The organism is Micromonospora sp. NPDC049102 (assembly GCF_043197485.1).
Lineage (GTDB): Bacteria > Actinomycetota > Actinomycetes > Mycobacteriales > Micromonosporaceae > Micromonospora.
Map to the genome: position 1 here is coordinate 112,374 of NZ_JBICTE010000003.1, position 57,082 is coordinate 169,455.

A 57,082-nucleotide genomic window follows, 5' to 3' on the forward strand; every position below is an offset into this window, starting at 1 on the left:
GGGCTCGTCCAGCCTTGGTCCTCACCGCGCAACACGGCGAGGGTCAGCAGGGCCAGGGCGACGCAGAACGTCGACAGCCCCCACCAGTCGACCGGGCGAGGATCGGTCTCGCGCGACTCGTGCAGGCGCAGCTTCGCGAGGGCCAGTGCGACAATGCCAACCGGCACGTTGACGAGAAAGATGTACCGCCAGTCCCAGGCAGTGAGTGCACCGCCGATCAGCGGCCCGAGGGCGATGGCGAGTCCGGTCACGGCACCGAAGAGGCCGAAGGCGACCGCCCGGTCCTTGCCGCGGTACTCGTGCCCGATCAGAGCCGGGCCGACGGCGTAGAGGACCGCGCCTCCGATGCCTTGCACGGCTCGGGCCGTTGACAACACGATGACGTCCGTCGCCAGTCCGCAGGCCAGCGAGGCGAGGATGAAAACGGTCAGTCCGGCGAGGAAGACCCGCTTGCGCCCGAGGCGATCGGCCAGCGAACCGGCCGTGAGGAGAAAGACGGCGAGGCCGACGGCGTAGGCGTCGAGAACCCACTGTAGCGCCGAGAACGACGACGAGTATGTCTCCTGCATGTCGGCCAACGCCACGTAGACCACGGTGAGATCAAGCATGAGCATGAACGTGGCGGTCGAGACGAGCGCCAGGGTCCAACCCCGGTGTCGATTCATGGTTGCGCTGGGTGCCTGATCAATGACAGATCGCACAATTCCCCCGACTGGGCCTGAACACCCCCCACAATGGAAATTCAGAATAATACAGTCGAATTGACGAACTCTTTATCGATCGCTTCCCATCGAAGTGCTGTTCGATGACGAGCGGCGTCGGCCAAGTTGGGGGGGTGGCCAGGGCGCCGGTGCCGCAGTCGGTGTGGGCGCCGCCTGACCCTCAGCGCCGGTCAGCCCGCGCCGCAGATCAGCGACGCGTATCCAGCTCGTCGAGCAGGGACGGGTCGCGCCGGATCAGCTCCGCAAGGCGGGCCGCCGGGTCCGGGGTCAACCCGTCCGGGCCGGGCGCCCACGCCGGCACCGTGCGACCGGAGAGCGGCCAGGACGGCGGGAGTTCCACCGGGGTCGCCGCCGGCTCCGGGCCGACCGTCACGTCCGGGCCGTCCCAGGACACCCGCAGCGGGTACGTCCGACCGTCGTGCTCCACGCGGACGGTCACCGCCAGCCCGGGGTGGACGCCGACGACCTGGCGTACCGCCTCGGCTACCTCTTCGACCGGTCCCCACCTGGCAGTGTCGCCGGGGTCGACTCGTTCCGCGTGCCGGGCCGACCCGGCGGTGCGCCCCGCCACGGTGACGTCCGGCGCGGCGGTCGGGTCCGGCGGTGGCGCGATGTCGTCACGGTCGTTGGCACGCCGGCGCAGCGCCTCCTCGCGCCGGGCCAACCGGGCCAGCGTCTCGTCCAGGTCGCCCCTCACCAGCATCACCCCTTCCCGCCACGGCCGGAGCCGGTCGGCTCAGGCCTTCCTCTCCCGGGTGGCCCGGTCCAGCGCGCGGTCCAGGACGACCAGCAGGGCGTCCCGCACCGAAAGCCGGTCCCGGGCGTCGAACTGCACCAGGGGCACGTGGTCACCGATCGCCAGCGCCCAGCGGATCTCCCCGAGTTCCAGTGCCAGCCGCCCGTCGAACGCGTTGACCCCCACCACGAACGGCAACCCCGCCCGCTCGAAGAAGTCGATCGCCGGGAAGCAGTCGTCCAGTCGTGCGCTGTCGACCACCACGAGCGCACCGAGCGCGCCCCGAGCCAGGTCGTCCCACATGAAGCCGAACCGGGACTGCCCCGGAGTGCCGAACAGGTAGAGCTTCAGGCTGCGGTCGATGGTCACACAGCCGAAGTCCATCGCCACCGTGGTGGTGGTCTTGGTCGACCGTATGCCCGGATCGTCCACGCCGATGCCGGCGCTGGTCATCTCGGCCTCGGTGGTCAGCGGCGCGATCTCGGAGATCGCTCCGACGGTGGTGGTCTTGCCCACCCCGAAACCACCCGCGATGAGGATCTTGACCGGCACGGGCGGAGCCGCCGGCGGCCGGTTGATCGGTCCGGTGTCGGCCGGCGGCCGGTACGGCGGCGGCGGGCCGGTCGGCGACTGCGGGCCGACGCGCCCGGACACCGGAGCCGCGCCCGATGCCGTGCCGTAGCGGGCGGTGGCGCTGTTGCCGGCGAGACCCCCGATCGGGACGCCCGGCCATTCAGGAGATCGCACGAAGTCCATCAATCACTCGCAGGATGAGGTCGGGGTCGAGGGCGTCGTTCGCGTCGGTTGCGTGCACGTCCAGGTGCCCGGCGGCCCGCAGGTCGCCCACCAGCACCCGGGTCACGCCGAATTGCAGCCGGGTCCGGGCGGAGAGTTCGGCCACCGAGATCGGGTCGGCGCAGAGCGCGATGATCGCCTGGAGCTCCGGTGCCAGCAGGCCGACGGGCGAGCCGGTCCAGCGGGTGCCGTCCCGGCGCAGGGTCACCTGTGTCTCCAGCCCGATCGCCGGATCCGCGCCGGCCACCCGTCCGGCGGTGAGCACGAACGGCCGCAGGCCGGTCGGGACGCCGTCGTCGGGTTCCGGCTCCGGCGCCGCCGGCACGCCGCCCCCACCCGGGTGCGGCGCGCGCAGGTAGGGGCGGATCCGTACCCCGGGCTCCGGGTCCGGGTCCGGGTCCTCGCCAGCGACGTCGGGAGTCACTGCTGGACGGCGTTCTTCAGCTCGGCGATCAGTCGCGGGGTGAGCGCGCCACCGGCCCGCCCGGCGAAGAGGGTCATCTCGTACGCGACGGTGCCCAGGTTCGCCGAGCGGTCGGCGACGACGCCGAGCACGGAACCGCTGCTGATGGCGCTGATCAGCAGATATCCGTCGGCCATGTCGACGATCACCCGGTTGAGGCCGCCGAGCGCGTACCAGCTGGCTGCGCCTCCGGCGAGGCTGGTCATTCCGGAGACCACGGCGGCCAGGCGCTCCGCGTTGGAGCGGTCCTTGATGGCCGACATGGCCATCAACAGCCCGTCCGAGGAGACCGCGATCGCCTCCAGCACTCCGGCAGTGCTGGATGTGAAGGAGTCCAGCAGCCAGTTGAACGTGCGGGCCTCGGGGCTGAGGTCCCCGGTGGTGCCCGGCTGGGTCTGGTCGACGTTGTCGTGCAGGAAGGGGCTGGTCACCGTGATGATCCTTCTTCGTTCCGACGATCTGGGCTGACTTCGCGGAGAGCGCGGGCGACGCCCGCCTCGAACTCGGTGATGAGGGCGCGCACCTCGGCCGGGTCGCCGAGCTGCGGGCTGGTCGGTCGGTGTGGCGGCGAGACCGTCAGGTTCGCCCCGGGCACCCGGCGGCTCAGCCGGGGCCGGCTGTGGGCGGTTCCGCCCGTGTCCGCCACGGCAGGGCCGAGGCCTCCGGGGGTGGCGGGCAGGTCGACGGTAGCGCTGGGATCGGCCGCCGTGTGCCCCGCGCTGGCGGGCGGCTCGGTGACCGTCCGCATCGACCAGTGTTCGGCAGGGCGGCCGGCGGCCGGTGCCACGCTCGACTCGGCCCGGCGTACGCCGGACTGGAAGGCCTCGACCAGCGCGCGGGCAGCGTCCGGGTCGGCGCTGGTGGCGTCGACCGGTCGGGTGGGCGCGGCGGTGGCGGGAAGGCTGGCGCCGGGCACCCGCTGCCGGACGCGGGGAGTGGCGGACGTTCCCGCCGTGGCGGTGCTCTGTCCGACGGGGGTGGGCTGCGGCGTCGTGGGCGCGGTCGTGGCGGGGTCGGCCGACTCCCGAGCGCCGAAGGCGTCCCAGGACTCGCCGGACTCCAGGCTACGGGTGGCCCGGCTGAGCAGGTCCGTGTCGAAGCCGGCCGGCGCGGCGGCGGTCGGTGTGGCGAAGGCCGGTTCGGCGACGGCCGGTGTGGCGGAGGCCGGTTCGGCGACGGCCGGTGTGGCGGAGGCCGGTTCGGCGACGGCCGGTGCCGCGACGGCTCCTCGGGCGCGGGCTCCTCGGGCGGAGTCGAGAGCCGGCCGTCGGCCCCGGTCCGGTACCGCGGCCCGGGCGACCGTCGCCCCGGCACGGTCGGCGCGACGCAGCACCAGCGACGCCTGGGGGATCTCGACCTGCGCCGTCACCCCGCCACCCACGGTGGCGGTGAGGCTCACCTCCCAGCCGTGCCGGCGGGCCAGCCGGCCCACCACGAAGAGGCCGAGCACCTCGGTCGGCGCGAGGTCGAGACGTTCACGCCGGGTGAGCCGCGCGTTCTCCTCGGCGAGCCGCTGTTCGCTCATGCCGATGCCGTGGTCCACCACGGTGATCCGGGCGCCCCGACCGGCGGTCTCGCCGGCCACGAGGACCCGGGTGTGCGGCGGGGAGAAGACCGTCGCGTTCTCCATCAGCTCGGCGAGCGCCAGGACGAGGTCGCCGACGATGGCCGGTGCGGCGGCGACGCCCGCCGGCACCTGCACCTCGACGCGGGTGTAGTCCTCGATCTCACCGAGCGCCAGCCGGACCACGTCGGCCAGCGGCACGGGCGCGGTGTGTGCGTCGGCACCGGCCGAGCCGGAGAGCACCACGAGGCTGCCGGCGTTGCGCCGCAGCCGGCTGGAGATGTGGTCGAGCCGGTACAGGTGCTCCAGCCGGCCCGCGTCGGCCTCCTGCTGCTCCAGCCGGTCGATGAGCGCGAGTTGCCGGCTCACCAGGTTCTGGGTACGCCGTCCGACGTGCCCGAACATCTGCGCCACGTTGCGCCGACCGGCGACCTGCCGCTCCACGAGTTGGGCCGCCGTGTTCTGCACCCGGTCGAATGCCCGGGCCAGTTCACCGATCTCGTCGCTGGACCGGATGACCACCGGTTCCAACCGGACCGGCTGGACGCGCTCCGTCTCGTCGTCGGTGACCCGGACCAGCTCCGCCTCCGCGACCCGGGCGACCCGGTCGGCGGAGCGGGTGAGCTGGGTCAGCGGTCGGGCCACCGTACGCGCCACCGCCGCGCTGAGCAGCACCACCAGTGCCAGGATCAGGGCCGCTGCCGCGCCCACCAGGTACGCGGCGGTGAGCGCCCGACGCTGGTCGGCCTTCACCTCGGCGAGGACATCGGCGACGATCTTCTTCTCGACGAACTGGCCGAGCCGGATCATCGTGCGGACGGCCGGGAAGAGCGCCTCCATCGGCACGTCGCGGACCGCGCCGACCGGGTCCCGGGCGCTGGTGATCAGGAAGTCGGGGCTGGTACGGGCGGCCACCGCGGCGTCGTTGAGCTGAGCCACCTTGAGCTGTTCGGGAGTGATCAGGCTGCGGAAGCGCGCGTTGTCGACCTGGAGTGCGGCGATGCACGCGACGTAGCCGGCGGTGGTGTCCGGAGTACCGATCGCCTTGACCAGGATGCTCAGGGTGGCGCAGGCGCCGATGCCCTCGTCCGCGCGCAGCAGCCCGTCCAGGGCGAGCACCTGGCGGCCGGGCAACGTCTCGGTGTCCACGCTGAAGACCAGCCGGAGCGACCCGATCAACTCTCTGTTGACCGGCCCGAAGGCGTCCATGACCTGGCCCGGGTTCGCGGTTCGGGCCAGCACCCCCCGGCGCAGGTCGACGAGCCTGGACACCCCGTTGAGCGCGTGGTCGACCTGCTCGGTCATCGCGTCGCCGCCGTCGGCCCGCAGATCGGCCACCCGGTCGTCGACGTCGGCCGCCTTGCGGGTCACGTCGGAGCGTTCGACCTGGCCGAGGAGGAAGCCGATCGACAGGATGCGCTCCTGCTGAAGGTCCTGCACGAGGCTGCCGACCCGGCTGGCGAGCCGTACCTGGTCGGTGATGTCGGCGGCGCGTTGCGCGGCGGCCACCCGGTCGAGCACCACGGGCACCGCGAGGCCGACCATGCTCAGCAGGGGAATCACCACGAGCAGCGCGAGCTTCCCGCGGATCCGGAGCCTAGCGAGCAGCATCGAAGGGCCCCCACTGCTCGGCGACCGGCTCGTGGGTCGCGCCCACCGGTTGCAGCGCCCGGGTGACGGTCGCGGCGGGCGGCTGCCAGGGGTCGCCGGGCGGCGGGGCGACCGGGCTCGCGACCTCCGGGGTGGCGACCCGCCGACCTGCCCGCCGACCGGCGGCGACCAGCAGCCAGGCGAGCCAGGCCAGGAGCAGCGCGGCCACCGTGCCCGCCCCGACGGCCAGCCACCGGTCCCGGGTCAGTCCGTCGATCCGTTCGGTGAGCAGGGTGTCCAGTTCACCGAGGATGACGGGCTGAAGCTGCCGTGCGGCGTTGCGCGAGTTGAGCGCGGTGGCCCCCAGTTGGCCCTGGTCGACCGTGCCGGACGCGCTCGGCGTCGAGTACAGGGCCAGCGCCTCCACCGACCGCTGGTAGGCGTCGAGCGGGGTCAGCACGTTGGCCCCCAGGTCGGTGCTCTCCGAGTTGTCCACGGCGGAGCGCAGGTTGTCGACCACGTCGGTCGCGGGCGACAGGGCGGACACCCGCAGCCCGGTCAGCTCCATGAGGGTGCGGGGCCGCGCGGCGGCCGGTCGCCGGCCGGCGAGCGTGCCCAGGTCGGCGAGCCGACCGGCGGCCACCACCGCCTCGGGCAGTTCCTGGCCGGCGCTGTCCTGCAGGAAGAACGAGTCGGCACCGGGGTCACGGATCAGCCCCGAGCTCTCCCGGACCTTGCGGTGCAGGGCGAGCAGCAGGTCGGTGACCTCGCCGTACGCGGTGTAGGCGGCTTCCGGGTCGGCGGGGCTGCGATCACGCAGCGCCTCCACTTTGGCCCGCAGGCCGGCCCACCGTTCCTGCGTGCGCAGTTCTCCGCCGATGCGCGCGTCCACCGCGGCGGCCTGCTCGACCGCGCGGGTCAGGGGCTCGCCGGGGACGGGGCGGCCGGCGACGGCACTGGTCTGGGCCTCCACCAGCGTCTCGGTGACCGGGGCCAGGGCGCGTAGGTACTCCACGCCGAGTCGTTCCCGCTCGGCCAGGCTCCGGTCGTCGGCGGTGTGTCGCCAGGTGGACGCGAAGAGCGTGCCGACCGGCGCGAGCAGCGCGACGATGAGCAGCAGAGGCAGCGAGCGGCCGAGCATGGACGTTCGTCGACGGGCCCGCGGCGCGGGGACTGTCATGGTGTGTCTCCTCCGGCGTCGGGCGGGGGATCGGCGCGGTGTCGGGGTCGCCGACAAGTCCCGTCCACCGGACCGGAAAACTAACCGAACCCCCAGGCGAGCCGGTCGGTTGCGGCGAGTCAGGTTTGCGTCAGTTCGAGCGATGTCACCGTTCGTCAGGGTTCCGGGCACGCTCTGTCCGATTCCCAGGTGTGACATGAAGGGATCGAGGGGGATATCCGCGAAAGATCGGAATTCACGCGATCCGAACTCAACTCACTGGCCCGCCATGGAGGATGCTCGGTCGCGCCGGGTCGGATCACCGATCGGGGCAACCGGACGGACGTACGGCGGATCTCAGCCAACGCTCAGGCTGCGAGCCGTACCGTGTGCCGCATGAGATCGCCGTCGCCGGCCGCGTGGTTCCGGCGTGCCCTGCCCACCCGCCGTCGCGTGATCGCCGCGGCGGTGGTCGTCGTGCTGCTGGTGGTCGCCGTCACCTGGGCGGTGTGGCCGCAGGGATCGGGCGTCCGTACCCAGAGCGCGATGCTCACCGTCCGCTCCGGACCGTCCGGTGACCAGCCCGTGGACCTGGACACGACCCTCTACCTCCCGCCCGGCGCGTCGTCCGGTCGGAAGGTTCCCGCGGTCCTGCTCGCGCACGGTTTCGGCGGCACCAAGGAGTCGGTGCGCTCGGACGCCGAGGAGTTCGCCGGACGCGGGTACGCGGTGCTCACCTGGACCGCGCGGGGTTTCGGCCGCAGCGGCGGCGAGATCCATCTGGACAATCCGGACTACGAGGTGCGCGACGCCGAGCGGCTGCTGGACTGGCTGGCCGCCCGGCCCGAGGTGCGTACCGATGCCCCCGGCGACCCGAAGGTCGGCGTGGTCGGCGGCTCGTACGGTGGCGGGCTCGCCCTGTTGCTGGCCGCCCAGGACCGCCGGGTGGACGCGATCGTCCCCATGATCACCTGGAACGACCTGTCCCGCGCCTTCCTGCCGGAGAGCACCGGCGGCGCGCCGACCGAGGGTGTGTTCAAGAAGGGCTGGGCCGGTCTCTTCTTCGGTGGGGGCGGCAACGTGGGCAGCGGCCCGGCCGGGCTCTCCGGTACGACCGCCGCCCAGCCCGAAGGAGCGCCCGCGTCCGCCGGCCCACCGAGCCCGGGGCCGGGCTCCGGCCCTGGAACCGCGCCCGGTGGCCTCCCGGCCGGCGCCGCGGACCCGTCCTGCGGGCGGTTCGCCGCCGACGTCTGTGCCGCGTACCTGCGGATCGCCACCACCGGCCGGGCCGACCAGGCGGCCGTGGACGTGCTGCGCCGCTCCAGCCCGGCGGGTGTGCTGGACCGGATCAAGGCACCCACCCTGCTGGTGCAGGGCGAGGCGGACACGCTCTTTCCCCTCGGCGAGGCGGACGCGAACGCCAAGGGCATCGCCGCCGCCGGCACCCCGGTGCGGGTCGCCTGGTTCACCGGCGGGCACGACGGCGGCACCGGCCCCCGTTCGGACTCGGACCGGGTGAAGTTCCTGACCGTCCAGTGGCTCGACCACTACGTCAAGGGCGAGGGCGACGCGCCCGGCGACGACTTCACCTGGTCCCGGATCGCCGGCTTCGACGCGCTCGACCGGGGTCTGGTCGCCACCGGCTTCCGCCGCGCCGACTACCCGGGCCTCGCCGGCAACGCCCGCCGGGAGGTGGCGGTCGCCGGTCCGGCGCAGCCGATCGCGAACCCGCCGAGCGGCAACCCGGCCGCCATCTCCTCGATTCCGTTCGCCGGTGGCCTCGCGTCGCTGCTCGACGGGGTGGCCGGCGACATCCCCGGCCAGCACGCCCGCTTCGAGTCGGCGCCGCTGACCGAGGCCGTGGACGTGGCCGGCGCGCCCACCGTGACCGTGCGGGCCGCCTCGCCGACCGGTGCGGCGGTACTCTTCGTCAAGCTCTACGACGTCGACAAGGACGGGGCCGCCACCCTGCCGAACGGGCTGGTCGCCCCGATCCGGCTCACCGGTCTGCCGCAGCGGGTGCAGGATGCCCGCCCGGTCACCGTGACGCTGCCCGGGATCGTCCGCCGGGTCGAGGCGGGGCACCGGCTGCGCCTGGTGGTCGCCAGCTCCGACCAGGCGTACACCACGCCCGCCGCGCCCACCGTCTACACGGTGGCCGCGGACGGCGCGGTCACCCTGCCGACCGTCGACGGCGAGCCCATCCCCACCGCGGCGACCGTCTGGCGCTGGGTGCTCGCCGGTCTCCTCGCCGCCATCGTGCTCGGGCTCGTCGTGGTCGTCGCCGTGGTTCGCCGCCGACACCGTCGCCAGGACCGGTCGGTGCATCCGGAGTACGCGGACACGCCGCTGGCCGTGCGGGCGCTGCGCAAGGAGTACGCGGACGGCTTCGTGGCGGTGTCGAACGTGGACTTCGAGGTGCACCCGGGTCAGGTGGTGGGCCTGCTGGGGCCCAACGGCGCGGGTAAGACCACCACCCTGCGGGTGCTGATGGGGCTGACCCAGCCGACCGCCGGGGAGATCTACGTCTTCGGTCGTCGGCTGGTACCCGGCTCGCCCGTGCTGTCGAGGATCGGCGCGCTGGTGGAGGGGCCCGGGTTCCTGCCGCACCTCTCCGGCCTGGCCAACCTCAGGGCGTACTGGCGGGCCACCGGGCGGCCGGCCGAGGACGCGCACTTCGACCAGGCGTTGGAGATCGCCGGGCTCGGTGACTCGGTGCACCGGAAGATCAAGAACTACAGCCACGGCATGCGTCAGCGGCTCGCCATCGCCCAGGCCATGCTCGGTCTCCCCGAGCTGCTGGTGCTGGACGAGCCGACCGACGGGCTGGACCCGCCGCAGATCGCCGAGATGCGCCGGGTGCTCCAGCGGTACGCCACCGACGGGCGTGCGGTGCTGGTCTCCAGTCACCTGCTGGCCGAGGTGGAGCAGACCTGCACGCACGCGGTGGTGGTCAACAAGGGCCGGATCGTGGCCTCCGGGCCGGTCCAGGAGATCGTGGGCGAGTCGCCGAGCGTCCTGTTCGACGTCACCGATCCGGAGGCGGCTCGGGCGGTGCTGGACCGGCTGCACGGCGTACGGGTGCTGCCGGAGAGCGACGGGCAGCTCGTCGTCGACACCAACGGCACGGCTCGCAGCGAGGTGGTGGCCGAGCTGGTACGCGCCGGGATCGGAGTGGACCGGGTGGTGCCCCGGCGGCGCCTGGAGGACGCGTTCCTCGCCCTGGTGGGCGAGAACTCTCGGGGAAGCGGTGACCGGTGATGGCTGGATCTTCCGTCGAAGCGCCGGTGGGCGTCACCGATCCGGCCGGCGCGGCCCTCGGCTACCGGCCGTCGGCCACCATGCCCTTCGGGGCGGAGTTCCGCCGGCAGGCGTCCCGGCGGCGAACCCAGCTCGCGCTCGGGTTCATGGTGCTGCTGCCGCTGATCATCCTGATCGCCTTCCAGTTCAACTCCGGTGGCGACGACGACAACGGCAACAACGAGTTCGCCAGCCTTGTCGACCTGGCCACCTCGGGCGGGCTCAACTTCACCCTCTTCTCGATCTTCGTGTCGGCGTCGTTCCTGCTGGTCGTCGTCGTCGCGCTGTTCTGCGGCGACACGGTGGCCAGCGAGGCGAGCTGGGGGAGCCTGCGCTACCTGCTGGCCATCCCGGTGCCCCGGGCACGACTGCTGACGGTGAAGCTGGTGGTCGCGCTCGCGTACTCGGGTCTGGCCCTGGTGCTGCTGGCCGGCACCGCCCTGCTCGCGGGCACCCTGCGCTACGGCTGGTCGCCGCTGCGCAGCACTGTGGCCGCCGAGCTGGAGCCGGGCGAGGGGTTGCTCCGGTTGCTCGCGGTGCTCGGCTACCTGGCGGTCGTACTCCTGGTGGTGGCCGGCCTGGCGTTCCTGCTGTCGGTGACGACGGACGCCGCGCTGGGCGCGGTCGGCGGCGCGGTCCTGCTCTGGATCCTGTCCAGCATCCTGGACCAGATCACCGCCCTGGGCGCGCTGCGGGACTTCCTGCCCACCCACTTCAGCACCGCCTGGCTGGGGTTGCTCTCCACGCCGGTGCAGACCGACGACGTGGTACGCGGCTGCATCTCGGCGATCAGCTACGCGACGCTGTTCTGGGGGCTGGCGTTCTGGCGCTTCACCCGCAAGGACATCACGTCGTAGGTTCGCGCCAGGCGCTGACCCCGATCCGGCCGGTGTTGCCCACGTCGATCGGGCCGTGCGGGTCGACCTCCTCGGCCGGCTGACCGGCGGCGGGTGCCACCGTCAGATACGTCCCGTCGGTGGCCACCACCGTCGAGTCGGTGACCAGGTTGCGCCAGACGACGGTGGCGACGGCCCGCTCGCCTCTTTGCAGCGTGATCGGCTGCGGTGGCTGGTCGAAGCCCGACGTGATGTCCTTCGCCCCGTTCACCACGCCCAGGATGATCGGCTTGCGCTGCTCGTCGAGCACCCAGATCGCCGGATACCCGTTGAGCCGGTAGGGGCGCTCACCGCAGTTGACCAGCTCGACGCCGAGGGCGCGCAGCCCCATCGCCGCGTCCCCGCCGGTCGATCGGATCCGGACGCCGGACGTCGGGCACTCGGCCAGCGGGGCGCTGCTCGCCGACTGGCCCGCGTCGGGCGCGGTCGTGGCCCTGGGCGGCGGGCCGGTGGGGTCGCCGCCCTGCCCCTCGTGGTCGCGGGGGACACAGGCGCTGAGCGCGAGAACCAGCGCGGCCGCCGCACCGATCCGTCGCCCGATGGTGTCGCGGCAGATCATCCCTCGATCCTCGCCCACCGGTGCGGCCGACCGCTGCCCGGCCTTGTCGCCGCTCGCCAGATCGGTGAAGTGGGGCCTTCCCGGCTAGCCGGATGCCACCACATCGCCGACCCCGGAGTGGATCACCCGCCCGACCCGCGCTTCGGCCGCAGTGGCGGATATTCCGCCAGCGCCAGCGGGACAGGATCTGCCCGATGTTCTGCACCGAGGTCCCGTACAGCTCGGCCATCTGAGCCTGAGTCAGCCAGACCGTCCCCTTGGTCGCCCGAAGCTGGACGACCAAGTTGCCGTCGTCGGCGCGGTAGAGGATCAGCTCGCCAGCAGGATCAGTCATCCGTGGCTCCTTCGGTGAGGGCTCGGGTGATCCCGGTGGCGTCGAACCGGGCGGGCTGGAAGTCGGCGGCTGAGGCGAGGCCGAGCCATTCCAGTCGGTCACCGTGTTCGGGATGGCCGGGATCGCTCAACACCTCGACAAGTTCCGCGTAGCCCCAGACGCCGCCACAGTCCTCCGGCGGGGCCGCCCGCCGCCCGCCCGTGCAGCGGGGATACTCGACCGGTTGTCGGTCCAGCATCTTCTCCACGGCGATCTCGTGTGTCCAGTTGTCGCCGAGGTCGTACGTGTACCTGAGCCGGTCACCGACGCCGGGCGCGACCTGTTCCAGGGTGACGGGGGCTTCGGAGCGGTAGCCCAACTCCCGGTCGGCGACCCCGAAGTCGCCGTAGGGGGTTTCGAAGACGTGCAGGTGGGCGTCGTCCCAGCCGAAGGCCACCTGGATGATGTGGTGCAGGTCGGCCAGGCTCGTGTCGGCGGGCAGTTCCAGACGCCGCCAGATCGGGGGCTTCGCCTCCCGCAGACTCACCTTGATTTGGTAGATGGGCGCGGCTGGGCCGGATTTTCTCCGCTTGGCGGGCAGCTTCCGCCCGGCGCTACGCCGTCGTGCGCGCGTTTGGACCTGCTGCGCTTGCCCGGCGATCTGGGCGATGATGTCCAGCAGTTCGAGGGTGGTCTGAATGGTGTCGGCGTCGTGCTCGGCGGGTGGGCGCGTCGGCTCGGGCAGCGTCCTGATCCGGGCTCGCAGCAGCAGCGCGAGCAGGTGGTAGCTCAGCCCGTCCTCATCCTCGTCGTCGAAATCGTCGTCGAACTCCGCGGGGTCGCGTTCCTGGTCGTGGTCTGCGCGGGCGTCGAGGGCTCGTTCGACCTGCCACCGAAACTCGGCCGGGTCCAACAGTTCCTCGGCGATCGTCACACCGGCGCGGCGGCCGTTCTGCTGGATGGTGCCGACAACCTCGTCCAGGGCATCGGCGGGAAAGAACACGATGTCGGCGGCCGCGTCACAGTGAAGGTGGTCGACGTGGACGACGAACCCGTACGAGCGCCCCGCCCGCTCGAAGGCGCAGACGAGCATGGAGGCGCTGCCAGCCGGGTCGGCAAACCGCCGACATGGGCCGACCCGCACGGGCTGGCGTAGCTCACTGGCCCAACTCGGCGCTGTGACGCCCGCGTCCATCAGACGCTGGGCGGCGGCCGCTGCGACGGTGCCCTCCCGGACGGCGTCGATCGCGAGCAGTACGGCGAGCGCCTCCGGCGTGCCGATCTCGGCGACGGCCGGCAGCATGCCATCGTTGAGCGCCTCGGTGAAGTCCTCGCCAGCAAGATCACCGGCGGACAGGAAATTCGCGGCAAACAGCTCGGCCTCGACGGGATCGTCCGTCTTGGTCAGGTGTGCACCCTCGCCGACCAGGTCGACGATGAAGCTCTGCGGGTCGAAGTCAGCGCCCGAACACGCCGGGCAGTCGCACTGTTCGACCTCGGTGAGCTGGGCACGACGAACGACCTGCTGCCCGGACCGGCTGGGCTTGGCACGCTTACGGCGGCGACTTTCGGGGCTCATCCGAGCATGTTTTCACGGCCGCTCGGGTGGGGCTTCACACAACTCGCCGGGGTGGTCGGCGGGCAGCGCGCAGCGTGCACCGCCGGGTAGGCGGTTGTCGCACCAGACGCGGGTACGCAGGAACTGCCGGTCCTCCTCGCTGAGCGTCGTCTCGCCGAAGTCGATGGCGAGCACATGGCCGAGGGAGCGGCGCAGCGCCATGGCCAGCGCCGCAGCGTCGTCGACCCGGTGCAGGGTGGTCGGCAGGTGGATGATCCAGTGCGGTTCGGTCACCGGGACCACCGGTTGTTCGGTGCGGTCGAGACGGCGCGGACGAGCTGGGGAAGCAGTAGCCGGATGGGCTGGTAGATCACGGTGGACCGCCTTCCGTTCGATGCTGGTTGCGGGCGGCGCCGGGGCGGGCGGGGTCGGCCGGCACGCCCGCGCGTGACGTACCGGCCGGAGCCCAGCACCCACCCCGGGCCCTTTCCTTCCCACGCAGGTCCGCGGGCAGGTTTCAGGTGGTGGCGGGTTCCGCGCCGGACAACCCGCCGGTGTACGACGTGAGCGCGGCGACCGCCGCGGAAAGGCTCTCGGTCATCAGCCCGAGCTGGTCGGCAGCCCGGTGCCACTGCCCGGCCGCAGTCTCGGTCGCCGGGTCGTGGGTCGAGTCGTGCTGGTCGGTGTCGAGGAGTTGCTGCCCAGCAGTGGTGATCCGGGCCGGGAGCGCGCCGATCCGGGTGGCCGCACCGGCCAACTGGTCCCGGACGGTGTCCAGCACCTCGACCAGAGCGCCGATGGTGGCCCGACCCTGATGGCCGGCGTCAGCGCGGAGCAGGTGAACGCCGTCACTGAGCTGCCGTTCCGCGTCGCCGGCCAGGTCGAGCGCATCCTCGCCGCTGCGTCGCGCCAACCGGATCGCCGGGTGGGCGCAACCCGCCCCGGTCCGTTCCAGCAGCACGGCGGCGGCAGCGACGGCGAGGTACGTCTCGCGCAGCTCCGCCGTCACCTGCTCCACGGACCAGATCGCGCTCGCCGCCGGCACTTCCGTCTCGGTCTCCGACACGGTCACGGGTGGACTCCTCTCGTGGGGTTACGGGGGTGCCGGGGCAGCGCCACAACCAGCCCAGCTCGGGTTCTGGACCACCTTTGAGCGCTGCCCCGGAGGGCCGGGACGGTTGCCCGGGAAGCGGAACCCCCGGCTGCCGAGCGAGGAGTCCCACGTGCGTCACGTTAGTTGACGTACTTACCTAAGTCAACGACGGTGTTGTAGGAGAAGAGGTTCCGTGATCAGATGGTGGTGCCGAGCGAGGAGTACCACCTGATGGCCAATCGAACCGCTGACTACGTCCGTGTCGTCGAGACGATCACCGCGCAGATCCGTGCTGGCGAACTCAAGCCGGGAGAGAAGCTCCCGACCTACGCGCAGCTTGCCGACCAGTTTGACGTCAGCGTCTCAACTGCTCAGGCGGCACTTCGTATCCTGCGCGACCGAGGGCTCGTTGAGGGTCACCAGGGCAAGGGCACCTACGTCGCGGGAAGCCCGGAAACACCGTAGATCACGTCAGATGGTGCGAAGGTAACCGCGCAGGTTGTCCTTCGACAGCCGCAACAGGGTGCAGGCTTCCTCAACCGACCTGCGTGCACCGGTCAATTGCCCGTTGATCTGCTGTAAGACCGTCGGACTCGCCCCCATGAGCACCGTCATCAGCCAGGCGTGGTTGTTGCCGATCCGGTCTATCACTCCGCGCAGCGCATCGTGATTGCGCTCGACCAGGGCAATGACCTGTTCGATCTCCATGGCCATACTGCTGACGCTGACGCTGACGCTCTCGCCGCTGCCCGCCAACCGTGCGCGGCGACGTTCCTTAACCGTGTCGAAGGCTGCCGTCACCACTGCTTTGGCCACCGCACCTGAAGCCGCCCCCAGCACGAGCCCGGAGCCGGCCAGAACGGTTGCGGGGACCGCTACCCCTTGCCGGGCGACTGCCGTCGCCGCCGCAAGGCCAACGACAGCACCGCCCCACTCGCTGAGCTTTTCGACGAGCTTGCCGAGTCCTTCCTTCGGTGCCTCATAGCGCAGGCTGCGAAGGTAGCCGTCCTGCCGACGAGAGCCGTTGCGGTAGCCGCGCCGTCGGTAGCTCACAGCACAGCAACGGGGTCCAGGAACGCGCACTGGGTAGCGATCATCATCGGGAGATTCATCGCCACCTCTCTCGCAACGCTCTCGGCGGTGAGGCCGATCGGTGCCTCACCCTCGTTCAACTCCTCGTCGTCTGCCCTCGCAAAGTAGGAGCAGGCATCCCAGAGGTTGGGGTGGACGAAAGAGAAGGCCCACATCACGTATGCGTCGTTCTGTACGGCGACCAGCGGGCGGTTGTGGTGGCCCATCCGGTGGAAGTGGGGTTCCTCGGGCGTGGTGCCCATGCCTTCGGCGGCGGGGAAGAGGCGGTAGCGCCGGAACAGGTCCTCCAACGGACCCTCCGGGTCGAACTCCAGCAGCAGCCCTCGGCCGATCAGGCTGTCGACCAGGCGTTCGGCCTCCGGCTGCGGCGTGGGTGCGGTCAGTAGGGTCTGGACCAGGGCGGCACGGTCGACGCGGAGCTTGGAGTGCCCTTCCACGTCGAGGAACGCGGCACCGTAGACGCCGACCTCGTCTTCGCTGAGTTCGAGCATGTCGCTGCCGAGATGGACTTCCCACGACTCGGGCGTCGGATCGGCGGGACGCACGTACCGGTGCTGCGGCCCAAGGCTGAAGCCCACCGGGATGATGACGCGAGGCATGAGGAGTCCCTTCGGCGTTGCGAACGTCGCCGACCCTACCGAAATCCGTACCCTCAGTCAGCCCGGGAACAACCCGCAGTTACCTGCCGGCGTCGCGGTCAGGAGCAGGTGCAATGCGAAGGAAGGCGGCCTGAAGATGATCAAGCCTGAGCTGATCCATTACGTCCGGACGATGATCCGGGGCGACTACGCTGCCAACGAGTCCGTCGGTGCCCGGCTCGACGCCGAGGGCTGGGACGGGTTTCCTCGGTTCCTTGCCGCCTTGTTCTTCGTCGCCGTCGACCGTCGATTCGGCGAGACCGCAGACCGGCTGGGCGTCATCAAGTTCGTCGCAGACCTGCGCGTCCAGTATGACGGTGGCCCTGAGATTCGAGCTGAAGACGCCGAATCGTTGATCCTCGCCACCATCGACCCGTCGCTTGACTATGCGATCAGCCAGGAGATGATCGGACGGATCCAGGCGGCGACGGTCCAGAGAATCCTCACCGACGAGGCTCTCGCCGACGCCGAGTTGGAGGCGCTGCTCGCGGACGCAGGCCGACTCACGTCGCGGAGCTGAGCGGAGTACCACCTGCATGGGCAGCGGCGCGCTGACGACCGGCACCCGGAATCGGGGCGGAGGTCAGCCGAGAACGTTCATGTAGTTGCGTGCGGCCTGCGAACTCCCCTGGAGCAGGGTCATCGCCTCGACGAGGCGTTGCTTGCTCTGCTCGCCGCGCGCGATGGCCTCGGCGATGGTCGGGTGCCCGGTGCCAGCCGCCACGGCGCGTAGCCGGGCCAGCGTCTGCTCGGTCGCCTCGATGGCCGCGCGGATCTGCTGCTGGGTGCTGTTGCCCTGCTCGGCGGCCTGCGCGAGTGCGGCCTTGACTTCCTCGATGCTCGCCATGTGGCCCCTCCGGCTGGCAGGCGAGACATTCTCGCTCCGCGTGTTGGGCCGGACACTATCGGACACTGCCGACTCGCCGCTGCCCCAAAAAATCGCCACAGTCGGCAAGGCGACACCGCGTCGAAGACGCCGAGCGGCGGGTTCCCGGGATCAGCGGGTGCGTCGTAGCCTTACGGGCTCAGCCGAGACGTATCGAGATGGTGGGACAACGCTTCGTGATCACTGGGGAACTGAAAAGCAAGGTCGACCGGATCTGGGACAGCTTCTGGTCGGGCGGCATCTCCAACCCGCTTGAGGTGATCGAGCAGATCACCTACCTGCTGTTCATCCGTCGACTGGACGACCTGCACACCCTCGCGCTCAACAAGGCGGCTCGGACCGGCACGCCAATCGAACGGCCCATCTTTCCGTCCGGCAGCGACGCCAAGGACAAGCCGTACGAGGAGTTGCGCTGGTCGCGGTTCAAGAACGCGGACGCCGCCGCAATGTTCGTGACCGTGGGCGAGCACGTCTTCCCGTTCCTGCGCACGCTCGGCGGCGACGGCTCGACGTACTCAACACATATGAAGGACGCCCGCTTCACCATCCCCAACGCTGCGCTGCTGTCCCGGGTCGTCGACATGCTCGACGGCATCCCGATGGAGGACCGCGACACCAAGGGTGACCTGTACGAGTACCTGCTTAGCAAGATCGCCACGGCTGGCCACAACGGACAGTTCCGCACGCCCCGGCACATCATCCGGCTGATGGTGGAGATGGTCGCCCCCGGCCCGGACGACACCATCTGTGACCCAGCCTGCGGCAGCGCCGGCTTCCTCATGGAGGCCAGCGAGTACGTCCGCCGAGAGCACGAATACCTGTTCCACGAGCCGAAGCGCAACGAGCACTTCCACCACAGGATGTTCCACGGCTTCGACTTCGACAGCACAATGCTGCGGGTCGGCAGCATGAACATGCTCCTGCACGGCGTGGAGAACCCGGTCATCGAATACCGTGACTCGCTCGCGCAGAGTGTCGCCGACGAGGCTGAGAAGTACTCCGTCATCCTGGCCAACCCGCCCTTCGCCGGCAGCATCGACTACGACAGCACCGCGAGGGACCTGACCCAGGTCGTCAAGACCAAGAAGACGGAACTACTCTTCCTGATCCTGTTCCTGCGGCTGCTCAAGCCGGGTGGCCAGGCGGCGGTGATCGTGCCCGATGGGGTGCTCTTCGGGTCGAGCAAGGCGCACAAGGAGATCCGCCGCATGCTGGTGGACGACCACAAGCTCGACGCGGTGGTCAAGCTCCCCGGAGGCGTCTTCAAGCCGTACGCGGGCGTGTCCACGGCGGTGCTCTTCTTCACCAAGACCAACAGCGGTGGCACCGACAACGTCTGGTTCTACGAGGTGACCGCCGACGGCTGGAGCCTTGACGACAAGCGCACCCCGCTGCTGCCGGAAGACAAGCTCGGCGCACGTCCGGAGGCCGAGCTCACCGAAGCCGACCACGCCAAGAACAACCTGCCGGACGTGCTGGCTCGCTGGTCGCAGCGCAACAATGACGAGCTGAAGCGCGCACGAACCGAACAGAGCTTCTGCGTGCCCAAAGACGACATCGTCGCCCAGGACTACGACCTCAGCCTCAACCGCTACAAGGAGGTCGCGCACGAAGAGGTCGAGCACCGAGCTCCGCTAGAAATCCTCGCGGACCTCGAACGCCTCGAATCCGAGATTCAGCAGGGCATGTCCGACCTGAAGGCGATGCTCAAATGAGCCGCCCGGCGAGCATTCCACTTCGGGATCTGTTGACTGAGGTGAAGCCCGGGTATGCCTGTGGTGAGGAGGCCGGAGATGGCATCCTGCAGATCCGCATGAACAACGTGACCCGCGATGGTCAGCTCGACCTGTCGAAAAAGCGATTGGTTCCGCGTCAGTCTGAGCGCATGGAGAAATTCTCACTGCGCCCCGGCGATGTCCTATTCAACGCTACGAACAGCCCCGACCTTGTTGGTAAGACTGCCTTGTTCGCCCAGTCAACCGAGGCGGTTTTTAGTAATCACTTCTACCGATTGCGGGTTGATCACACCAAGGTGCTACCTGGCTACTTGGCGCGCTGGTTGCAAATGCAATTTAGGCGTGGGGTGTTCAAGTCGATGTGCCAACAGTGGGTGAATCAGGCCACCGTTAATCGAGACGCCCTGCTGCGATTAGACTTTCCAGTCCCTGCGCTTCCACAGCAGCGCAGGATCAACGATGTGTTGGACTGCATGGACAAGCTGCGCGCCGAGCGGCGGCAAGCCTTGGCTATGCTCGACGAGCTTGAGCGGTCTACTTTTCTGCAAATGTTTGGCGATATCAGAGAAAATAACAAACGGCTGACGGTGGCACGTCTCGGGAATCTGACGGATGTCGGCACTGGAAGTACTCCGCCGCGTAGCGTGGCCACAAACTACGGAGGAAAAATACCTTGGGTTAAGACAGCAGAAGTCCGCGGCTCTAGGATCATGGATACGGAAGAGAAAATCACCGATTCAGGACGGGTCGGTGCCAAATCTCACGTCTTTCCGGCGGATTCGATAGTTGTGGCCATGTACGGGCAGGGCGCAACTAGAGGACGGAGTGCCGTTCTGGGCGTTCCAGCTGCGACGAATCAGGCTTGCGCCGTGCTCTTGCCGAGTCCGAACTTCGAAACAGAATTTATGTTTGTCCAGCTTAAGCTTTCCTATGAGCGGTTGCGGATGCTGGCGCGTGGTGGGAATCAGGCAAACCTGAACCTCAAGATGGTTAGCGAGTTCGAGGTCTTGTTGCCGCCGCTCTCGCAGCAGCGAAAGTTCGTCGCGGTTTCGAAGGAGATCGAAAAGCTCCGTGCCGGCGCTCATTCCGGCTCGATTGAGCTGGATGCGCTCTTCGCGTCGCTTCAGGACAAAGCCTTTCGCGGGGAGCTTTGATGTGTGATGATCGAGGGCTGTCCACGTGCTGGGGGGATCTTCGTCGATGAGTAACTTCGTGTTTCTGCGCGCCGAGTGGCCGGACCTCTTCGCCGAGGCCGAGCAGGCGGAGCTGAATGCGGTGGTCAACCCGCGTACCGCCTGCTTCTATGCCCGCCGGTGCCTGGAACACGCGGTGAAGTGGCTCTATCGTGCCGATCAGACGCTGCGGAAGCCGAACGACACTCGGCTGATCGGCCTGATCAGCGAGCCGACGATGAGGAGCCTGGCCGGGGCAACCTTGATCGCCAAGATGCAGATCATTCGCATCAAGGGCAATGCGGCGGTACATGACAAGGGCCAGGTGCCCAAGCCGGACGGCGAGCAGGTCGTCCGCGAGCTGTTCCACCTGACGTACTGGCTTGCTCGTCGTTACACCCGGGACGCTGCCAACGTACCCCCGGATGCTCTTGCCTTCGACCCGGCGTTGGTTCCCACCGCGACCGGCGTGCGGCAGCAGAGCCGCGCGGAGGTCCGCGCGTTGGACGAGCGGCTGGCCGCCCGGGATGCCGCCCTGGCTGCGGCGGAGGCCGACAACGCCGACCTGGACGCGCAGGTCGCCGCCCTGCGTGCGCAGATCGCGGCGGCCAAGGCCGCGAACGCGGCCCGGCCGGACGGACACGACTACGACGAGCAGGAGACCCGCGACCGCTACATCGACGTGCTGCTCGCCGAGGCGGGTTGGCGGCTCGACCAGGCGCGGGACCGGGAGTTTCCGGTCACCGGGTTGCCGCACGGGTCGGGCAACGGGCGGGTCGACTATGTGCTGTGGGGTGAGGATGACAAGCCCTTGGCCCTGATCGAGGCGAAGCGCACCCGCCGTGACCCGCTCACCGGTCAGCAGCAGGCCAAGAACTACGCCGACGCCCTCGAAGCGGCGTACGGGCAGCGGCCGGTCATCTTCTACACCAACGGCTACGAGACCTGGCTCTGGGACGACGCCTGCTATCCGCCCCGGCCGGTGCAGGGCTTCTACACCCGCGATGAGCTGCAACTGCTCGTGCAGCGGCGCACGACCCGGCGGCGGCTCGCCGAGCTGACCATCGACGGCGGGATCGTCGAGCGGCACTACCAGCAGCGGGCAATCCGGTTGATCTCCGAAGCGTTCGAGGTCGACTGGCAGCGCAAGGCGTTGGTGGTGATGGCCACCGGGGCGGGTAAGACCCGCACCGTCATCGCGTTGGTCGACTTGCTGATGCGGGCCAACTGGGTCAAGCGGGTGCTGTTTCTCGCCGACCGGGTGGCCCTGGTCAACCAGGCCGCCAACGCTTTCGGCGCACACCTGCCCGACGTGACCACCGTCAACCTGACCGAGGACAAGGTCGGCGAGGGTCGGGTGTACGTCTCGACGTACCCGACCATGCTGGGCCTGATCAACCAGACCGACGGCGAACTGCGCCGCTTCGGGCCGGGGCACTTCGACCTCATCGTCATCGACGAGGCGCACCGGTCGGTCTACCAGAAGTACCGAACGATCTTCTCCTACTTCGACGCGCTGCTCGTCGGGCTGACCGCCACCCCCAAGGACGAGGTCGACCGCAACACCTACGGCCTCTTCGACCTGGTCGACGGCGTCCCCACCGACGCTTACACCCTGGAGGAGGCCGTCGCCGAGGGATATCTGGTGCCGCCCCGGGTGGTCGCGGTAGACCTGCGGATCCAGCGCTCCGGGCTGCGCTACGACGAGTTGACCGAGCAGCAGAAGGACGACTGGGACGCCCTGGAGTGGGGCGACGACGTCGACGTGCCCGACGAGGTGAGCGCCGAGGCGGTCAACAAGTGGTTCTTCAACGCCGACACAGTGGACAGAGTCCTCGAATACCTGATGACCCGAGGTCACCGGGTGGCTGGTGGTGACCGGATCGGCAAGACGATCATCTTCGCGAAGAACAACGAGCACGCGAAGTTCATCGCCAAGCGCTTCGACGCCAACTATCCGCACTACCGCGGCGACTTCGCCCGGATCATCACCCACCGGGTGGAGCGCGCGCAGGGCCTGATCGACACCTTCTCGCTCTCCGAGAAACAGCCGCACATCGCCATCTCCGTCGACATGCTCGACACCGGCATCGACGTCCCCGACGTCGTCAACCTGGTGTTCTTCAAGATCGTTCGGTCGAAGACGAAGTTCGCCCAGATGCTCGGCCGGGGCACCCGCCTCCGGCTCGACCTGTATGCCCCCGGCATCCACAAGAAGGACTTCTTCGTATTCGACTTCTGCGGCAACTTCGAGTATTTCAGCCAGGACCCGACCACCACCGAGGGCTCGCTCAGCCCATCACTCACCGAACGGATCTTCAAGGCCAAGGTCGAGCTGGTCAGCCAGCTCGACCAGCATCGACCCGCCGACGCCGCCGACAGCGACGCATCCGACGGTACGCAGAGCGAAGCCGGGCTGCGCTGGGACATCGCCCGGGACCTGCACGGGCGGATCCAGGGCATGCGCCTGGACAACGTGGTGGTGCGCCCGCAGCGTCGCCTCGTCGAGTACTACGTCGACCTCGCCAACTGGCACCGGTTGTCGCCCGAGGCGTCCGCCCAGCTCGTCGGTGGCCTCGCCGGCCTGCCCAGCGAAGTCCGCGACGACGGCGAGGAGGCAAAGCGCTTCGACCTGTTGATCCTGCGGATGCAACTCGGTCTGCTGGTGCCCGACAGTCGGTTCAACCGGCACCGCACCGAGGTCCAGGAGATCGCCTCGGCGCTGCTGGAGCAGACCACCATCCCGATGATCCAGCAACGGGCCCAACTGCTCGACGAGGTGGCCGGCGACGAGTGGTGGCAGGACGTCACGCTGCCCCTGCTTGAACTGGCTCGGCGCCGGATGCGCGACCTGGTCCGACTGGTGCCGAAGGCGCGTCGCACCCTCGTCTTCACCAACTTCGCCGACGAGATCGACCAGGAGGTCGAGCTGCCGTTCAGTGGTGTGACCGTCGGCACCGACCTGGAACGCTTCCGCGCGAAGATGCGCGTCTACCTGCGCACCCACGAGGATCACGTGGCCGTGCAGAAGCTGCGCCGCAACCGCCAACTCTCCGGCACCGACCTCGCCGAGCTGGAACGGATGCTCGGCGAGAGCGGCGTCGGCGACAAGCAGGACATCGACCAAGCCCGGCGATCCTCCGAGGGCCTTGGCCTGTTCATCCGTTCCCTGGTCGGTCTCGACCGCGAGGCGGCCCGGGACGCGTTCAGCGAGTTCCTCGTCGACCGGAACCTCAACGCCGCCCAGCTCGACTTCATCAACCTGATCGTCAACGACCTGACCATGAACGGCGTGATGGAACCGGGTCGCCTCTACGAGTCCCCGTTCAACGGTGTCGCCCCGCGCGGTCCCGAAGCGCTCTTCTCCAACCCCGACGCCGACCGGATGGTCTCGATCCTCCGCTCGATCAAGAACAACGCCATCTCGACGAGCGAGGTGGCGTAGCGACCGGGTCACCGCACCGGGTGGCAGCCGCTTGCCCCACATTCGGGGCAGCTCGACAGGGTGTACGGGCACCCACGCCGGCCGGTACGTTGAGGGCTCGGGAGCGCTCCCTATGCGCGAGATTCACTGGAGTGTCGGTCAAATCAGGGCAAAGTCGCAACTCCAGCACTGCGCTCTGGGTGCTCCCGCCGGGGATTTTCCCACTAGCAAGGAATTTATTAACATCTATGCCTTGAGGCCCCACCATGGAAGAGATCTGTTCCCTTCGATGGAGGTCTCCATGAACGTCTCTCGGCTCGGCGGGCCGACCCTGTCCCTGTTCCGCATCGTGGTCGGACTGCTGTTCACGCTGCACGGCCTCTCCTCGGTCTTCGGGTTGTTCGGCGGCAACCCGATGACCGGCAAGGCGGTGCCGCTCGGCACCTGGCCGGGCTGGTGGGCCGCCCTCATCCAGCTCCTCTGCGGCGCGCTGGTGCTGGTCGGGCTCTTCAGCCGGCCCGCCGCGCTCCTCGCGTCCGGCTCGATGGCGTACGCCTACTTCGTCGTGCACCAGCCGGACGATCTGCTGCCGCTGCGTAACGGCGGTGAGCTGGCAGTCCTCTTCTGCTGGTCGTTCCTGCTGGTCGCGACGCTCGGCTCGGGCCCGTGGGCGCTCGACGCGCTGCTCTTACGGCGTCGCGCCGACGCGCCGACGCCGTCGATGGTCGAGCCCAGCCCGGTGAACGCCTGACCGCACCCGTGACGCGCGTCGCCGGAGCTTCGGCGAATCGGCTTCGGCGACGTGCTTGTCACCCCCGCCAGTCCTACGACCAGGTCGGGGATCTTCGGTCGCGTGCGCAGCTGCTCGCAAGGATCCGCCGTCGTTAGCGCGCTCACGGATAAGGATTTCACACTTACAAGTTTGACGGCGTGCCTCTGCCGAGGACGTCCGTCCTATGAAGAGGGACTACCGCTGATTTTCTGCAACCCAGAAAATTTCAAAGCTCCGAGAAATCAGGAGGTTCGGATGGATGTCAGCGCTTCAGGCTGTCCCGAAGATGTGCTGACCTGGGTGCCCTCGGGTCAATACCTGAGTTCGCACTCGGCCTCCGTGCCCGATGAGGTACGGACCGCCAGGCGGGTGCCCGGTGTGCATCTGGTCCACTTGGCCGCAGGCATGGTCGACTCTGCGGAGACTCGGGCTGTCCTGCTGGCGCAGCCGCTGAGTGTGCTCTCCCGGATGGTCGAAGCCGTGCCAGCGTCGCTGGTCGCCGACACCAGTCTGGATAAGGCACTCAACCGCGCCAACACACTTCGCCTACCGATCCGGATGCCTGCAGGCGACCTGGCCGCCTCCGGCAGCAGCCAAGTCCTGCCCGTCGACTCTCAGGGACGTGTCGTCGAGGTAGCCGACGCCGATTACGCCCTCGTGCTACCTAACCGCCACCTGATCGCCGAGCGCAGCGGCGACGTCGACCTGGAGCGGGTCCTACACGGCCCCGCGATGCCGGGACAACTGCGCTGGAACGATGGCCGCGCCGAGGTGGGCCTACCGCATGGGGTCGTTACCGCCCGCTACCGAAAAATTGACGCGACCGCCAGACCAGCCGGTGCATCCCACAGCGTCGACGGCATCATCGGGTTAGTACGCGAGCTGGACAACCTCCGACCCGGACAAGCCCTCCTGGTCAGCGTCACCGCGATGGGAGCGAACACCGACGAGGAGTTCCTGGCGGTCCGCGCACCCGACGGCATCGCTCTCCTGCGCGAGACCACGAACGGCACCCTCGCCGCGACTCTCCCGCAGAACCCTGCCCGAGTTACCGTCACCCCGGCCATCACACCTACCCAGGCAGTCATCGCCGACAGTGCCAAGCTAGGGATCACGTACCTCGACTGGCCTGGCCTCCGAATGGTCGACCCCAGCCAGATCAGCCATATCAAGGCCGCCGAGACCTTCCTCGCCGCCGCCGACGAATACCCCGTCTTCGTCCACGGCAGCCCCGCCGGTCCCACCATCGGCAACCGGCTCCTCACCTACATCGAACTGCGCGACCTGATCGCCGCCGACCCCCGATCCCGCGGTAAGACCATCATCCTCGTGCAGTGCGGCGCAACCGCCACTGGCCCGACCGTCGTCAAGGACTTCGCCACCGCACTCTTCACCGCGCTACCCGAGGAACACCCTCACCTGTACGCCATGGGCGGCACCGCCTTTGTTGAGGCACCATCAACAGACGCCACACACGAACTCACCGACATATTCGTCACCCGCCCCGTCGTCTTTGAGGACGGCCGCATCCGCCATTACCGGGCCGGCATCCGCAAATTCGTCCGCGCCGGCTCCGAATCAGTAGGCCCCGCCATCGTCCAACACGGCTCTAGCCTCGCTACCGCGCGTTACCACGAAGGCGTGGCGCTGACCGACAGCCACGGAAGACCACTCGCCTCGGCCTCGATATCCGATGCCCTGCATCCGTTTGGCTTCGACACCCAAACCGTCGAGCCCACCGGCGTGCCATTCGCCGGGCGACTGGAGAGGTACCAACCGTCGGCGGAAACATTACGCGGCATAACCGTGAGGGATGCCTATCGGCGAGTCTATGCACAGCGAAGCGCGGCGGCTGATGTCGCAGCGCGGTTGCGGGAAGCGGCCGCATACTATTCGCAATCGGACGTCAATGGCCCTTTTGCTGCTGCAGTTCCAGACTATGCTGACGTGCGTGACAAGTTCCGAACGCTGATGAAGACCGCCGAGCGGCACATGGAAATCTTCGAAAGCCAGACTTGGCGCGTCGGTGTGTTCGCCGACCGAGGTTCCGTGACATGGCGCTCTCCCGAATGGGAGAGACCCAGTTGGGCGTACAGTCGGGAGGACCTGGACCTCTATTCAACAGTTGTAGCGACGCAGGAGCTGTACAGTAGGGTCATCGCCTCCACTCAAGCAGAAATTATAAGGCTTTCGAGGTCAAGGCAGCTCTGGAGAAATCGGGACGAGACGAGGAGATTCGAATTTCTCGTCACCTGCGTCATGCCGCAATACCGGAAAAGTATTGCTCCCGCCGCGGAACTAGCCAAGCTCAAGCAGCTCGAGGTGAAGACGGTGTTTGACCTTCATAAAATCCAGGAATTGGAGGATAAGTTCAAAGATCCCAAGGTGGACCCCAAGGCGTTGGCGGCGTTCCTGGGAGACCAGGCGCGGGACCTGGCCAACTTGACCCACCCTGGCCTCGTTGAGCTTCTTTCGGGATCGGTCGCGCCGCTCCGCGCCCTCAACGAGAGCGAGCAAGCATGGCGCCGAGTCTCTCGCGACAAGGTGCGACAAGTTATCGCACGGGTAGTGGAAGAGCTGCCCTACGGCCCGGCAAACGACTACCAGGTCCACCACTCGTATCGAGGAATTCCACAAGGTCTCGTCAACGAGATCCGCAATCCGCACTATTGGGTCAACAGTAATGAGTCGGACGACTTGACCTGGATAGCGCGTAGCGCTTTTCTGGCCCAATACTTCGGGACCGGATTGATGCAGGAGTACGCGAGCCTCGCATTCACGAAGCTCGCAGATGACATTGGGCTTCACGACGTTCCAATCACCTACGCCATAGACCGAGAGCGCAACACTCACTTCGTCATTCTCGGACCGCCCGCTCACCCGAACAGTCTGGTGGTGGACGCTTGGCCAAAAATGCCCACTTCGACCACCATAGTCCAGGCAGCTCACTATGGACCCTCAGTGGGAACCTTGACATACGTGGGGCCGCAGGGGGGGAAAACCCTCTTCGAGTTGGGTAAAGCCGGAGTCCACCAAGAAAGACTCCCGCCTCGTCCCGCGCCCTTGCAACTTATCGCCCCGCCCGATGATCAGGGCATGCTCGTCGAGTGGATCTGGGACGACCGTAACAGTGGCCAGTTTGGCACCCCGAACACCTTCACGGGCGAGTACGGCTACTGGAGCGTCCATCGCTCGTACAGGGAAGGATTGAATTCCGCCAACAGTGACAGTGAGGACGAGGCGGACCAAGGGGTTGCGTTCGACGCTCAGGTGCCACCGGGGGTGCAGCCGTCGGTGCACCCTGCACCGCAGGACGTGATGCAACGCCTGCCTGATGACAGTCGGCCGGGTCTGTATCTGCTGGACGAGGATCAGTCGCGGCTGATTGAGGCGGCGAAGTCGTTCCGGGCCGCCTCCAACGAATATGCGGTCTTCATCCAGGGTAGCGTGTTCGGGCCATATGTGGGTGGCCGGTTGATCACTGTTGAGCAGTTGCGTGACATGATCGTGGGGGACGAGCGGTCGGCGGGTCGCGACATCCTCGCGGTGGTGTGCGACCTGGCGGTCACCGCGAGCGGCACCACCGCGCTGAACGATTTCGCCACTCGGCTGTTCGTTCTACTGCCACAAAGCAACAAGCGGTTGTTGGCTGCTGCCGGCGTGGTGAAGGTGCACTCCACGCAGACGGCCGGACTCACGGACGTTTTCGTGTCCGGGACGAGGCTCGGCGATGACGGTAGATTCCGACTCGCCGCGGGCGGAATTCGGGAGATTCGTGACGTTCCCGTGAGCAATCAAAAGCCCGGCCGACGCGCGGCGATGCTCATTCAGCACGGTCCAAATCTGGCAAGTGCTCGCACCGACGCTGGTGTGGCGCTCACCGACGAGCACGGCACGCTGCTCACCGTGGGCAACGGTCCGACGGTCGCTGCATTGGCGGCGCTGGGCATACGCAATCCGGAGCGCACTCGCAACCTGCTCGCCCCCATCGCCACGCAAGACGCCGCTGTCGCCGCCGAGCCGGGAAGCGTTGTTGAGGCGGCAGAGCCGCCGACGTGGTCGTTGCGGTTGACGGATTCCGTCTCCACCAGTCATCCCAACGTGTACGTCATCTCCACCAACAGCGCAGGCGTTCCTCAGTCGCTTGTCAAGTATCTCGCTGGTCTGGTCGGCCCCGCCGGGAGTGGGCACACCGCCATCGTGCTGGGCACCCCGCAACTCAACAGGCGCGCTGAAAACGAGGCCGAAAACCGCGCCGCAGCTGTCGCCGACATCAATGCACTGAATTATCTCCTGGAACAGTTCGCCCAGCGGGCCGAACTGCCGATCGTCGTGCGCCGCGGCCCCGTCGATGCCGACCTGCTGAATGTGGCAGAGAAGTATGGCGTCGCGGTCCTGCACCACTCTTCTGTCGGTGCGAAGGAAAGTGGCTCGAACTTCGATATCGATACCAAATGGAAAGTCAGCCTCGCCCGACCAGGCGGACGTACCGAATCCTCCAGCGAGCTCTGGTCCCGGATCACCATCGCCGTCCTGGACGCCGCAGCCAAACTCGCCCGCCCCACCGATGCCGTGGCCCGCATCAGCGACGACCTCGGCCAACTCATCTGGGCCAAGGATCTGCCGACCAGTCGCACGATCTTCAACAGTCTGGGCTGGTCGCCGCAGGACATGTCGACCAACCTCACCCACGTCAAGCAGATGATCGGACGGGTGCCCAACCAGCCGGCGCTGAGCGTCTTCGCGCCTGTCCTGGAGTTCGGTGCCACCGGCCACGCCAACGTCGTCTTCGACTACGCCGCCGCCGATGCGAACCGCCCCGCCACCCTTCTGGACGCGTTCGGTCTCGAGCAGGTCGCCGAACGCGAATCGGGGTACGTCAGCGATCTCACCACGACCCGTCTGGCGTCGATGGTCACCGCAATCGGCGACGACCCCGACGCCACGTCCGTGACGGTGTCGCTGCTCGGCATGATCAACGATATGAAGACTGGAAACTTCAAAGACGCCCGAGAGTTCATCAAAGGCAATTCTTACAAACTCGACCTGCAGCAGAAAGACCAATGGGTCAGCGCTCTCCTCGACCTGGGGAGAAACATGCCTAACCACGCCAAAGAACTCAACGACCTGTCTGCAGCCGTCTTCAACTGTCCACCGAAAAGCTGATGGATTCTCCGGGCGGCGCGGGTGGGGTGCGATTGGCCGGCGCAGGTCAGAGCGGCGGCCAGGTCGGGGAGATCCTCACCGGCCAGGCTGGAAGGCGACCCCGTGCAACGCTCTGGGGCCGCTGCCCCACCGCGGTGCTGTCCGCATGATCCGCGCGGCTTCGGCTCCATAGGGTGCGGGGTCCTGCCTGCCCAGCGCGGGGATCGCAGCCAAGGGGCGAAGGTGGCGCGGGGTCCGCCGGGCATCCGGGCAGAGAAACGCGGTCAGTAGGCCGGGATGGCGTGCAGCGGATCGGCGCCGCCAACGCGGCCCTGTTCATCGACCTCGTCCCCGTGGCCACGTTCGCGATACAGATCGCCCGCTGACCCACACCCTGGGATCCGCGGTAGAGGCGGCGGACGGCGTTGTCCTAGACTCGGCACCACAACTGAATACCTCATCCAGAGGGGCTGAGGGATACGGCCCGACGACGCCCCGGCAACCACCCCGCGCGCTCACCGCTGAGCGACCCGCGGGGCAGGTGCCAATTCCGTCCCCGCCGCACCGTGCGATGCGGGGAAAGATGAGAGGACTCGACATGACGTCGACGCTCGCCGCCTCCCGCATCGACACCTCCGCCAGCCCCGCCCGTGCCCTCGTCTGCCGCGCCTGTTCGGCCCGCTACCCGCTCGCCGCCCAGCACGCCTGCTACGAGTGTTTCGGCCCGCTGGAAGTCGACTACGACACCGCCGCGCTGGCCACCGTGACCCGCGAGCAGATCGAGGCCGGCCCGGACAACATCTGGCGGTACGCCGCGCTGCTGCCCGCCGGCCAGGACCCCGCCACCCGGGTCACCCTCGACCCGGGGCTGACCCCGCTGGTGGCGGCCCCGCACCTCGCCGCCGAGGTGGGCATCACCGCGCCGCTCTGGGTCAAGGACGACAGCGCCAACCCGACCCACTCGTTCAAGGACCGGGTCGTCTCGGTGGCGTTGACCGCCGCCAAGGCGCTCGGCTTCACCCGCTTCGCCTGCGCGTCCACCGGCAACCTGGCCAACTCGGTGGCCGCGCACGCCGCCCGCGCCGGCGTTCCCTCGATCGTCTTCATCCCCTCCGACCTGGAGCAGGGCAAGGTCATCACCACCGCCGTGTACGGCGGCGAACTGGTCGCCATCGACGGCTCGTACGACGACGTCAACCGGCTCTGCGGTGAGCTGGTGGAGACCGACGAGTTCGAGGACACGGCCTTCGTCAACGTGAACGTCCGGCCGTACTACGCGGAGGGTTCCAAGACCCTCGGCTACGAGGTGGCCGAGCAGTTGGGCTGGCGGATTCCCGCCCAGGTGGTGATCCCGATGGCCAGCGGCGAACTGCTCACCAAGATTGACAAGGCGTTCTCCGAGCTGGTCGAGATCGGCCTGGTCGACGCGCCGGCCGGCGGCTGGAAGGTCTTCGGCGCGCAGTCGGCCGGCTGCAACCCGATCGCCACGGCCCTGCACGCCGACACGGACACGATCATCCCGGTCAAGCCCACCGGCATCGCGAAGTCGCTCAACATCGGTGACCCGGCCGCCGGCCTCTACGCACTGGAGGCGGTGCGCCGCACCGGTGGCTGGATGGAGTACGCCGACGACGACGAGATCCGCGCCGGCATCCGCGACCTGGCCCGTACCACCGGGGTCTTCGCCGAGACGGCGGGCGGCGTGACCGCGGCCGTGCTACGCAAGCTGGTCGAGTCCGGCCGGCTCGACCCGACGGCGGAGACGGTCATCTTCAACACCGGCGAGGGTCTGAAGACCATCGACGCCGTGGCCGCACAGGTCGGGCCGACCCACCACATCAAGCCGTCCCTGCGTGCCGCCCGGGACGCGGGGCTTCTGGGCTGAATCCGCCCGGTGACTGGGTTTTCGCTGTGAGTGTGGAAAACCCGCCGCTCAGGACTTGACGGCAGGAACCGGACGGCGCAAGATGCTCCGTGCGGGAGGGCATTTCGCCGAAGACTTTTGAAGTTCTTGCGACCCAACGCCGGAGGCGTTGTGCGAATGCCCCTCCCGACCACGTCCGACAGGGCCAGCGAATAATCGCTGGCCCTGTCGCTTTTGCGGCTGTCAGGCTCACCGGCATGAGCATCACGATCGTGCCGTTCGACGGCGCCGACCGGGCGGCGGTCGACGAGGCGTACCGGGTCGGAGCGGCGGCCACCGAGGCCGACCTGCCGGACTTCCCACCGTCCTGCCGGCAACGCTTCGACGGGTTCTTCCACGCCCCGATGCCCGGCACCCGCTCGCTCTGGGCGCTGGCCCGCCTGGACGGTGCGCCCGCCGGTTACCTCCAGCTCGACCTGCCGCAGCTCGACAACACCGACAACGCCACCGCCGAGCTGACGGTCCATCCGGACCTGCGGCGTCGGGGTGTCGGCCGGGCCCTGCGCGAGTACGGGGTACGCCTGCTGCGCCAGCACGACCGCAAACGGGTGACGGCGATGACGGTCTCCACCCTGCCCGGCGGTCCGGCCCGAACGGTGGCGGGTCACGCGTTCGCCGCCGCGATGGGCGCGCACTCCGCGCTGGCCGAGGTGCGTCGCCGGCTGACCATCGCCGACATCGACCGGGTCGCGCTGCGGGCGGCCCTGGCCGACGCGCAGCCCCACGCCGAGGGCTACCGGTCCGTCTCCTGGCAGGGCACCACCCCACCGGAGTACGTCGCGGACGTCGCCTACCTGGACGGCCGGCTCATGACGGACGCGCCGCTGGGCGACGTGCAGTGGGAACCGGAACAGGTCGACGCCGCGCGCATCCGGGGCAACGAGCGCGCCCTGGACGCCCGGGGTAGGCGGCGCTACCACCTCGGGATGCTGCACGAGGCGTCCGGCCGGCTGGTCGCCTGGACCCTGCTCGACGTGGGCGCCTCCGTGGACTGGCACGCGTTCCAGCAGATCACCATCGTCGACCCGACCCACCGTGGCCACCGGCTGGGCCTCATCGCCAAGGCGGAGAACCTGCACCATCTGCTCACCCACGAGCCCGCCGTACGCGTCATCGACACCTGGAACGCGGCCAGCAACAGCTACATGGTGGCGATCAACGAGCAGCTCGGCTTCCGCCCGGTGGACGCCTGGGACAACTGGCAGCTCACTCTCTGACGGGTATCCGCCCCTACTGCTCGCCGACCGGGCTGTTGCATGATGGCGGGCATGACGGAGACCCCGCATTCCCTCTACGACAGGCACGCCGACACCCTCAACCGTGCGCTGACCGCGATCACGGAGCGGGGCTACTGGTCCGCCTATCCCGAGTCCCCCAGCCCTCGCGTGTACGGCGAGACCGCCGCCGCCGACGGCAAGGCCGCCTTCGAGGCGTACCTCGGTGGTGACTTTCCGCTCGACCAGCCCGGCAATGGCGGCCGGATCGCCACCGAGACGAGCCCGTTCGGGGTCGACCTGGCGGTGCGGTACCCGCACGCCGGCACCGACGAGCTGGTCACCGCCGCCTCCGCCGCGCTGCCGGCGTGGCGCGACGCCGGTCCGCAGGCCCGGGTGGGCGTCTGCCTGGAGATCCTCGACCGGCTGCACAAGCACATCTTCGAGCTGGCCAACGCGGTGCAGTTCACCAGCGGGCAGGCGTTCGTGATGGCGTTCCAGGCCGGCGGCGCGCACGCGCTGGACCGGGCGCTGGAGGCGCTGGCGTACGCGTACGCCGAGATGACCCGGCACCCGGGCACCGCCGGTTGGGAGAAGGCCGCCGGCAAGGGCGACCCGCTGCGGATGACCAAGACGTTCCACGTGGTCCCCCGTGGTGTGGCGCTGGTGATCGGGTGCAACACGTTCCCGACGTGGAACTCGTACCCCGGGCTGTTCGCCTCGCTGGTCACCGGCAACCCGGTGATCGTGAAGCCGCACCCGCGCGCGGTGCTGCCGCTCGCGATCACCGTGAAGTACGCGCGGGAGGTCCTCGCGGAGGCCGGCTTCGACCCGAACCTGATCCTGCTGGCCGCCGAGGCGCCGGGCGAGAAGCTCGCCAGCGACCTGGCGCTGCACCGGTCCGTCAAGATCGTCGACTTCACCGGCTCCACCGAGTACGGCGACTGGCTGGAGACGCACGCCCGGCAGGCGTCGGTCTACACCGAGAAGGCCGGCCTGAACACGGTGGTCATCGACTCCACCGACGACTTCGCCGGCATGTGCCGCAACCTCGGCTTCACCCTGACCCTCTACAGCGGTCAGATGTGCACCACCTCGCAGAACATCCTCATCCCGGCCGGGGGCATCGAGACCGACCAGGGGCACAAGAGCTTCGACGAGGTGGCCGGTGGAATCGCCGCGGCGGTCGGCAAGCTGACCGCCGACCCGGCCCGGGGTGTCGAGCTGACCGGCGCGATCGTCAACGACGGGGTGTTGGAGCGGTTGGCTGAGGTGACCAAGGTCGGCGAGCCGGTCCTGGAGTCGCGGACGGTGGCCCACCCGTCGTACGCCGACGCGGTGGTGCGTACCCCGACGATCGTCAAGCTGACCGCGGACGACGCCCAGACGTACGGCCGGGAGTGGTTCGGGCCGATCTCGTTCGCCATCGCGACCGACTCCACCGCGCACAGCCTGGAGCTGCTGCGCAAGACGGTCGGCGAGAAGGGCGCGCTCACCGCCGGGGTCTACTCGACCGACGAAGCGGTGCTGGACGCCACCGAGGCGGTCGCCGTCGAGGTCGGGGTGCACCTGTCCTGCAACCTCACCGGCGGTGTCTTCGTGAACCAGTCGGCGGCCTTCTCCGACTTCCACGGCAGCGGCGCCAACGCGGCAGCCAACTCGGCGCTGACCGACGGGGCTTACGTGGCGAATCGGTTCCGGATCGTGCAGTCGCGGCGTCCTGCCTGATCTTCACCTTTGGTCGCGGTTGGGGTTTCCGGGGCAGCCCGCCCCGCTCCGGGCGGTCAGGCTTGACCCCTGCGCGGGGCGGCTGCCCCGGAAACCCTTCTGTGGGCACGGTTGTCGCCTGACGCTCCGGCTTCGGGTGGGAGATCTTTGTGGTCTTGCCCTGGGAAGGGTTCTCGGTTTTACGCTGTTCGGCGCATCTGGAGTTCGGTCAGGGCGGGGATCGTGGGGTGCGGGACCCGTACGCCGGTGTCCTCGAAGCCCAGCCGCTGGTAGGCCCGGTAGGCGCGATCGTTGCCGACCACCACCTCCAGCAGCAGTTCCGGCCGGTCGCACGCCCGTGACCAGGCGGCCACCCCGTCGATCAGCTCGCCGAGCAGCCCGCGGCCCCGCCACGTCGGCGTGACGTACACGGCGTAGATCACGGTCAGCCCCGGCTCGTTCGGAGCGACCGTCCCGCCGGCGTGCCCGACGAGCCGGCCGCCCGGGTCCGCGACGAACTGCGCGTTGTGGGGACCGGTCGACGTGTAGGCCACCCGGGCGGCGAACTCGTTGTGCGGTCGGGCCGCAGCGTCCGCCAATGTCTCCAGGAAGGCCAACGGCGCGTCGGCGAGCATCTCCAGGCGCAGCGCCCGCATCCGGGCGGCGTCCTGCGGCCGTACCCGGTGAATGCGCGCCTGCCGCAGGACCGGACCGCTCGTGTCGGTGGTCATGTCCGAATGCCTACCACAGGGCCGGACGCTCACCGCGATCAACGGCGGCCAGATCGCCTACATCCGGTCAAACGCAACCATCGTCATGAATCAGTCAGCGCGTTCGAGGCGCCTTGGACCATGCCCGATTTGTGGTCGTGCGCGACCGTCACTCCTCGTGTAGCGTGCGATTTCGATCACCTCTTTCAGCGGTCGTCGTCGATCGCTGTGGCGGTGGTCCGTGGGTGTCCGGCGTGCCGGACGTCCGGGCAGGCAACGCCGCGCAGAGTGAGGGAAGTGCACCGTGGCCCAGGGTTCCGTGAAGTGGTTCAACGCCGAGAAGGGCTACGGCTTCATCGCCGTGGACGGCGGTCAGGACGTGTTCGTCCACTTCTCCGCTATCGAGATGGACGGCTACAAGGCCCTCGACGACGGTCAGCGGGTGGAGTTCGAGATCGCCCAGGGCCAGAAGGGTCCGCAGGCGGAGCACGTCCGCGTCATCGGCTGACCGGTTCCCCGATCTACCCGCCGGCGGTTCGCCCCGATCGGCTGGCGAGTCGGGGCTGCGGCGCGGACGCCCGCCCGGGAAGATCGTGAACCGTTCCAGCCGATGCTGAGGAGGGTTCATGACCGACCAGACGCCGCCACCCACCACGCCCTCCGGGCCGGGTGAGCCGGGCCCGTCCGACCCCATCCCGCCCGCCGAAGGCTCCGGCACGCCGCCCTCGTCCGGCGCGGCCCCGGGCACACCGCCCTCGCCCGGCGCGGTCCCGGGCACGCCGCCCTCGCCCGGCGTCGCGATGCCACCCGTCGGCGTGCCGCCACAGGGCTGGAACCCCGCGACGGACGCCTGGGGGCAGCCCGTCGGTCCGCCGCCGGGCTGGGACCCCGCGCAGGGAGCCTGGGGTCAGCACGCCGGGCCGCCGCCGGGCTGGACCTCCCCTCCCGTCGGCGGCTACCCGCCGGGGGTCGGCCCCTACGGCGGACAACCGTGGTACCCGGGAGCGCCGGTCGGCTGGTACCCGCCGGGTCACGGCCTCGACCCGAACGACCCCCTCGTCACTCCGCCCGGTGCCGGCATCGGTGCCTGGTTCGAGCGGTTCTGGGGCGCGCTGCGCCGGGGCTGGCGGCAGTTGGTGCCGATCATGCTGCTCACGCAGGTGTTGCCGGCGGCGGTGCTCTCGGTCATCTCGTTCGGTGTGGACCCGTCGCCCGCCTGGGAGGCGCAGGCCGAGACCAACCCGACCGGGCTCCCGGACAACTTCGCCACCGGCCTGTTGACCCTCGTCGTCGTGCTGGTCGGCGGCAGCCTGGTGATCGGCCTCGTGCAGGCGCTGGGCTGGGCCGCGGGCAGTTGGGTGATCACCCAGCAGGCGGCCGGCCGGCCCGCCCGCCTCGACGCGGCGCTGCGGTACGGCCTGCGTCGGGCGCTCGGCGTGTGGGGCTGGACGCTGCTGGTCAGCCTGCTCATCGGCGTCGGAGTCTGTTTCTGCGTGCTGCCGGGCATCTACCTGGCGTTCGCGCTGAGCATGGCCGGACCGGTCTACCTGTTCGAGCGGGACAACCCGATCGGCCGTTCGTTCCGGATGTTCCACGACCGGCTCGGGATGCTGCTCGGTCGGGTGGCCCTGGTGGGTGTCGCGGTGATCATCGGAACCATGGTTCCCGGCATCCTGGAGTCGGCCGGTACCGCCGCGTTCGGCGTGGACCCCTTCGCGTCCCCGGGCGCCGCGGTCGGGGTGGTGATGGTCATCGGCCTCACGGCGGTGCTGGCCCTGCCGGCCCACCTCGTCCAGTTGGTCGGGCTGCTGGTCACGTACACCGAGCAACGCGCGCACGAAGGGCCCGTGAACGCGGCCACACTGGCTGCGGAACTCGGCTGACCGAGCTCATCGTGCTTGCACTCGGCAGGTGAGAGTGCTAAACAAGTCATTGGCACTCGCATACCGTGAGTGCCAATGGTCGGGACGGTGGGGCCTGGTTGTGCCGGTGTGGAGACGCCGGGGCAGCACATGGCCGGTCGTCGCGGGCTATCCGGCCCGGCCGAAGGACGTCGTCGTCGCCAGGTGGCGACGTCCCAAGGTGCGTACACCAGGCGGCCCATCCGGGGCACACATCTCGGGTGGCCCGTGAGTGTCCAGGAGGACAACGCCGTATGGCCAAGATGATCGCGTTCGACGAAGAGGCTCGCCGCGGCCTCGAGCGGGGCATGAACCAGCTCGCTGACGCCGTGAAGGTGACCCTCGGCCCCAAGGGCCGCAACGTCGTCCTCGAGAAGAAGTGGGGTGCCCCCACCATCACCAACGATGGTGTGAGCATCGCCAAGGAGATCGAGCTCGAGGACCCGTACGAGAAGATCGGCGCCGAGCTGGTCAAGGAGGTCGCCAAGAAGACCGACGACGTCGCCGGTGACGGCACGACGACGGCGACCGTCCTGGCCCAGGCCCTGGTTCGCGAGGGCCTGCGCAACGTGGCCGCCGGTGCCAACCCGATGGCCCTGAAGCGGGGCATCGAGGCCGCGGTCGCGAGCGTCTCGGAGGAGCTGTCCAAGCTCGCCAAGGACGTCGAGACCAAGGAGCAGATCGCCTCCACCGCCTCCATCTCCGCTGGTGACAGCAGCGTCGGCGAGATCATCGCCGAGGCGATGGACAAGGTCGGCAAGGAAGGCGTCATCACCGTCGAGGAGAGCAACACCTTCGGGCTGGAGCTGGAGCTCACCGAGGGTATGCGCTTCGACAAGGGCTACATCTCGGCCTACTTCATGACCGACCCGGAGCGCATGGAGGCCGTCTTCGACGACCCCTACCTCCTGATCGTCAACAGCAAGATCTCGTCGGTCAAGGACCTGCTCCCGATCCTCGAGAAGATCATGCAGTCGGGCAAGCCGCTGCTGATCATCGCCGAGGACATCGAGGGCGAGGCCCTGGCCACCCTGGTCGTCAACAAGGTCCGGGGCACCTTCAAGTCGGTCGCCGTCAAGGCGCCGGGCTTCGGTGACCGCCGCAAGGCCATGCTCGCCGACATCGCCATCCTCACCGGTGGTCAGGTCATCAGCGAGGAGGTCGGCCTCAAGCTCGACGCCGTCGGCGTCGACATGCTGGGCCGCGCCCGCAAGGTCGTGGTGACCAAGGACGAGACCACCATCGTCGACGGTGCCGGTGACGCCGAGCAGATCCAGGGCCGGGTCAACCAGATCCGGGCCGAGATCGACAAGAGCGACTCCGACTACGACCGCGAGAAGCTGCAGGAGCGGCTGGCCAAGCTGGCCGGTGGCGTTGCGGTGATCAAGGTCGGCGCGGCCACCGAGGTCGAGCTCAAGGAGCGCAAGCACCGCATCGAGGACGCCGTTCGCAACGCGAAGGCGGCCGTCGAGGAGGGCATCGTCCCGGGTGGTGGCGTCGCGCTGGTGCAGGCCGGCAAGACCGCCTTCGACAAGCTGGACCTGGTGGGCGACGAGGCCACCGGTGCCAACATCGTCAAGGTCGCGCTGGACGCCCCGCTGCGGCAGATCGCCGTCAACGCCGGCCTCGAGGGCGGCGTCGTGGTGGAGAAGGTCCGCAACCTCGAGGCGGGTCACGGTCTCAACGCCGCGAACGGCGAGTACGTCGACCTGCTGGCCGCGGGCATCATCGACCCGGCCAAGGTGACCCGTTCTGCGCTGCAGAACGCGTCGTCGATCGCCGCGCTGTTCCTCACCACCGAGGCCGTCGTCGCGGACAAGCCGGAGAAGACCCCGGCTGCCCCGGCTGGCCCGGGTGGCGGGGACATGGACTTCTGAGTCCAGTTCCGACACACCGAACGGGGCGGGCCGCTGACGCGGTCCGCCCCGTTCGTCGTCAGGTGGGCAGGGGGCGCTGGTTGCGGCGCTTCTGCGCCCGGTCGTACGGCGGCAGCAGTTGGATCGGCGCGTCCACCATCTCCTGCGGTTCCTCGCTCGCCGGTTGACCGTCGGTGGTCATCTCGGCCAGTTGCTCGGCGTCGCCGTAGTCCAGTCGGTCGAACGGCAGTTGACCGGGCAGCTCGCCGACCGGTTTCCAGGTGATCGGCGGGCCGTCCTCGGTCTGGTCGTCATCCGTGGTCATGGCTGCCTCCTCTACCGAAACGGTAGGGGGCGTCGATGCCCGACGCGGGCGAATGGATCAATGTCCCATTTGCCTGTTATGACGTCGGCAGTGTCCGCCGGTACAGGAAGAAGACCCGCTCGATCCGCGCACCCGCACTGCCCGAGTAGAACGGCACCGGCCCCACCCAGCCGATCTCCGCCCGGTCCAGCCCGGCCGCACGCTGGTCCCGCAGGCAGCGCCGCAGCAGCACCCCGCCGATGCCCGAGCCCTCGGCGGCGGGCGCGGTGCCCATCGGCCCGAACCAGCTCGGCCGGGACGACCCGTAGGCGGCGAAACCCAGCACCTTGCCGGCCCGCTCCGCCAGGTGGCAGCCGGCCCCCTCGCGGCCCACCGACCCCGCCAGCTCACCGTCCCAGGCCCCACCGAAGGTGGACCGGGCGAACGCGGTCAGCGCCGGCAGGTCCGCCCGCTCCGCCCGTCGTACCGTGATGCCCTGTCCGGCCAGCCGGTCCTCGGCGGCCGTCGTCGACCGCAGCGCCGGCGACTCGTCGTACGACAGGTCCGCGGTCATGTTCCAGGCGGTCCGGTCCTGCTGGTAGCCGAGCGCCAGGGCCGCGCAGACCGCTGGTGTGTACCGCACGTCGATGCCCGGCCAGGCGTAGTACGGCGGGTTTCCGGCCAGCAGCACCTCCGTCACGCCGTGCTCGGCGAGGGCCTGCTCGGCCCGGGCGAGCAGCGCACGGCCCACGCCCCGGCGGCGCTGCCCCGGCAGTACGGCGACCAGGTCCACGTGCCCGGTGCCCGGCTCGCTCGGCGATACCGAGCCGATGAGCACCCCGACGAGATCGTCGCCCCGGTACGCCCCCAGCCCGATCACCGGCCGGTCGACGGCGGCCCGGGGCCAGAGCACGTCCACGATCGCGTCCGCCTCGGCCGCGTCCTCCGGCAGGTCGAGCGCCTGCGCGCAGAGCCGAGCCACGGTGGGCACGAGGTCCAGGTCCAGTTCGGTGACGGTGATCTCGGCGTCCATGGTCGCCGACCCTAGATCACCCGTCGCCTCCCGCCCTGCTCACCCTCGGGCGGCGCGCACGGCGGCGTACGCGTCGACCTGACCGGCACCGGTGACGTTCGCCGGGCCCCCGCAGGCGTCACTGGGATTGCGTGAGCGGTACGTGGGCTCGGCCGGCGTGGCGGTGTCCCGCAGGATCTGCCGGGTCCGGGGCAGGTCGCCGATCAGCGTCGGGTTCGCCGACCACATGAGCGCCACCACTCCCGCCACCTGCGGGGTCGCCATCGACGTGCCGTCCAGCGCCGCGTACCCGCCGCCGGGCATGGCCGACACCACGCCCACGCCGGGCGCCAGCACGTCCGGCTTGCCCGCGCCACCGGGCACCGGCCCGCGCGAGGAGAACTCCGCCACCCGGCGCTGCGCGTCCACCGCGCCCACGGTCAGCACGTTGGCGTACGGCGCGGGCGCGTCGTCGATCGACGCGCACCACGGGCCGGTGTTGCCGGCGGCGGCGACCACGAAGATGCCGGCCGCGTCGAGCGCCGTGGTGGCCGGGAGCAGCGTGTCCCGGTCGCAGCCCTCGATCGAGGGGCAGCCCCACGAGTTGGTCAGCACCTGCGGGGCGCGTTCGGGCCGGCCGTCGGTGAACGGGTCACCACCGGTGGGGAAGGGCGCCAGCATGAACTGGAGGCAGTCCAGGTAGTGCCCCGGGCTGCCCAGGTTGCGGTCCAGGTTGACGCAGCCCACCCACTGCGCGTCCGGTGCCACGCCGATGCCGTCCCGCCCGACCGCGCTGCCCACCGTGTGGGTGCCGTGCCCGCCCTGGTCGTTCGGTGCCCGGGTGCCGTCCCACGGGTCGTACCAGGAGTCGTCGCCGCCCCGGAACCCGGCCCGCAGCGCCGGATGGCCGCCGTCGACGCCGGAATCGGAGCTGCCGACCACGATTCCCCTGCCGGTCACCCCGAGCTGGGACCAGACCCGGTCCGCGCCGAGTTGCCGGATGTTCCACTCCGGACCGGTGGGCGCCGGCGAGGTGCCGCGGGTCTGCCCCGCCGGGGCGGGTAGCGGCCGGAGGCGCTGGCTGACCAGTACCCGGGCCACCTCGGGCCGTCGGGCGAGCCAGGCGCGCACGGCTGGGCCACCGTCCACCTCGACCGCGTTGACCAGGTAGTACGGCACCGGGTCGAGCCGTAGACGCTCCGCGGTGCGGCGCAGGTCGGCCTGGGTGCGGTCGGCGGTCGTCACCAACCGCCGGTAGACCTCCGCCGCCCGGGCGTCCCGTCCGGCCTGCCCGGGTGCGCCGGCCGGGATGCCGCTCAGGTCGGCCTGCTCGCGCAGCACCACCAGCAGCCGCTCGCCGTACAGGCCGGGTTGACCGGGCCCGACGTCGACCACCGCGAACGCCACCAGCAGCACCAGGGCGGTCGCCGCCGCCACCCGACGGCTCGGGACACGGGCCGTCGGCCGGGCGAGCAGCACCGCGTACCCGATGGCCACCAGGACGGCCACGGCGAGCCCGGCGGCGGCGGCCGCCGCCACCCAGAACGGCACGTCGCGGGTGCCGACCAGGAGCAGAGTGATCTCCTCCGGGTCGGTGAACGCCAGCGGCCCCAGCGCGGCCAGGCCCACCAGCCAGCCGGTCGCCGTCCGTCCGGCGCGAACCTGCTCCGTCGAATCGCCGACGGGTTGCCGGGTCGCAGCCGGTTCGGTGGTGGAATGCCAGGTCGCGGCCCAGAGCGCGGCGAGCGCGAAGCCCGTCGGCGGAAGGGTCAGCAGAGCGGGCAACTGAGCGCCGGACTGGCCCGCCCCGGCCGCGAGCAGCAGCAGCGCGACCCCGGCGACCAGGCCGCCGACCAGCACCAGCCGGGCCGGCCGGGGCGGTCGGCCGACCGCGAACCGGGACCACAGGGCGGCGTCCAGAAGCGTCGCCGCCAGCACCCCGAGGGCGGCGGCGGCCACCAGCGCGAGGACGGTCTCCAGGAGCCCTCCGAGCGCTCCCAGCCAGGCCCAGGGCAGCAGCAACGCCAGCCCGGCGGCGACCGCGAGCAGCGGCACCGCGCCCGGCCGACGGGAGCCACGCGCGGGCTCCGCGCTGCCGGCGGCCTCGGCACCCGGGGCGTCGCCCTCGTCGCGCCGGGCCAGGCCGTCGACCACGCCAGCCGTCCCGGGGTACGTCCGCCGACGCCGCGACCAGCGCACGGCGAGCGCGGCGAGCAGCGTCGTGGCGGCCAGCGCGGCGAGGTTCGCCTCGTGGTGCACGGGCGGCACGACGCGCAGCAACGTGAGCACCCCGAGGGTGAGCGCGGCAGCCAACCAGACCCGGCCGGTGGCCCGGACCGTGGTCGAGCGGGGCAGCACGGTCAACAGCAGGGCGGGCGTACCTGTCAGCACCACGGTGGCCAGGCCGAGCACCGGCCAGAGCCAGCCCACCCGGTCCCGTCCGAAGCCGAGCAGCACCTGATCGGTGAGCCAGCCGCCGGTCTGGGTGGCCACCGTGACCGCGACGATCCAGCAGCCGACGAACACGGCCGCGACCACCGCCCACGGGGAACTACGGTCGCCGGCTCCGGAACGCGCGGGCTCACCATGCATCCGAGAACCCTACGACCACCTCGAAGATCTTGGACAGTTTCCGGCAGCCGGGCGGGTCCTGTCCAAGATCTGCGGCCGGACGACCGGGGGCGGGACGGACGGCACATGTCGACCGGCTGGTACGGCGGTTACGGTGGATGAGTGCGTGACCCCAATGTCTCCCGATCCGTCGCCGGGCAGCTCTCGCCGATCCGCCGTACGACAGACCTGCGCCGGCTCCGCGCCGAGCGCTTCGACGTGCTGGTCATCGGGGGTGGGGTGACCGGTGCCGGTGCCGCCCTGGACGCGGCCTCCCGGGGCCTCAAGGTGGCCCTGGTCGAGGCGCGGGATCTCGCCTCCGGCACGTCGAGCCGGTCCAGCAAGCTGATCCACGGCGGGCTGCGCTACCTGGAGCAGTTGGAGTTCCACCTGGTCCACGAGGCGCTGACCGAGCGAGGGTTGCTGGCGACCCGGCTCGCGCCGCACCTGGTGCGCCCGGTACCGATCCTGGTGCCCCTGCCCGCCGGGCGAGGGCTGCGGGACCTGCCGGCGCGAGTCTTCCGTCGCTCGTACTACGGCGCGGGCGTGGCCGCGTACGACGCCTTCGCCGGGATCTTCGGCGGTGGCCGGGGCATGCCGCTGCACCGGCACCTGACCCGGGAGGGCGCGCGGCGGATCTTCCCGAGCCTGCGGGCCGACGCCCTGGCCGGTGCGATCCGCTACTACGACGGGCAGGTCGACGACGCCCGGCTGGTCGTCACCCTGGCCCGCACCGCCGCGAGCCTCGGCGCCACGGTGGTGAGCAGTGCCCGCGCCGTCGGGCTGATCCGGCAGGCGCGGGAGGTGACCGGTGTCCGGGTCCGCGACCTGGAGGCCCCGGCCGGCTCACCGGACGCGGAGTTCGAGGTGCACGCCCGTACCGTCATCGCGGCCACCGGTGTGTGGAGCGACGACATGTCGCGGATGCTCAACGACGTGGGCCTGCGGCCGGGCATCCGGGTGCGCGCCTCGAAGGGGGTGCACCTGGTGGTGCCCCGCTCGGCGATCACCGGGGAGACGGGGCTCATCCTGCGTACGGCGACGTCGGTGCTCTTCGTGATCCCGTGGGGCGGGCACTGGATCATCGGTACGACGGACACCGACTGGCGGCTGGACCGGTCCCACCCGGCGGCCTCGGCGCGCGACATCGACTACCTGTTGCAGCAGGTCAACACCGTGCTGGACCGGCCGTTGACCACCGCCGACATCGAGGGCGTCTACGCCGGGCTGCGCCCCCTGCTGGCCGGCGAGGCCGACTCCACCTCGAAGCTCTCCCGGGAGCACGCGGTGTTCGAGCCGATGCTCGGGCTGCTGCTGGTGGCCGGTGGCAAGTACACGACGTACCGGGTGATGGCGTCCGACGTCGTCGACCGGGCCGTACGCCGGTTGGGGGGCGGCCGCGAGTCGCGGACCGCCGACCTGCCGCTGCTCGGCGCCGACGGGTACGCCGCACTGTGGCGGGATCGGGCCGACCTGGCCCGGCGGCATGGCGTTCCGGTGGGCGTGGTGGAGCACCTGCTGGAGCGGTACGGGAGCCTCACTCTCGACCTGCTGGCATTGGTCGATGCCGAGCCGCTGCTCGCGTCGCCGCTGGCCGGCGCCCCGGAGTACCTGGCGGCGGAGGTGACCTACGCGGCGCGGGCCGAAGGGGCGCTGCACCTGGAGGACGTGCTGACGCGGCGTACCCGGATCTCGTTCGAGACGAGCCACCGTGGGCTGGAGTCGGCGGACCACACCGCCGAGTTGATGGGTGCGGTGCTCGGGTGGGACGCGGCCACGCGGGCCCGCGAGGTCGAGCACTATCGCGCGCGGGTCGAGGCGGAGCGCCAGTCCCAGCTCATGCCGGACGACGCCGGAGCGGACGCCGCCCGACTCGGTGTGCCGGACGCACGCGGGTACGCCGCGGACCGGGGCGGCGACGATCAGGCGGAGCTGCGGCCGACCGCGAGATGACCGGAATGTAACGCTACCGAGGGGTAACAAGCGATAGCGGCCCGGATGGTGGTTTTGAACGCTACCTACGGTGGGGTAGGTTTCCGCGCGTGCCTAACCGCGCGCGCCCTCGTCTGCTCGCCACTCTTCTCGGCGTGGTGCTCGTCGGTGCATCGGCCGGGTGTTCGCTGCTCGGCCGCGACGCCGCCGCCGACACACCGGCCGCCCCGCCGCCCGGCTCGGCTGTCGGCGGGTCGGCCCCCGAGGTCCCGACGACGATCACCCAGGGGCAGGTCAGCCTGCTTCAGCGCCTGGGTGCCGACGCCTCGCTGCGCACCCTGAGTGTCGAGCGGGACGGCTCGTGGCAGTGCCTCGACTGTGCCGGCGACGGGGTCACCTCCCGGGGCAGGCTGGCGCCGGAGCAGACCGAGCGGCTTCAGGTGCTCCTCGCCGATCCTCGGCTCGCCGAGGAGACCGACCAGGTCCGGCGGTACCGGACCACCTGCATCGACGCGCTGACGTCGAGCCTGCTCACCTCGTCCGGGCTGATCAGCTCGCAGGACTGCCCCGGCGAGGAACGCCCGCCGGTGGCCGGCGAGATCCTGTTGCTGCTCACCCAGGCGACGCCCGCCGAGGTCGAGGGCTGAGGGCAGCCCGTCAGAGCACCTTGCCGGGATTGAGCAGGCCCGTCGGGTCCAGTGCCGACTTGATCGCCTGGTGGACCCGGACGCCGACCGGGCCGATCTCCCGCGCCAGCCAGTCCCGCTTGAGCAGGCCCACCCCGTGCTCGCCCGTGCAGGTGCCGCCCAGGTCCAGGCCGAGCCGCATGATCTCGTCGAAGGCCCGGCGGCCCCGCTCGACGCTCGCCGGATCGGCCCGGTCCACGACGATGTTCGGGTGCATGTTGCCGTCCCCGGCGTGCCCCACCACGCCGATCGGCACGTCGCAGTCCGCCGCGATCCGGGCCACCCCGTCGAGCAGCGCGGCGAGCGCGCCCCGCGGCACCGCCACGTCGTCGATCACCAGACCGCCGCTGCCACCCGGGTGGGTCTCGGCGGCGAACTTCTCCATCGCCGGGTGGGCGAGTCGGCGGGCCTGCAACAACGCCGCTGCCTCCAGCGCGTCGGTGGCCGCGTAGACCTCCTCGGCGCCGGCCGCCTCGCACACCCCGGCCAGCGCGGCCAGGTCGTCGGCCGCCCGGCCACCGGTGTCGGCGGCGGCCAGCAGCAGGGCCTGCGCGTCGGTTCGCAGACCCATCGGCTGGTACGCCTCGATCGCCCGCAGGTGCGTCTGGTCGAGCAGCTCCAGCAGGCTCGGCGTGAGACCCCGGGCGGCGATCTGGGCCACCGCCGTGCCGGCCGCCGCAGTGGAGCCGAAGACCGCCACCAGGGTCAGCGACTCGGCCGGGGCGGGCCGCAGCGCCACGGTCACCTCGGTGATCACGCCGAGGGTTCCCTCCGACCCGACGAAGAGCCGGGTCAGGTCGTAGCCCGCGACCCCCTTGGCGGTACGCCGACCGGTGCGCAGCACCTCGCCCGAGGCGAGCACCACCTCCAGGCCGAGCACGTACTCGGTGGTCACGCCGTACTTCACGCAGCACATGCCGCCGGCGTTGGTGGCCACGTTGCCGCCGATGGTGGACGACTCCCAGGAGCCGGGGTCCGGCGGGTACCAGAGGCCCTGCTGGGCGACCGCCCCGGCCAGCGCGGCGTTGACGACGCCCGGCTGGACGACGGCGATCCGGCTCACCGGGTCGATCTCCCGGATCTCGTCCATCGCGACGGTGCTGAGCACCACCGAACCGTCCACCGCGTTCGCCGCACCGGCCAGCCCGGTCCGCGCACCCTGGGGCACGACCGGTACGCCGTACCGTGCCGCCGCCCGGATCACCGCGACCACCTGCTCGGTGGTGCGGGGGCGGGTCACCACCAGGGGTACGCCGGCGGCGCACAGGTCGGCCTCGTCGCGCTGGTGCACGCGCAGCAGGTCCGGGTCGGTGAGCACGGCGTTCTCGCCCAGGGCGGCGCGCAGGTCGTCGAGGAGTCCGGTGGGGGCCATGCCGCCGAGGCTAGGTCGCCGGCCACCGATCATCAACGCGAGCTAGCCTCGGCGGATGCTCTACCTGGACCGGCCGGCGTGGCCGGCGCGCGGTCGGCTCTGGTCGCACCTGATCAGTGACGTCTCCTACGCCGAGTTGCACGCCTTCGCGGAGGCGCTGGGCGCGCCCCGGCGCGGCTTCGACCGGGACCACTACGACATCCCTGCCGACCGGTTCGCGTCGGCGGTGTGGCTCGGTGCCCGGGTGGTGCCGAGCCGGGAGCTGGTCCGGTTGCTCCGCGACGCCGGCCTGCGTCGCCCGAAGCACCTCAGTGCGCCGCCGACCCGGTGAGAGTGGCCAGCTCCCGGCGTAGGTTGGCCCGGGCGGGCGCTTCCCACCGCGCGGCGAGCAGCGGTAGCCGGAACAGCGTGGGTAGCTCCAGTAGCCCGGTGAGCACGGCGGCCCGTCCGCTCCGGAAGGCCGGCTCGGGCACGTGGGCGTACTCCCGTCGGATCGCCGCGGCATAGCGGTCGTAGGCGGCCGGTGGGCCGGCCAGCACGGCGAGGTCCGCGTCGCAGAGCAGGGCACCGTCGGCGTCGTCCGGCGTGACCCGGTGCCCGGCGGTGAGCAGGACCAGCCGGCGGACCTCGGCGACGGCGGGCGCCGGCACCCCGAGCCCGGTGAGCAGACTCTCGGCCAGTGCCGCGCTGTCCCGTTCGTTGGCGTCGCCGGCGGCCCGTGGATCGTAGACCGCGTCGTGGCACCAGGCCGCCAACCGGACCAGATCCGGCCGCCCGGCCAGCCCGGCGTGGCGGTCCACCACATCGAGGACGACGCCCAGGTGCGCGACGGTGTGGTAGTGCCGGTGCGGCTCCCGCCAGCGGGCGAGTAGCTGTTCACCGGCCCGGATGGAGCGCTCGTCGGGTTTCGCACCGGCGGCGTGGGCCGCCGCACGCCACCGGTCCAGCAGATCCGCCACCGCCCGAGTCTGCCGCATCCGCTCGCGCGGCACGCGCACGGGAGGATTCAGCGGCCCTGCCACGGGTAGTCGCGCCCATGGCGGCGGCCCGGGACAAGAGACCTCCGATGGTGCGGCGTGCCCCGCTGCGCGATGGACTGGTGGATGTCGACGGGGCGCGGATCGCGGAGGCCACCGAGCAGCTCCGGCACCGCGGTAGGGCCACCCTGCACGACCGGCTGCACCGGGTACGGATGGCCGGTGGGCTGGCCGTGCAGGCCGGTCTGGCCGCCGGCCTGGCGTACCTCGTCTCGCACAACGTGCTCGGCAATCCGCAGCCGGTCTTCGCGCCGATCTCCGCCGTCGGCACGCTGGCCGCGTCGGTGGGCCAGCGCTTCCGCCGGACCGTGGAGCTGATCGTCGGCGTGGGCGTCGGGGTGGCTGTCGGCGACCTGCTGATCTACCTTCTCGGCACCGGAGCGTGGCAGCTCGGCCTGGTGGTCACGGTGGCGATCCTGCTCACCATCTTCGCCGGCGCGAGCGTGGCCATCGTCATCCAGGCGGCGGCCACGGCGGTGCTGATCGTGACGCTGAGCCCGTCGACCCAGAACCTGGAGATCCCCCGCTTCGTCGACGCGTTCCTCGGCGGCGGGGTCGCCCTGCTGGTGACGGCTGTGCTGCTGCCGCTGAACCCGCTCCGAGTGATCAACCGGGCCGCCCGGCCGGCGCTGGACCTGCTCGCGGCGCAACTCGACGCCACCGCCGACGGATTGCGCGCGCGGGATCGCGCCGGCATCCAGCGGGCGCTGGAACGGCTGCGCAACAACAAGGACGAGCTGGCGACCCTGTCCGAGGCGATCGAGGGGGCGAAGGAGACGGCCACCCTGTCACCGGCCCGCTGGCACCGCCGCAGCGAACTCACCCACTACGCGGAGGCGGCCGACCCGATCGACCGCGCGATGCGCAACTCCGGCACCCTGATCCGCCGGTCCGTCACCCTGATCGAGGACGACGAGCCGGTGCCCGACGCCATGCCGGAGGCGATCGGCCACCTCGCCGAGTCGGTCCGGCTGCTCAAGCACGAGTTCGCGGTGGGTGAGGAGCCGCAGCAGGCGCGGGAGCGGTCGCTGCGGGCCGTCAGCGAGGCCGGGCGGGCGTACGGCGCAGGGGTCGGCTTCTCCGGCAGCGTCGTGGTCGCCCAGATCCGTACCACGGCCAGTGACCTGCTGGTGGCCTCCGGGATCGAGCAGGAGGAGGCGAACCGCTGCATCCGGACCTCCTTCGGGGACCAGGAGCGGCCGGTCGGCGAACCGGCCGAGCCGGGCGAGGCGCCGAAACCACCCACCGCCCCGCCGGTCGGCTGAGCACGGTGCTCAGGCCAGCTCCGCGAGCGCCGCGAGCAGCCGGTCGACCTGGGCGTCGGTGCTGCCCAGACCGATGCTGGCGCGCAGCGCGGTCGGCGGAAGATCCCTGCGCCCGGTACGCGCGGCAGCTTCGCCGAGCAGCCGCCGGGCCAGCGGATGGGCACAGAACAACCCGTCGCGTACGCCGATCCGGTGCTCGGAGGCGAGCCGCGCGGCCACCGTCGCGGAGTCCTGACCGGCGACCACGAACGACACGATGCCGACCCGGGGCGCGTCCGCGTCGAAGGTCCGCAGCTCCACCACGTGCGGCAGGGCGGCGAGGCCGTCGCGCAGCCGGGCCAGCAACGCCTGCTCACGGGCGTGCAGCGCGACCCGGTCGGCGTCGACCAGCGCCGCGCACACCGCCGCCAGCGCCACCGCGCCCAACAGGTTCGGGGTGCCGGCCTCGTGCCGGGCCGGGCCGGTCGCCCAGGTCACGTCATGGGTTGCCGGCCCGACGTTGCTGGTGGCACCGCCACCGGCGAGGTACGGCGGGGCGGCGTCCAGCCAGTCCGCCCGGCCGACGAGCACGCCCGCGCCGAACGGGGCGTACAGCTTGTGGCCGGAGACGGCCAGGTAGTCCACGTCGAGCGCGTGCAGGTCGACCGGGGCGTGTGGGGCGAGCTGCGCGGCGTCGAGGACGATCCGGGCGCCGTGCCGGTGGGCCACCCGGGCCAGCTCGGCGACCGGCCACAGCTCACCCGTCACGTTGCTCGCCCCGGTGACCGCGACCAGCACCGGCAGCACGGGGTTGCTGTCGCGGCGCAGCTCGGTCAGGGCGGCGGCGAGAGCGCGTACCGCCCCGGCCGGGTCGGCGGGCACCGGCAGGCGTACCGAGCCGCGCGGCCAGGGCAGCAGGTTCGCGTGGTGCTCACCGGCGAAGGTGACCACAGTCGTGCCAGCGGGCAACGACCGGGCCAGCAGGTTGAGGGCGTCGGTGGTGTTCCGGGTGAAGATCACGTGGTCGTCGGCACGCGCGCCGAAGAAGTCACCGACCGTCTGCCGGGCCCGCTCGTACGCCAGGGTGCAGCGCCGCGACAGCGCTCCCGCGCCCCGGTGCACGCTGGCGTACCACGGCAGCAGTTCGGTGACCGCGTCGGCCGCGGCCCGCACGCACGGCGCGGTGGCCGCGTAGTCGAGGTTGATCTCGCCGGGTACGCCGAGCACGTCGAGCGCCACCGACGGCGCGGACGCGACGGCGGGCAGGCTGGGCGGCGAGGGTACGAGAGTGACGGACACGCCGGAACCTCCGGGTTCAGGGACCCCGGGTGTGCCTGTCGGGACGGGGTCCGCGCTTGCCCAGCACGCCGATCGGGCTGGGCCCGGTCATCACCCGGGGCACCCCACCGCGAACTCGACGAGGGTTGCCGGCCAGCAAGCCGGGGCTTGACGCTGGCGCTCGTGACCTGTCGCCAGCATAGCGGCTGTGGATGCGCCCGGACCAGTCGGCGGCGGATGGCTACGCTGACCGCATGGCCGACACCCCGCCCGGTGCACCCCTGCCGTCGCCGCCGCACACGCCCGCGGCCCCGCCCGCCGGCTCGTCACCCGGGATGCCGCCGCGCCGCTTCGGCTGGGTGCGGTTCCTGGTGCTGGCCGGGGTGGTGCTGCTCATCGCCGCGTGCGCGGTGTTCATGGTGTTCACCCTCGGCCAGTCGCTGGGCGTACAGGCGCTGCTGGTCGGGGTGGTCGCCGCGATCCTCCCGGTGCCGGTGCTCGTCGCCTGCTTCCTCTGGCTCGACCGTTACGAACCGGAACCCCTGAAATACCTGATCTTCTGCTTCGCCTGGGGCGCGTTCGTCTCCACGGCCGCCTCGCTGAACGTGAACGAGTTCGCCGCCGGACGCTTCGCGGACTGGGGACTGCCGGACGCGCTGACCGGCGTGCTGGTGGCACCGTTCATCGAGGAGCTGACTAAGGCCCTCGGCCCGATCCTGCTGCTGCTGTTCCGCCGCCGGGAGTGGTCCGGGATCACCGACGGCCTGGTCTACTGCGGGCTCTCCGCAGTCGGCTTCGCCATGGTGGAGAACATCCTCTACCTGGGCGGATACGGCTACGCGGCCGGTGCCGACCGGTACGGCCCGGCGACCGGCACCCAGCAGGTGATCGCCATCTTCATCGTGCGGATCCTCCTCTTCGGGTTCGCCCACCCCCTCTTCACCTCGATGACCGGTGTCGGCCTCGGGGTGGCCTCCCGTACCGCCGACCGGCGTGTCCGGGTGCTGGCCCCGATCGCCGGCCTGCTGCTGGCGATGATGCTGCACGGGACGTGGAACCTGCTGCCGACGCTGACCCAGACCACCGGCGAGGCAGTGATCATGCTGTACGGCTTCCTGGGCCTGATGGTGCCGGTGTTCTTCGGCGTGGTCGGGCTGGCCGTGTGGTTGCGCGCCTGGGAGGGACGGCTCACCGAGCGGACGCTGCCCGACTACGTACGCGCCGGCTGGTTGAGCCCGCCCGAGGTGGCCGCCCTGAGCAGCCTGGGTCGTCGGCATGCCGCCCGGAGCTGGGCGCGCCGCGTCGCCGGGGACGCCGGGGCGCGGGCGATGCGTGGATACCAGCTCGCGGCGACCCGGCTGGCCCTGCTGCGCGACGGGACGCTGCGCGGTCTCGACCGCAAACCGGCCGACCGGGAGCGGACCGCCGTCGAGGAGCGTCAACTGCTGGAGGCGATCACGGCGTACCGGTCGTACTTCGTGGGCCGCGATCCGCAGGCCCCGGCCGGCGTCTGGGACGGCAGCCAGTACCACCTGCGCTTCCCGGACGGTACGCAGCGATCGGTCGCCGCGCCCGACGAGCCGGTGGTGCCCATCCCGGTGGTGCTCGCCCCGACGCCCCCGGTCAACCACCCGCCGGCCGGCTGGCACGCCCTACGCCCCGCCGCGCCGTGGCCGCACGGTCACGCCTGAGCGCGGCCGGGCGGCGGGTCAGGTCATCAGCGTGGTGAGGAAGTCGCCGAGCCCCTGGGCCATCGCCATGAGCGCGACCCCGATCCCCTTGAACAACTGCGCGGCACCGTCCGGGCGGAACGCCATAAAGTAGATCAGGAACGCGACGCTGCCCCAGGTCAGCAGCTTCTTGACGAATACCGGCATCGTCCCTCCCCAGGGCCACGGTCGCCGGCTGGCTTCCCGTCGTACGCGCCGACAAACGGCGCGGCCGCGCTCGGGGAAGGTCTACAGGTAGAGGCCGGTGGAGTCGTTCTCCACCCGTACGGCGGCCACGGCGTGCACGTCGCGTTCGCGCAGCAGCACGTACCCGCGGCCGTGCAGCTCGACCTCGGAGCGGTCGTCCGGGTCGAAGAGCACCCGGTCGCCGGAGACGATGGCGCGGACGTTCGGCCCCACACCCACGGCGGTCGCCCACGCGAGGCGCTTGCCTACCGCGGCGGTCGCCGGGATGACGATGCCAGCGCTGGAGCGACGCTCGCCCTCGCTGCCGTCCATCCGCACCAGCACGCGATCGTGCAGCAGGCGGATGGGCAGGCCGGAGTCGAGATCCTGGTCGGCGGTCACGGGGCAGACGCTACCGTGTCGCAGGTGACCGGCTGCCGGTGGTTACGCCCACGGCGGTGCGGGCATTGTGTGGCGGAACTGCCCTACGGTGTCGGGAACGGACGTATGCTGTCCGACCTGTCGCCGTGGGCGGACAATTCATCTGCCAGGAGGTGCGCTTGAGCCGCTTCGAGCGGGTACGCGGGCGGCTGCGCCGCGCCTACCAGTCAGGACAGAAGTCGGTGAGTGCCGCACAGGAGACCCCGGGCGACGCCCCGGAGACGCCGGGAGTGGCCTCGCCAGCCATCCCCGGGCCCGTCGCACCGGCGAAGGCCACGGTCGTCGGCGCGGAGCCTCCGGTGGACCTGCACAGCTCGACGTCCAGCCGGGACGACGCCGACGTGCCGCACGGCCTACGGATCGCCGCCGCCTGGTGCTGGCGGCTGATCGTGATCGGTGTGGTGGCCTGGGCGCTGCTCCGGATCGTCGGCACGGTCCGGATCGTGATCATCCCGTTGGCCATCGCGTTGCTGCTCTCGGCGCTGCTCGCGCCGGCCGTGGGCTGGCTGCTGCGCGCCCGGCTGCCCCGTTCGCTGGCGACGGCCGTGGTGCTGGTCGGCGGCCTGGCGGCCGTCATCGGCACGCTCACCCTGGTGGTCAACGAGTTCATCCGGGGCGTACCGGAGCTGAGCGAGAAGTCGTCGCAGGGCGTCCGGCAGATCCAGAACTGGCTGAAGACGGGTCCGTTGCACCTGTCCGACACCCAGCTCGACCGCTACATCGACGAGGCGCAGGGCTGGATCAACGACAACACCTCGAAGTTCACCAGCGGCGCGCTGAGCACCGCGGCGACGCTGGCGGAGGTGCTGACCGGCGCGCTGCTGGTGCTGTTCGCGACGTTCTTCTTCCTGCGCGACGGCAACAAGATCTGGCGTTTCGTCGTACGGCTGCTGCCGGTGGCCGCCCGCTGGAAGGTCGACGACGCCGGCCGGGCCGCCTGGCAGACCCTCGTCGCGTACGTCCGAGCGACCGTGCTGGTCGCCTTCATCGACGCGGTCGGTATCGGCATCTTCCTGGTCGTCTTCGACGTGCCGTTCGCCTTCCCGCTGGCGGCGCTGGTGTTCCTCGGCGCGTTCATCCCGATCGTCGGCGCGGCGCTCTCCGGAGGCGTGGCCGTGCTGGTGGCGCTCGTCGACAGCGGCCCGGTGACTGCGCTGATCATCCTGGGTGCCGTGATCGGTGTGCAGCAGGTGGAGGGGCACATTCTCCAGCCCCTCATCATGGGCCGGGCGGTGGCCATCCACCCGCTCGCGGTGATCATCGGGATCGCGGCGGGAGTGGTGCTCGCCGGCATCACCGGCGCGCTGGTCTCCGTGCCGCTGATCGCGGTGCTGAACACCGCGGTACGCCGACTGGCCGCCCGCACGGTCCCGGACACCCCACCAGACGCCGTAGTAGTCGCCTCCCAAGCCCCCTGACGCGTCAGGTGGTGGCGAGGCGCTTTAGGGCGCCTCGGGCCACCTCGGGGCGGGTCGTGTACCAGAACGGGGGTAGCGACCTGCGCAGGAACGGCCCGTAGCCGCGGGCGGTCTCCAGGCGCGAGTCGAGCACCGCGACGACGCCCTTGTCGCCGGTCGCCCGGATGAGCCGGCCCACTCCCTGTGCGAGGCGTACCGCGGCGATCGGCACGCTGACCGCCGCGAACCCGGAGCCGCCGCCCGCGTCGACGGCTGCGGCGCGGGCCGCTGCGAGCGGTTCGTCGGGGCGTGGGAAGGGCAGCCGGTCGATGACCACGAGCTGGCAGGCGTCGCCCGGCACGTCCACTCCCTGCCAGAGCGACATCACCCCGAACAGGCAGCTGGACCGCTCCTCGCGGAACCGCCGGACCAGCAGCGGCAGCGCCTCCTCACCCTGCAACAACACCGGCAGGTCGGTCCGCGCGCGCAGCAGCTCCGCCGCCTGCGTCGCGGCCCGCCGGGAGGAGAAGAGCCCGAGAGTACGACCACCGAGCGCCTCGACGAGACCGAGCAGTTCCTCACCGGCCGCGTCGGGCAGGCCGGAGACGCTGGGTCGGGGTAGGTGCGCGGCGACGTACAGGATGCCCTGCCGCGCGTAGTCGAACGGCGAGCCGACGTCCAGTGACCGCCAGCCCGGGCCCTCGGTCGCCGGGATGGTGGAGGCGTCGGCCAGCCGGCGGCCCGGTGTCTCGGCGGCCGGACGGCCCGCACCGGTGCGGGCGGCCATCGTGGCGGCGGCCGGCGACGCCGGGACCGGCGGCGCGTCCAGGCCGAGGGCACGGGCCACCGTGTCGAACCGGCCGCCGAGCGCCAGGGTGGCCGAGGTGGCGACCACTGTGCGCTCGTCGTACAGGTGGGCGGCGAGAGTGCCGGCGACCGAGAGGGGCGCGACGACAAGTGCCCGGCGGTTGCCACTGTCGTTCTTCTCCACCCAGGCCACGTCGTGGTCGGCCTCTTCGAGGAGCCGCTGCGCGGTGGTGGACAGGTCGTCCATGGCGGCCTTGGCCTGCTGCTTGCGGACCGGGTCGGGATCGTCGGACTTGATGTCGCCGATCGCGTCCAGGGCGGCGCGGGTGGCCGAGTCGAGCAGAGTGCACGCCTGGTGCAGCGGCGTCGGCAGGCCGGCGGTGAGTCGACCGGCCGGCGCCTCGGCGAGCCCGACGGCGAGGGCGTCACCGGCGGCGGTGAGCGCGTCGGCCGTCTCCGGCTTCAGCAGCGGTCGGGCGCGTCGGGTGGACCGGTCGATCATCTCCGGCACCAGTTCGGCCTGGGCGGCCGAGGAGACACGGTCGGCCAGCTCGTGCGCCTCGTCGACGATGAGCAGCTTGTGTGGCGGGACGATGTGCCGGTCGGCCAGCATGTCCACCGCGAGGAGACTGTGGTTGGTCACCACGATGTCGGCCTCGCGGGCGCGGGCCCGGGACGCCTCGGCGAAGCACTCCGCCCCGAACGGGCAGCGGGTCGCGCCGACGCACTCCCGCGACGGCATGGAGACCAGCCGCCACGCCTGGTCGTCGACGCCCGGGTCCAGTTCGTCGCGGTCGCCGGTGTCGGTCTTGTCGGCCCAGTCGCGCAGGCGCTCGATCTGCTTGCCGAGCCGGCCGGCCTCGCCGAGCCACTTGGTGCCGCCGCCGCCGGGGCGGGCGGCCGGGGCGTCGAAGAGGGTCTCCTCCGGCTCGTCCGCCGTGGAGTTGTCCAGCCGGGCCAGGCAGAGGTAGTGGTGGCGACCCTTGAGGACCGCGAACGTGGGCCGGCGGCCGAGTAGCGGCTCGACGGAGTCGGCCAGCCGGGGCAGGTCGTGGTCGACGAGTTGGGACTGCAACGCCAGCGTGGCCGTGGAGACCACCACCGGACCGTCCACGGTCAGGGCAGGTGCGAGGTACGCCAGCGACTTGCCGGTGCCGGTGCCCGCCTGCACGAGCAGGTGTTCGCCGCTGGTCACGCACTCCTCGATGGCGGTGGTCATCTGCTGCTGACCGGGCCGCGCCATGCCGCCGGGAACCGCGCCGACCGCCGCCGCGAGCAGCTCCGTGCCGCTGGGCCGGGCACCCCGCCGCCGGCTCGTGCCGCGGGCCGAGGGGGTGGCGGAACCGGTGGCGGTGCGGGGCGGAGTCACCGTGCGACGGTACCCGTCGGCGCCGACACCGTCAGCGCCCATCCGCCCGCGTGGCGCGCACCCACCTGTCGCGTTACGGCTGCGCTACGACGTGTGGGCGGTATCGGTTAGGGTGCGAATCATGCCGAGCGACGTGGTCCGAGTGATCTACCGCAAGTACGACGGCAGCGCGCACCGTGACTACCCGGCCCGTCGCCTCGCGGCGGACGACCTCGGCGTCTGGCTCGGCGTCCCCTTCGGGACCGAATCGGTCTACCACGGCCGTCCGTCGGTGGAGAAGATCCCCTTCGTCCTGCTGGTGCCCCACCACGCCTGGTGGACGTGCATGTTCAACCCGCCGCCGCGTACCAGCGAGGTCTACTGCGACATCGCCACGCCGGCCCGTTGGGAGTCCGACGACACCGTCCACCTGATCGACCTCGACCTGGACGTGGTCCGACGACGGGCCACCGGCCTCGTGGAGTTGCTCGACGAGGACGAGTTCGCCGAGCACCGGGCCCGCTTCGGCTACCCGGAGGACGTGGTGGTCGAGGCCGAGGCGGCGGCCCGGTGGCTGTACGGGGCTCTGGGCGACGGCACCGAGCCGTTCGCCTCGTCGTACCGCAAATGGTTGGCCCTGGTGGTCTGAGCCGGCAGCGGCTCACCAGCGCGGCGGCCACCGGTCGTCGTCGCGAAGCGGCGGCAGGCCGGTCAGCTTCAGCGGATTGAGCTGGTTGAAGATGCCGGTGATCCGGCCGTCGTCCACGGTGAACGCGGTGACCAGCCGGATCTGC

General features: G+C 70.5%; 47 protein-coding genes and 2 riboswitches (2 of these 49 only partly in view). Of the genes, 22 read left to right on the top strand and 25 right to left on the bottom strand.

The features are described from left to right. The 7 genes from ACGFH9_RS05175 to ACGFH9_RS05205 all read right to left on the bottom strand — a co-directional run. A protein-coding gene (locus ACGFH9_RS05175; RefSeq protein ID WP_393215568.1) for an MFS transporter crosses the window boundary here: on the bottom strand, positions 1–665 show its 5' end (the start). It extends 844 nt beyond the left edge of the window; the window shows 665 of its 1,509 coding nt (coding positions 1–665); the start codon lies at positions 663–665; the stop codon falls past the left edge of the window. 244 nt (positions 666–909) lie between these two features. Further along, entirely contained in the window at positions 910–1,419 is a 510-nt protein-coding gene (locus tag ACGFH9_RS05180; RefSeq protein ID WP_393215571.1) for a hypothetical protein, read from the bottom strand. 39 nt (positions 1,420–1,458) lie between these two features. Next, the gene (locus ACGFH9_RS05185) at positions 1,459–2,214 is read right to left on the bottom strand and encodes an ATP/GTP-binding protein (protein WP_393215574.1); all 756 of its coding nucleotides are present in this window, start codon (positions 2,212–2,214) and stop codon (positions 1,459–1,461) included. Next, entirely contained in the window at positions 2,192–2,677 is a 486-nt protein-coding gene (locus ACGFH9_RS05190) for a DUF742 domain-containing protein (RefSeq protein WP_393215577.1), read from the bottom strand. The genes ACGFH9_RS05185 and ACGFH9_RS05190 overlap by 23 nt, the downstream gene beginning before the upstream one ends. Continuing rightward, the gene (locus ACGFH9_RS05195; RefSeq protein ID WP_355242461.1) at positions 2,674–3,147 is read right to left on the bottom strand and encodes a roadblock/LC7 domain-containing protein; all 474 of its coding nucleotides are present in this window, start codon (positions 3,145–3,147) and stop codon (positions 2,674–2,676) included. Before ACGFH9_RS05195 ends, ACGFH9_RS05190 begins: the two co-directional genes overlap by 4 nt. After that, positions 3,144–5,891, bottom strand: coding sequence for a nitrate- and nitrite sensing domain-containing protein (locus ACGFH9_RS05200; RefSeq protein WP_393215581.1), 2,748 nt, complete (start codon positions 5,889–5,891; stop codon positions 3,144–3,146). The genes ACGFH9_RS05195 and ACGFH9_RS05200 overlap by 4 nt, the downstream gene beginning before the upstream one ends. Then, the gene (locus ACGFH9_RS05205; RefSeq protein ID WP_393215584.1) at positions 5,878–7,050 is read right to left on the bottom strand and encodes a hypothetical protein; all 1,173 of its coding nucleotides are present in this window, start codon (positions 7,048–7,050) and stop codon (positions 5,878–5,880) included. The genes ACGFH9_RS05200 and ACGFH9_RS05205 overlap by 14 nt, the downstream gene beginning before the upstream one ends. Positions 7,051–7,425: 375 nt before the next feature. On the opposite strand from ACGFH9_RS05205, the gene ACGFH9_RS05210 reads away from it, so the two are divergent. Beyond that, positions 7,426–10,290 carry an alpha/beta fold hydrolase gene (locus ACGFH9_RS05210; RefSeq protein ID WP_393215587.1) on the top strand — a complete coding sequence of 955 codons (2,865 nt, stop codon included), beginning with the start codon at positions 7,426–7,428 and terminating at the stop codon, positions 10,288–10,290. Beyond that, a complete protein-coding gene (locus tag ACGFH9_RS05215) occupies positions 10,290–11,186 on the top strand; it encodes an ABC transporter permease (RefSeq protein ID WP_393215590.1) in 897 nt (298 codons plus the stop codon). Before ACGFH9_RS05210 ends, ACGFH9_RS05215 begins: the two co-directional genes overlap by 1 nt. Here ACGFH9_RS05215 and ACGFH9_RS05220 read toward each other — a convergent pair. From ACGFH9_RS05220 to ACGFH9_RS05235, 4 genes are all read right to left on the bottom strand, one after another. Beyond that, positions 11,176–11,784: a DUF4232 domain-containing protein gene (locus ACGFH9_RS05220; RefSeq protein ID WP_393215593.1), complete on the bottom strand. Its 609-nt coding sequence runs from the start codon at positions 11,782–11,784 to the stop codon at positions 11,176–11,178. The two genes, ACGFH9_RS05215 and ACGFH9_RS05220, sit on opposite strands and share 11 nt — an antisense overlap. Before the next feature lie 326 nt (positions 11,785–12,110). Continuing rightward, positions 12,111–13,676: a plasmid pRiA4b ORF-3 family protein gene (locus ACGFH9_RS05225; protein ID WP_393215596.1), complete on the bottom strand. Its 1,566-nt coding sequence runs from the start codon at positions 13,674–13,676 to the stop codon at positions 12,111–12,113. Between the two features lie 12 nt (positions 13,677–13,688). Next, complete coding sequence (locus ACGFH9_RS05230) at positions 13,689–13,958, bottom strand: hypothetical protein (RefSeq protein ID WP_393215599.1); 270 nt, start codon at positions 13,956–13,958, stop codon at positions 13,689–13,691. Between the two features lie 214 nt (positions 13,959–14,172). Next, positions 14,173–14,727 carry a hypothetical protein gene (locus ACGFH9_RS05235; RefSeq protein WP_393215602.1) on the bottom strand — a complete coding sequence of 185 codons (555 nt, stop codon included), beginning with the start codon at positions 14,725–14,727 and terminating at the stop codon, positions 14,173–14,175. 252 nt (positions 14,728–14,979) lie between these two features. Here ACGFH9_RS05235 and ACGFH9_RS05240 point away from each other — a divergent pair, with 252 nt between their 5' ends. Then, positions 14,980–15,213: a winged helix-turn-helix domain-containing protein gene (locus ACGFH9_RS05240; protein ID WP_393215974.1), complete on the top strand. Its 234-nt coding sequence runs from the start codon at positions 14,980–14,982 to the stop codon at positions 15,211–15,213. A 6-nt stretch (positions 15,214–15,219) separates the two neighbouring features. Here ACGFH9_RS05240 and ACGFH9_RS05245 read toward each other — a convergent pair whose 3' ends face one another. Next, positions 15,220–15,801 carry a hypothetical protein gene (locus tag ACGFH9_RS05245; protein WP_393215606.1) on the bottom strand — a complete coding sequence of 194 codons (582 nt, stop codon included), beginning with the start codon at positions 15,799–15,801 and terminating at the stop codon, positions 15,220–15,222. Next, positions 15,798–16,439: a hypothetical protein gene (locus tag ACGFH9_RS05250; protein WP_393215609.1), complete on the bottom strand. Its 642-nt coding sequence runs from the start codon at positions 16,437–16,439 to the stop codon at positions 15,798–15,800. The genes ACGFH9_RS05245 and ACGFH9_RS05250 overlap by 4 nt, the downstream gene beginning before the upstream one ends. On the opposite strand from ACGFH9_RS05250, the gene ACGFH9_RS05255 reads away from it, so the two are divergent. Beyond that, the gene (locus ACGFH9_RS05255; protein WP_393215612.1) at positions 16,438–16,998 is read left to right on the top strand and encodes a hypothetical protein; all 561 of its coding nucleotides are present in this window, start codon (positions 16,438–16,440) and stop codon (positions 16,996–16,998) included. The two genes, ACGFH9_RS05250 and ACGFH9_RS05255, sit on opposite strands and share 2 nt — an antisense overlap. A gap of 63 nt (positions 16,999–17,061) precedes the next feature. Here ACGFH9_RS05255 and ACGFH9_RS05260 read toward each other — a convergent pair whose 3' ends face one another. After that, entirely contained in the window at positions 17,062–17,325 is a 264-nt protein-coding gene (locus tag ACGFH9_RS05260) for a hypothetical protein (RefSeq protein WP_124772308.1), read from the bottom strand. A 215-nt stretch (positions 17,326–17,540) separates the two neighbouring features. On the opposite strand from ACGFH9_RS05260, the gene ACGFH9_RS05265 reads away from it, so the two are divergent. The 8 genes from ACGFH9_RS05265 (at position 17,541) to paaN (ending at position 34,479) form a co-directional block, all read left to right on the top strand. Then, a complete protein-coding gene (locus ACGFH9_RS05265; protein WP_393215616.1) occupies positions 17,541–19,079 on the top strand; it encodes an N-6 DNA methylase in 1,539 nt (512 codons plus the stop codon). Continuing rightward, complete coding sequence (locus ACGFH9_RS05270; protein WP_393215619.1) at positions 19,076–20,254, top strand: restriction endonuclease subunit S; 1,179 nt, start codon at positions 19,076–19,078, stop codon at positions 20,252–20,254. The genes ACGFH9_RS05265 and ACGFH9_RS05270 overlap by 4 nt, the downstream gene beginning before the upstream one ends. A gap of 46 nt (positions 20,255–20,300) precedes the next feature. Beyond that, positions 20,301–23,717, top strand: a complete 3,417-nt coding sequence (locus ACGFH9_RS05275; RefSeq protein WP_393215622.1) for a DEAD/DEAH box helicase family protein — start codon at positions 20,301–20,303, stop codon at positions 23,715–23,717. Between the two features lie 280 nt (positions 23,718–23,997). Then, entirely contained in the window at positions 23,998–24,447 is a 450-nt protein-coding gene (locus ACGFH9_RS05280) for a DoxX family protein (RefSeq protein WP_393215625.1), read from the top strand. Positions 24,448–24,723: 276 nt separating this feature from the next. Continuing rightward, positions 24,724–29,634 (top strand): hypothetical protein, encoded by a 4,911-nt coding sequence (locus ACGFH9_RS05285; protein ID WP_393215628.1) that lies wholly within the window; start codon positions 24,724–24,726, stop codon positions 29,632–29,634. Between the two features lie 433 nt (positions 29,635–30,067). Next, positions 30,068–30,203: riboswitch (SAM riboswitch) on the top strand. An 8-nt stretch (positions 30,204–30,211) separates the two neighbouring features. Then, positions 30,212–31,498, top strand: coding sequence for a threonine synthase (thrC, locus tag ACGFH9_RS05290; protein WP_393215631.1), 1,287 nt, complete (start codon positions 30,212–30,214; stop codon positions 31,496–31,498). Positions 31,499–31,734: 236 nt separating this feature from the next. Next, a complete protein-coding gene (locus ACGFH9_RS05295) occupies positions 31,735–32,754 on the top strand; it encodes a GNAT family N-acetyltransferase (RefSeq protein ID WP_393215634.1) in 1,020 nt (339 codons plus the stop codon). A gap of 51 nt (positions 32,755–32,805) precedes the next feature. Then, the gene (gene paaN, locus ACGFH9_RS05300; protein ID WP_393215637.1) at positions 32,806–34,479 is read left to right on the top strand and encodes a phenylacetic acid degradation protein PaaN; all 1,674 of its coding nucleotides are present in this window, start codon (positions 32,806–32,808) and stop codon (positions 34,477–34,479) included. A 179-nt stretch (positions 34,480–34,658) separates the two neighbouring features. On the opposite strand, the gene ACGFH9_RS05305 is transcribed toward paaN, so the two are convergent. After that, positions 34,659–35,189: a GNAT family N-acetyltransferase gene (locus tag ACGFH9_RS05305; protein ID WP_393215640.1), complete on the bottom strand. Its 531-nt coding sequence runs from the start codon at positions 35,187–35,189 to the stop codon at positions 34,659–34,661. A gap of 283 nt (positions 35,190–35,472) precedes the next feature. Here ACGFH9_RS05305 and ACGFH9_RS05310 point away from each other — a divergent pair, with 283 nt between their 5' ends. From ACGFH9_RS05310 to groL, 3 genes are all read left to right on the top strand, one after another. After that, complete coding sequence (locus ACGFH9_RS05310; protein ID WP_124815530.1) at positions 35,473–35,676, top strand: cold-shock protein; 204 nt, start codon at positions 35,473–35,475, stop codon at positions 35,674–35,676. Positions 35,677–35,794: 118 nt separating this feature from the next. Then, entirely contained in the window at positions 35,795–37,051 is a 1,257-nt protein-coding gene (locus ACGFH9_RS05315) for a hypothetical protein (RefSeq protein ID WP_393215644.1), read from the top strand. Between the two features lie 272 nt (positions 37,052–37,323). After that, on the top strand, positions 37,324–38,946 hold the full coding sequence (gene groL, locus ACGFH9_RS05320; RefSeq protein ID WP_393215647.1) for a chaperonin GroEL: 1,623 nt from the start codon (positions 37,324–37,326) through the stop codon (positions 38,944–38,946). Between the two features lie 58 nt (positions 38,947–39,004). Here groL and ACGFH9_RS05325 read toward each other — a convergent pair whose 3' ends face one another. The 3 genes from ACGFH9_RS05325 to ACGFH9_RS05335 form a co-directional block, all read right to left on the bottom strand. Continuing rightward, positions 39,005–39,250, bottom strand: coding sequence for a hypothetical protein (locus ACGFH9_RS05325; protein WP_393215650.1), 246 nt, complete (start codon positions 39,248–39,250; stop codon positions 39,005–39,007). A 76-nt stretch (positions 39,251–39,326) separates the two neighbouring features. After that, complete coding sequence (locus ACGFH9_RS05330; RefSeq protein WP_393215653.1) at positions 39,327–40,262, bottom strand: GNAT family N-acetyltransferase; 936 nt, start codon at positions 40,260–40,262, stop codon at positions 39,327–39,329. Between the two features lie 39 nt (positions 40,263–40,301). Further along, entirely contained in the window at positions 40,302–42,833 is a 2,532-nt protein-coding gene (locus ACGFH9_RS05335; protein WP_393215656.1) for a S8 family serine peptidase, read from the bottom strand. A 141-nt stretch (positions 42,834–42,974) separates the two neighbouring features. Here ACGFH9_RS05335 and ACGFH9_RS05340 point away from each other — a divergent pair, with 141 nt between their 5' ends. Both ACGFH9_RS05340 and ACGFH9_RS05345 read left to right on the top strand, forming a co-directional pair. Then, complete coding sequence (locus ACGFH9_RS05340; RefSeq protein WP_393215659.1) at positions 42,975–44,804, top strand: glycerol-3-phosphate dehydrogenase/oxidase; 1,830 nt, start codon at positions 42,975–42,977, stop codon at positions 44,802–44,804. Positions 44,805–44,893: 89 nt separating this feature from the next. Then, on the top strand, positions 44,894–45,430 hold the full coding sequence (locus ACGFH9_RS05345; RefSeq protein WP_393215662.1) for a hypothetical protein: 537 nt from the start codon (positions 44,894–44,896) through the stop codon (positions 45,428–45,430). Between the two features lie 10 nt (positions 45,431–45,440). Here ACGFH9_RS05345 and ACGFH9_RS05350 read toward each other — a convergent pair whose 3' ends face one another. Then, positions 45,441–46,841, bottom strand: a complete 1,401-nt coding sequence (locus ACGFH9_RS05350) for an FAD-binding oxidoreductase (protein ID WP_393215665.1) — start codon at positions 46,839–46,841, stop codon at positions 45,441–45,443. Positions 46,842–46,896: 55 nt separating this feature from the next. On the opposite strand from ACGFH9_RS05350, the gene ACGFH9_RS05355 reads away from it, so the two are divergent. Then, positions 46,897–47,172 (top strand): DUF4031 domain-containing protein, encoded by a 276-nt coding sequence (locus ACGFH9_RS05355; protein ID WP_355242537.1) that lies wholly within the window; start codon positions 46,897–46,899, stop codon positions 47,170–47,172. Here the strand turns inward: ACGFH9_RS05355 and ACGFH9_RS05360 are convergent. Further along, complete coding sequence (locus ACGFH9_RS05360; RefSeq protein ID WP_393215977.1) at positions 47,150–47,818, bottom strand: metal-dependent phosphohydrolase; 669 nt, start codon at positions 47,816–47,818, stop codon at positions 47,150–47,152. The genes ACGFH9_RS05355 and ACGFH9_RS05360 overlap by 23 nt on opposite strands. Before the next feature lie 89 nt (positions 47,819–47,907). On the opposite strand from ACGFH9_RS05360, the gene ACGFH9_RS05365 reads away from it, so the two are divergent. Continuing rightward, entirely contained in the window at positions 47,908–49,143 is a 1,236-nt protein-coding gene (locus ACGFH9_RS05365) for an aromatic acid exporter family protein (RefSeq protein WP_393215669.1), read from the top strand. A 9-nt stretch (positions 49,144–49,152) separates the two neighbouring features. Here the strand turns inward: ACGFH9_RS05365 and ACGFH9_RS05370 are convergent, their stop codons facing one another. Continuing rightward, positions 49,153–50,388 (bottom strand): aminotransferase class V-fold PLP-dependent enzyme, encoded by a 1,236-nt coding sequence (locus tag ACGFH9_RS05370; protein WP_393215980.1) that lies wholly within the window; start codon positions 50,386–50,388, stop codon positions 49,153–49,155. An 80-nt stretch (positions 50,389–50,468) separates the two neighbouring features. Further along, a riboswitch (SAM riboswitch) is annotated at positions 50,469–50,589 on the bottom strand. 23 nt (positions 50,590–50,612) lie between these two features. Here ACGFH9_RS05370 and ACGFH9_RS05375 point away from each other — a divergent pair. Then, positions 50,613–52,091 carry a PrsW family intramembrane metalloprotease gene (locus ACGFH9_RS05375; protein ID WP_393215672.1) on the top strand — a complete coding sequence of 493 codons (1,479 nt, stop codon included), beginning with the start codon at positions 50,613–50,615 and terminating at the stop codon, positions 52,089–52,091. An 18-nt stretch (positions 52,092–52,109) separates the two neighbouring features. Here ACGFH9_RS05375 and ACGFH9_RS05380 read toward each other — a convergent pair whose 3' ends face one another. Next, the gene (locus tag ACGFH9_RS05380; RefSeq protein ID WP_355242552.1) at positions 52,110–52,277 is read right to left on the bottom strand and encodes a hypothetical protein; all 168 of its coding nucleotides are present in this window, start codon (positions 52,275–52,277) and stop codon (positions 52,110–52,112) included. A gap of 81 nt (positions 52,278–52,358) precedes the next feature. Beyond that, on the bottom strand, positions 52,359–52,697 hold the full coding sequence (locus ACGFH9_RS05385; RefSeq protein WP_393215676.1) for a GroES family chaperonin: 339 nt from the start codon (positions 52,695–52,697) through the stop codon (positions 52,359–52,361). A 158-nt stretch (positions 52,698–52,855) separates the two neighbouring features. Between ACGFH9_RS05385 and ACGFH9_RS05390 the strand changes: the two genes are divergently transcribed. Beyond that, on the top strand, positions 52,856–54,154 hold the full coding sequence (locus tag ACGFH9_RS05390) for an AI-2E family transporter (RefSeq protein WP_393215679.1): 1,299 nt from the start codon (positions 52,856–52,858) through the stop codon (positions 54,152–54,154). Between the two features lie 4 nt (positions 54,155–54,158). On the opposite strand, the gene ACGFH9_RS05395 is transcribed toward ACGFH9_RS05390, so the two are convergent. Beyond that, a complete protein-coding gene (locus tag ACGFH9_RS05395; RefSeq protein ID WP_393215682.1) occupies positions 54,159–56,351 on the bottom strand; it encodes an ATP-dependent DNA helicase in 2,193 nt (730 codons plus the stop codon). A gap of 79 nt (positions 56,352–56,430) precedes the next feature. Here ACGFH9_RS05395 and ACGFH9_RS05400 point away from each other — a divergent pair, with 79 nt between their 5' ends. Further along, positions 56,431–56,937: a DUF402 domain-containing protein gene (locus ACGFH9_RS05400; RefSeq protein WP_393215685.1), complete on the top strand. Its 507-nt coding sequence runs from the start codon at positions 56,431–56,433 to the stop codon at positions 56,935–56,937. Positions 56,938–56,949: 12 nt separating this feature from the next. Here the strand turns inward: ACGFH9_RS05400 and ACGFH9_RS05405 are convergent, their stop codons facing one another. Further along, on the bottom strand, positions 56,950–57,082 hold the end of the coding sequence (locus ACGFH9_RS05405) for a hypothetical protein (protein ID WP_393215688.1). The gene runs 251 nt beyond the window's last position; only the last 133 of its 384 coding nucleotides appear in the window; its start codon lies beyond the right edge, outside the window — the gene reads right to left on this strand; its stop codon occupies positions 56,950–56,952.

What these genes read in the sequence shown, in the direction of transcription:
- ACGFH9_RS05185 (WP_393215574.1), bottom strand. Translation starts at nt 2,214, where the DNA reads ATGGACTTCGTGCGATCTCCTGAATGGCCGGGCGTCCCGATCGGGGGT.
- ACGFH9_RS05200 (WP_393215581.1), bottom strand. Translation starts at nt 5,891, where the DNA reads ATGCTGCTCGCTAGGCTCCGGATCCGCGGGAAGCTCGCGCTGCTCGTG.
- ACGFH9_RS05205 (WP_393215584.1), bottom strand. Translation starts at nt 7,050, where the DNA reads ATGACAGTCCCCGCGCCGCGGGCCCGTCGACGAACGTCCATGCTCGGC.
- ACGFH9_RS05210 (WP_393215587.1), top strand. Translation starts at nt 7,426, where the DNA reads ATGAGATCGCCGTCGCCGGCCGCGTGGTTCCGGCGTGCCCTGCCCACC.
- ACGFH9_RS05215 (WP_393215590.1), top strand. Translation starts at nt 10,290, where the DNA reads ATGGCTGGATCTTCCGTCGAAGCGCCGGTGGGCGTCACCGATCCGGCC.
- ACGFH9_RS05220 (WP_393215593.1), bottom strand. Translation starts at nt 11,784, where the DNA reads ATGATCTGCCGCGACACCATCGGGCGACGGATCGGTGCGGCGGCCGCG.
- ACGFH9_RS05225 (WP_393215596.1), bottom strand. Translation starts at nt 13,676, where the DNA reads ATGAGCCCCGAAAGTCGCCGCCGTAAGCGTGCCAAGCCCAGCCGGTCC.
- ACGFH9_RS05240 (WP_393215974.1), top strand. Translation starts at nt 14,980, where the DNA reads ATGGCCAATCGAACCGCTGACTACGTCCGTGTCGTCGAGACGATCACC.
- ACGFH9_RS05255 (WP_393215612.1), top strand. Translation starts at nt 16,438, where the DNA reads ATGAGGAGTCCCTTCGGCGTTGCGAACGTCGCCGACCCTACCGAAATC.
- ACGFH9_RS05250 (WP_393215609.1), bottom strand. Translation starts at nt 16,439, where the DNA reads ATGCCTCGCGTCATCATCCCGGTGGGCTTCAGCCTTGGGCCGCAGCAC.
- ACGFH9_RS05260 (WP_124772308.1), bottom strand. Translation starts at nt 17,325, where the DNA reads ATGGCGAGCATCGAGGAAGTCAAGGCCGCACTCGCGCAGGCCGCCGAG.
- ACGFH9_RS05270 (WP_393215619.1), top strand. Translation starts at nt 19,076, where the DNA reads ATGAGCCGCCCGGCGAGCATTCCACTTCGGGATCTGTTGACTGAGGTG.
- ACGFH9_RS05275 (WP_393215622.1), top strand. Translation starts at nt 20,301, where the DNA reads ATGAGTAACTTCGTGTTTCTGCGCGCCGAGTGGCCGGACCTCTTCGCC.
- ACGFH9_RS05280 (WP_393215625.1), top strand. Translation starts at nt 23,998, where the DNA reads ATGAACGTCTCTCGGCTCGGCGGGCCGACCCTGTCCCTGTTCCGCATC.
- ACGFH9_RS05285 (WP_393215628.1), top strand. Translation starts at nt 24,724, where the DNA reads ATGGATGTCAGCGCTTCAGGCTGTCCCGAAGATGTGCTGACCTGGGTG.
- thrC (WP_393215631.1), top strand. Translation starts at nt 30,212, where the DNA reads ATGACGTCGACGCTCGCCGCCTCCCGCATCGACACCTCCGCCAGCCCC.
- ACGFH9_RS05295 (WP_393215634.1), top strand. Translation starts at nt 31,735, where the DNA reads ATGAGCATCACGATCGTGCCGTTCGACGGCGCCGACCGGGCGGCGGTC.
- paaN (WP_393215637.1), top strand. Translation starts at nt 32,806, where the DNA reads ATGACGGAGACCCCGCATTCCCTCTACGACAGGCACGCCGACACCCTC.
- ACGFH9_RS05305 (WP_393215640.1), bottom strand. Translation starts at nt 35,189, where the DNA reads ATGACCACCGACACGAGCGGTCCGGTCCTGCGGCAGGCGCGCATTCAC.
- ACGFH9_RS05315 (WP_393215644.1), top strand. Translation starts at nt 35,795, where the DNA reads ATGACCGACCAGACGCCGCCACCCACCACGCCCTCCGGGCCGGGTGAG.
- groL (WP_393215647.1), top strand. Translation starts at nt 37,324, where the DNA reads ATGGCCAAGATGATCGCGTTCGACGAAGAGGCTCGCCGCGGCCTCGAG.
- ACGFH9_RS05325 (WP_393215650.1), bottom strand. Translation starts at nt 39,250, where the DNA reads ATGACCACGGATGACGACCAGACCGAGGACGGCCCGCCGATCACCTGG.
- ACGFH9_RS05330 (WP_393215653.1), bottom strand. Translation starts at nt 40,262, where the DNA reads ATGGACGCCGAGATCACCGTCACCGAACTGGACCTGGACCTCGTGCCC.
- ACGFH9_RS05335 (WP_393215656.1), bottom strand. Translation starts at nt 42,833, where the DNA reads ATGCATGGTGAGCCCGCGCGTTCCGGAGCCGGCGACCGTAGTTCCCCG.
- ACGFH9_RS05350 (WP_393215665.1), bottom strand. Translation starts at nt 46,841, where the DNA reads ATGGCCCCCACCGGACTCCTCGACGACCTGCGCGCCGCCCTGGGCGAG.
- ACGFH9_RS05355 (WP_355242537.1), top strand. Translation starts at nt 46,897, where the DNA reads ATGCTCTACCTGGACCGGCCGGCGTGGCCGGCGCGCGGTCGGCTCTGG.
- ACGFH9_RS05360 (WP_393215977.1), bottom strand. Translation starts at nt 47,818, where the DNA reads ATGCGGCAGACTCGGGCGGTGGCGGATCTGCTGGACCGGTGGCGTGCG.
- ACGFH9_RS05365 (WP_393215669.1), top strand. Translation starts at nt 47,908, where the DNA reads ATGGTGCGGCGTGCCCCGCTGCGCGATGGACTGGTGGATGTCGACGGG.
- ACGFH9_RS05375 (WP_393215672.1), top strand. Translation starts at nt 50,613, where the DNA reads ATGCGCCCGGACCAGTCGGCGGCGGATGGCTACGCTGACCGCATGGCC.
- ACGFH9_RS05380 (WP_355242552.1), bottom strand. Translation starts at nt 52,277, where the DNA reads ATGCCGGTATTCGTCAAGAAGCTGCTGACCTGGGGCAGCGTCGCGTTC.
- ACGFH9_RS05395 (WP_393215682.1), bottom strand. Translation starts at nt 56,351, where the DNA reads ATGGGCGCTGACGGTGTCGGCGCCGACGGGTACCGTCGCACGGTGACT.
- ACGFH9_RS05400 (WP_393215685.1), top strand. Translation starts at nt 56,431, where the DNA reads ATGCCGAGCGACGTGGTCCGAGTGATCTACCGCAAGTACGACGGCAGC.